The sequence below is a fragment of the Granulicella tundricola MP5ACTX9 genome, from assembly GCF_000178975.2.
Lineage (GTDB): Bacteria > Acidobacteriota > Terriglobia > Terriglobales > Acidobacteriaceae > Edaphobacter > Edaphobacter tundricola.
This window is the reverse complement of record NC_015058.1, coordinates 57519-114401: the sequence shown is the minus strand read 5'-3', so window position 1 is coordinate 114401 and position 56883 is coordinate 57519. Positions and strand designations below refer to the sequence as shown.

Annotated in this window: 54 protein-coding genes and 1 pseudogene (2 of these 55 running past the window's edge); 34 read left to right on the top strand and 21 right to left on the bottom strand. The window is 55.6% G+C overall.

The window, feature by feature from the left end; all coding sequences use genetic code 11:
* The 4 genes from ACIX9_RS21965 to glgX form a co-directional block, all read left to right on the top strand.
* Positions 1-928, top strand: the 3' portion of a protein-coding gene (locus tag ACIX9_RS21965; protein WP_013573086.1) for an oleate hydratase. 704 nt of this gene lie to the left of the window's left edge; 928 of the gene's 1632 nt are visible here — the last part of the coding sequence; its start codon lies beyond the left edge, outside the window; it ends in the stop codon at positions 926-928.
* Positions 929-1022: 94 nt separating this feature from the next.
* Positions 1023-1535, top strand: a complete 513-nt coding sequence (locus ACIX9_RS21960; RefSeq protein WP_232298962.1) for a universal stress protein — start codon at positions 1023-1025, stop codon at positions 1533-1535.
* Positions 1532-2182 (top strand): hypothetical protein, encoded by a 651-nt coding sequence (locus tag ACIX9_RS21955; RefSeq protein ID WP_232298960.1) that lies wholly within the window; start codon positions 1532-1534, stop codon positions 2180-2182. The genes ACIX9_RS21960 and ACIX9_RS21955 overlap by 4 nt, the downstream gene beginning before the upstream one ends.
* Positions 2183-4345, top strand: a complete 2163-nt coding sequence (gene glgX, locus ACIX9_RS21950; protein WP_013573083.1) for a glycogen debranching protein GlgX — start codon at positions 2183-2185, stop codon at positions 4343-4345. It abuts the gene before it with no gap.
* A 74-nt stretch (positions 4346-4419) separates the two neighbouring features.
* On the opposite strand, the gene ACIX9_RS21945 is transcribed toward glgX, so the two are convergent.
* Positions 4420-4947 (bottom strand): general stress protein, encoded by a 528-nt coding sequence (locus tag ACIX9_RS21945; RefSeq protein ID WP_041598172.1) that lies wholly within the window; start codon positions 4945-4947, stop codon positions 4420-4422.
* A gap of 330 nt (positions 4948-5277) precedes the next feature.
* On the opposite strand from ACIX9_RS21945, the gene ACIX9_RS21940 reads away from it, so the two are divergent.
* From ACIX9_RS21940 to ACIX9_RS21930, 3 genes are all read left to right on the top strand, one after another.
* Positions 5278-6441: a cupin domain-containing protein gene (locus tag ACIX9_RS21940; protein ID WP_013573081.1), complete on the top strand. Its 1164-nt coding sequence runs from the start codon at positions 5278-5280 to the stop codon at positions 6439-6441.
* Between the two features lie 91 nt (positions 6442-6532).
* The gene (locus tag ACIX9_RS21935) at positions 6533-7153 is read left to right on the top strand and encodes a nitroreductase family protein (protein WP_013573080.1); all 621 of its coding nucleotides are present in this window, start codon (positions 6533-6535) and stop codon (positions 7151-7153) included.
* Positions 7150-7887, top strand: a complete 738-nt coding sequence (locus ACIX9_RS21930; RefSeq protein WP_013573079.1) for a YoaK family protein — start codon at positions 7150-7152, stop codon at positions 7885-7887. The genes ACIX9_RS21935 and ACIX9_RS21930 overlap by 4 nt, the downstream gene beginning before the upstream one ends.
* A gap of 34 nt (positions 7888-7921) precedes the next feature.
* On the opposite strand, the gene ACIX9_RS21925 is transcribed toward ACIX9_RS21930, so the two are convergent.
* Positions 7922-8689, bottom strand: coding sequence for a Crp/Fnr family transcriptional regulator (locus tag ACIX9_RS21925; protein ID WP_013573078.1), 768 nt, complete (start codon positions 8687-8689; stop codon positions 7922-7924).
* Between the two features lie 512 nt (positions 8690-9201).
* Positions 9202-10761: a two-component system sensor histidine kinase NtrB gene (locus tag ACIX9_RS21920; protein ID WP_013573077.1), complete on the bottom strand. Its 1560-nt coding sequence runs from the start codon at positions 10759-10761 to the stop codon at positions 9202-9204.
* Between the two features lie 517 nt (positions 10762-11278).
* Here ACIX9_RS21920 and ACIX9_RS21915 point away from each other — a divergent pair.
* Genes ACIX9_RS21915 through ACIX9_RS21905 form a run of 3 tightly spaced genes read left to right on the top strand, consistent with a single transcriptional unit; the run spans position 11279 to position 13590 of the window.
* Positions 11279-11851, top strand: a complete 573-nt coding sequence (locus ACIX9_RS21915; RefSeq protein WP_157478319.1) for a hypothetical protein — start codon at positions 11279-11281, stop codon at positions 11849-11851.
* A 21-nt stretch (positions 11852-11872) separates the two neighbouring features.
* Complete coding sequence (locus ACIX9_RS21910) at positions 11873-12601, top strand: YoaK family protein (RefSeq protein WP_013573075.1); 729 nt, start codon at positions 11873-11875, stop codon at positions 12599-12601.
* Entirely contained in the window at positions 12598-13590 is a 993-nt protein-coding gene (locus tag ACIX9_RS21905; protein ID WP_013573074.1) for a L,D-transpeptidase, read from the top strand. The genes ACIX9_RS21910 and ACIX9_RS21905 overlap by 4 nt, the downstream gene beginning before the upstream one ends.
* Positions 13591-13603: 13 nt before the next feature.
* Here ACIX9_RS21905 and ACIX9_RS21900 read toward each other — a convergent pair whose 3' ends face one another.
* The 7 genes from ACIX9_RS21900 to ACIX9_RS21880 form a co-directional block, all read right to left on the bottom strand.
* Entirely contained in the window at positions 13604-14821 is a 1218-nt protein-coding gene (locus ACIX9_RS21900) for a VIT1/CCC1 transporter family protein (protein WP_232298956.1), read from the bottom strand.
* Positions 14818-16587 (bottom strand): copper-translocating P-type ATPase, encoded by a 1770-nt coding sequence (locus tag ACIX9_RS21895; RefSeq protein WP_049789487.1) that lies wholly within the window; start codon positions 16585-16587, stop codon positions 14818-14820. Before ACIX9_RS21895 ends, ACIX9_RS21900 begins: the two co-directional genes overlap by 4 nt.
* 2 nt (positions 16588-16589) lie before the next feature.
* Positions 16590-16802, bottom strand: a complete 213-nt coding sequence (locus tag ACIX9_RS27570; RefSeq protein WP_332308650.1) for a hypothetical protein — start codon at positions 16800-16802, stop codon at positions 16590-16592.
* Between the two features lie 508 nt (positions 16803-17310).
* Positions 17311-17517 carry a hypothetical protein gene (locus tag ACIX9_RS25165; RefSeq protein ID WP_013573072.1) on the bottom strand — a complete coding sequence of 69 codons (207 nt, stop codon included), beginning with the start codon at positions 17515-17517 and terminating at the stop codon, positions 17311-17313.
* A gap of 48 nt (positions 17518-17565) precedes the next feature.
* Positions 17566-17940 carry an ArsR/SmtB family transcription factor gene (locus ACIX9_RS21890; protein ID WP_013573071.1) on the bottom strand — a complete coding sequence of 125 codons (375 nt, stop codon included), beginning with the start codon at positions 17938-17940 and terminating at the stop codon, positions 17566-17568.
* Positions 17941-18255: 315 nt separating this feature from the next.
* Positions 18256-18990: an SOS response-associated peptidase gene (locus ACIX9_RS21885; protein ID WP_157478317.1), complete on the bottom strand. Its 735-nt coding sequence runs from the start codon at positions 18988-18990 to the stop codon at positions 18256-18258.
* The gene (locus tag ACIX9_RS21880; protein WP_041598170.1) at positions 18941-19195 is read right to left on the bottom strand and encodes a hypothetical protein; all 255 of its coding nucleotides are present in this window, start codon (positions 19193-19195) and stop codon (positions 18941-18943) included. Before ACIX9_RS21880 ends, ACIX9_RS21885 begins: the two co-directional genes overlap by 50 nt.
* 99 nt (positions 19196-19294) lie before the next feature.
* On the opposite strand from ACIX9_RS21880, the gene ACIX9_RS21875 reads away from it, so the two are divergent.
* Entirely contained in the window at positions 19295-19807 is a 513-nt protein-coding gene (locus ACIX9_RS21875) for a DUF1003 domain-containing protein (RefSeq protein WP_013573068.1), read from the top strand.
* Positions 19808-20324: 517 nt separating this feature from the next.
* Here the strand turns inward: ACIX9_RS21875 and ACIX9_RS21865 are convergent.
* Positions 20325-20774, bottom strand: coding sequence for a DUF1810 domain-containing protein (locus ACIX9_RS21865; RefSeq protein ID WP_013573066.1), 450 nt, complete (start codon positions 20772-20774; stop codon positions 20325-20327).
* Positions 20775-21003: 229 nt separating this feature from the next.
* On the opposite strand from ACIX9_RS21865, the gene ACIX9_RS21860 reads away from it, so the two are divergent.
* Genes ACIX9_RS21860 through ACIX9_RS21845 form a run of 4 tightly spaced genes read left to right on the top strand, consistent with a single transcriptional unit; the run spans position 21004 to position 27032 of the window.
* Positions 21004-22107, top strand: a complete 1104-nt coding sequence (locus tag ACIX9_RS21860) for a P-loop NTPase family protein (RefSeq protein WP_198152253.1) — start codon at positions 21004-21006, stop codon at positions 22105-22107.
* Between the two features lie 2 nt (positions 22108-22109).
* On the top strand, positions 22110-23618 hold the full coding sequence (locus ACIX9_RS21855) for a DNA polymerase Y family protein (protein ID WP_013573064.1): 1509 nt from the start codon (positions 22110-22112) through the stop codon (positions 23616-23618).
* The gene (locus ACIX9_RS21850) at positions 23611-26820 is read left to right on the top strand and encodes a DNA polymerase III subunit alpha (protein ID WP_013573063.1); all 3210 of its coding nucleotides are present in this window, start codon (positions 23611-23613) and stop codon (positions 26818-26820) included. Before ACIX9_RS21855 ends, ACIX9_RS21850 begins: the two co-directional genes overlap by 8 nt.
* Positions 26820-27032 carry a hypothetical protein gene (locus tag ACIX9_RS21845; RefSeq protein ID WP_013573062.1) on the top strand — a complete coding sequence of 71 codons (213 nt, stop codon included), beginning with the start codon at positions 26820-26822 and terminating at the stop codon, positions 27030-27032. The genes ACIX9_RS21850 and ACIX9_RS21845 overlap by 1 nt, the downstream gene beginning before the upstream one ends.
* Before the next feature lie 235 nt (positions 27033-27267).
* Here ACIX9_RS21845 and ACIX9_RS26115 read toward each other — a convergent pair whose 3' ends face one another.
* Positions 27268-27495: a hypothetical protein gene (locus ACIX9_RS26115; protein ID WP_198152252.1), complete on the bottom strand. Its 228-nt coding sequence runs from the start codon at positions 27493-27495 to the stop codon at positions 27268-27270.
* A gap of 185 nt (positions 27496-27680) precedes the next feature.
* Here ACIX9_RS26115 and ACIX9_RS21835 point away from each other — a divergent pair, with 185 nt between their 5' ends.
* The 9 genes and pseudogenes from ACIX9_RS21835 to ACIX9_RS25155 form a co-directional block, all read left to right on the top strand.
* Positions 27681-28274: a YciE/YciF ferroxidase family protein gene (locus ACIX9_RS21835; RefSeq protein ID WP_013573060.1), complete on the top strand. Its 594-nt coding sequence runs from the start codon at positions 27681-27683 to the stop codon at positions 28272-28274.
* A gap of 269 nt (positions 28275-28543) precedes the next feature.
* Positions 28544-29050, top strand: a complete 507-nt coding sequence (locus tag ACIX9_RS21830; RefSeq protein WP_013573059.1) for a nucleoside deaminase — start codon at positions 28544-28546, stop codon at positions 29048-29050.
* Positions 29051-29097: 47 nt separating this feature from the next.
* Positions 29098-30297 (top strand): DUF2252 family protein, encoded by a 1200-nt coding sequence (locus ACIX9_RS21825; protein WP_013573058.1) that lies wholly within the window; start codon positions 29098-29100, stop codon positions 30295-30297.
* 362 nt (positions 30298-30659) lie between these two features.
* On the top strand, positions 30660-31208 hold the full coding sequence (locus ACIX9_RS21820) for a DUF1731 domain-containing protein (RefSeq protein ID WP_041598168.1): 549 nt from the start codon (positions 30660-30662) through the stop codon (positions 31206-31208).
* A 95-nt stretch (positions 31209-31303) separates the two neighbouring features.
* Positions 31304-31822 (top strand): hypothetical protein, encoded by a 519-nt coding sequence (locus ACIX9_RS21815; protein WP_013573056.1) that lies wholly within the window; start codon positions 31304-31306, stop codon positions 31820-31822.
* A complete protein-coding gene (locus ACIX9_RS21810) occupies positions 31815-32501 on the top strand; it encodes a hypothetical protein (RefSeq protein ID WP_013573055.1) in 687 nt (228 codons plus the stop codon). Before ACIX9_RS21815 ends, ACIX9_RS21810 begins: the two co-directional genes overlap by 8 nt.
* Positions 32502-32640: 139 nt before the next feature.
* Entirely contained in the window at positions 32641-34035 is a 1395-nt protein-coding gene (locus ACIX9_RS21805) for a DUF2130 domain-containing protein (RefSeq protein ID WP_013573054.1), read from the top strand.
* A 118-nt stretch (positions 34036-34153) separates the two neighbouring features.
* Positions 34154-34282 (top strand): hypothetical protein, encoded by a 129-nt coding sequence (locus ACIX9_RS27520; RefSeq protein ID WP_269744714.1) that lies wholly within the window; start codon positions 34154-34156, stop codon positions 34280-34282.
* Positions 34248-34406: pseudogene (locus tag ACIX9_RS25155) on the top strand (Y-family DNA polymerase); the annotation flags it as partial. The gene ACIX9_RS27520 and the pseudogene ACIX9_RS25155, both read left to right, overlap by 35 nt.
* 295 nt (positions 34407-34701) lie before the next feature.
* Here ACIX9_RS25155 and ACIX9_RS21800 read toward each other — a convergent pair.
* Complete coding sequence (locus ACIX9_RS21800; protein WP_232298975.1) at positions 34702-35514, bottom strand: DUF5694 domain-containing protein; 813 nt, start codon at positions 35512-35514, stop codon at positions 34702-34704.
* Positions 35515-35899: 385 nt separating this feature from the next.
* Between ACIX9_RS21800 and ACIX9_RS21795 the strand changes: the two genes are divergently transcribed.
* Positions 35900-36595, top strand: coding sequence for a Y-family DNA polymerase (locus ACIX9_RS21795; protein ID WP_332308649.1), 696 nt, complete (start codon positions 35900-35902; stop codon positions 36593-36595).
* Between the two features lie 56 nt (positions 36596-36651).
* On the opposite strand, the gene ACIX9_RS24290 is transcribed toward ACIX9_RS21795, so the two are convergent.
* Complete coding sequence (locus ACIX9_RS24290; RefSeq protein ID WP_013573051.1) at positions 36652-38283, bottom strand: sensor domain-containing phosphodiesterase; 1632 nt, start codon at positions 38281-38283, stop codon at positions 36652-36654.
* Between ACIX9_RS24290 and ACIX9_RS21785 the strand changes: the two genes are divergently transcribed.
* Positions 38284-38493, top strand: coding sequence for a hypothetical protein (locus ACIX9_RS21785; RefSeq protein ID WP_041598166.1), 210 nt, complete (start codon positions 38284-38286; stop codon positions 38491-38493).
* A 20-nt stretch (positions 38494-38513) separates the two neighbouring features.
* On the opposite strand, the gene ACIX9_RS24285 is transcribed toward ACIX9_RS21785, so the two are convergent.
* Together ACIX9_RS24285 and ACIX9_RS21775 are read right to left on the bottom strand one after the other, a co-directional pair.
* Positions 38514-39830 carry an OmpA family protein gene (locus tag ACIX9_RS24285; protein ID WP_013573050.1) on the bottom strand — a complete coding sequence of 439 codons (1317 nt, stop codon included), beginning with the start codon at positions 39828-39830 and terminating at the stop codon, positions 38514-38516.
* Between the two features lie 51 nt (positions 39831-39881).
* Positions 39882-44579 carry a beta strand repeat-containing protein gene (locus tag ACIX9_RS21775; RefSeq protein ID WP_013573049.1) on the bottom strand — a complete coding sequence of 1566 codons (4698 nt, stop codon included), beginning with the start codon at positions 44577-44579 and terminating at the stop codon, positions 39882-39884.
* Between the two features lie 909 nt (positions 44580-45488).
* On the opposite strand from ACIX9_RS21775, the gene ACIX9_RS21770 reads away from it, so the two are divergent.
* The 3 genes from ACIX9_RS21770 to ACIX9_RS21760 all read left to right on the top strand — a co-directional run bounded on the left by ACIX9_RS21770 (position 45489) and on the right by ACIX9_RS21760 (position 49437).
* Complete coding sequence (locus ACIX9_RS21770; protein WP_013573048.1) at positions 45489-46709, top strand: PAS domain-containing protein; 1221 nt, start codon at positions 45489-45491, stop codon at positions 46707-46709.
* A gap of 1128 nt (positions 46710-47837) precedes the next feature.
* Entirely contained in the window at positions 47838-48197 is a 360-nt protein-coding gene (locus ACIX9_RS21765) for a hypothetical protein (protein ID WP_041598165.1), read from the top strand.
* Positions 48198-48477: 280 nt separating this feature from the next.
* A complete protein-coding gene (locus tag ACIX9_RS21760; protein WP_041598203.1) occupies positions 48478-49437 on the top strand; it encodes an IS5 family transposase in 960 nt (319 codons plus the stop codon).
* Between the two features lie 422 nt (positions 49438-49859).
* Here the strand turns inward: ACIX9_RS21760 and ACIX9_RS21755 are convergent, their stop codons facing one another.
* The gene (locus ACIX9_RS21755) at positions 49860-50678 is read right to left on the bottom strand and encodes an AAA family ATPase (protein WP_013573046.1); all 819 of its coding nucleotides are present in this window, start codon (positions 50676-50678) and stop codon (positions 49860-49862) included.
* Positions 50675-52087 (bottom strand): Mu transposase C-terminal domain-containing protein, encoded by a 1413-nt coding sequence (locus ACIX9_RS21750; protein WP_083808540.1) that lies wholly within the window; start codon positions 52085-52087, stop codon positions 50675-50677. The genes ACIX9_RS21755 and ACIX9_RS21750 overlap by 4 nt, the downstream gene beginning before the upstream one ends.
* Positions 52088-52309: 222 nt before the next feature.
* On the opposite strand from ACIX9_RS21750, the gene ACIX9_RS21745 reads away from it, so the two are divergent.
* The 3 genes from ACIX9_RS21745 (at position 52310) to ACIX9_RS21735 (ending at position 55159) form a co-directional block, all read left to right on the top strand.
* Entirely contained in the window at positions 52310-52888 is a 579-nt protein-coding gene (locus ACIX9_RS21745) for a recombinase family protein (RefSeq protein WP_013573044.1), read from the top strand.
* A 162-nt stretch (positions 52889-53050) separates the two neighbouring features.
* The gene (locus ACIX9_RS21740) at positions 53051-54205 is read left to right on the top strand and encodes an epoxide hydrolase family protein (protein ID WP_013573043.1); all 1155 of its coding nucleotides are present in this window, start codon (positions 53051-53053) and stop codon (positions 54203-54205) included.
* Positions 54206-54481: 276 nt separating this feature from the next.
* The gene (locus tag ACIX9_RS21735) at positions 54482-55159 is read left to right on the top strand and encodes a recombinase family protein (protein ID WP_013573042.1); all 678 of its coding nucleotides are present in this window, start codon (positions 54482-54484) and stop codon (positions 55157-55159) included.
* 86 nt (positions 55160-55245) lie between these two features.
* Here ACIX9_RS21735 and ACIX9_RS26110 read toward each other — a convergent pair whose 3' ends face one another.
* Positions 55246-55542, bottom strand: a complete 297-nt coding sequence (locus ACIX9_RS26110) for a hypothetical protein (protein WP_157478311.1) — start codon at positions 55540-55542, stop codon at positions 55246-55248.
* A 50-nt stretch (positions 55543-55592) separates the two neighbouring features.
* Here ACIX9_RS26110 and ACIX9_RS27825 point away from each other — a divergent pair, with 50 nt between their 5' ends.
* On the top strand, positions 55593-55916 hold the full coding sequence (locus tag ACIX9_RS27825) for a hypothetical protein (RefSeq protein ID WP_013573039.1): 324 nt from the start codon (positions 55593-55595) through the stop codon (positions 55914-55916).
* Positions 55917-56137: 221 nt separating this feature from the next.
* The gene (locus tag ACIX9_RS21720; protein ID WP_013573038.1) at positions 56138-56455 is read left to right on the top strand and encodes a hypothetical protein; all 318 of its coding nucleotides are present in this window, start codon (positions 56138-56140) and stop codon (positions 56453-56455) included.
* A gap of 10 nt (positions 56456-56465) precedes the next feature.
* On the opposite strand, the gene ACIX9_RS21715 is transcribed toward ACIX9_RS21720, so the two are convergent.
* On the bottom strand, positions 56466-56657 hold the full coding sequence (locus ACIX9_RS21715) for a hypothetical protein (RefSeq protein WP_013573037.1): 192 nt from the start codon (positions 56655-56657) through the stop codon (positions 56466-56468).
* A 134-nt stretch (positions 56658-56791) separates the two neighbouring features.
* Positions 56792-56883: the end of a response regulator gene (locus tag ACIX9_RS21710; protein WP_332308647.1), read on the bottom strand. The gene runs 307 nt beyond the window's last position; the window shows 92 of its 399 coding nt (coding positions 308-399); its start codon lies off the right edge, out of view; its stop codon occupies positions 56792-56794.

Here is a 56883-nt window from a genome sequence, read left to right as displayed (position 1 = left end):
GTTGGATCTCGTCACCGTAAACGACTCCCATGGCTTCGCTGTAGAGCAAATTGTTTGCGAGCGAGGGGGACATCCCGAACCAATCCATTTGTCGCCGTCCGATTTTGTGATCGCTACACTGGGCTCGATGACCGAGGGCTCAAGTTTTGGAGGAATGGACCAAGCTGCCACTCTGAATCCGCGCGCGGATGGCGGTGCCTGGTCTCTGTGGAAGAAGATCTCTGCGAGAGAGCCAGAGTGCGGGAAGCCCACAAATTTTAGCAATAACACGGAGAATTCGAAGTGGCTGTCTTTCACCACCACACTTCGTTCTCCAAACTTCTTCACTAGCATTCGCGACCTAACGGGTAATGCCCCAGGGGAAGGTGGTCTCATCACGTTCCCGGAATCGAACTGGCTAACGTCGATCGTTCTGCCCCATCAACCGCATTTCCTTGGTCAACCAGACGATGTCAATGTGTTTTGGGGATACGGACTATTTGTCGATCAACCTGGGAACTTCGTCAAAAAGCCAATGGCCGAGTGCACCGGGCGAGAGATCATGACAGAGATCATGGGACATCTTCACCTAGGCGAACAGGCCGCTGCGGTATTGAGTAAGAGCACGTGTATACCGTGCATGATGCCCTTCATTACGAGTCAGTTCTTGCCTCGCTCCGCCGGAGATCGTCCTGCAGTGCTCCCTGAGCGTTCAAAGAACCTTGCCTTCATCGGCCAATTCTGCGAACTAGAAGATGATGTGGTATTTACGGTGGAGTATTCGGTCCGCTCCGCGCAAACGGCAGTTTACGGGCTGCTTGGGATTGATCGAAAGCCGCATCCAGTCTACAAGGGGAATCACGACCCGCGTGTTCTTCTCAAAGCGTTCCTCACGCTGCATGGGAAACGCGATCGGGAAGCCCTCCTTGAGCCTCCAAAGTCAATTTAGTAGTCCACTTCGAGCAATACTGCTCAGTTCATGCTTCGAAGTTAGATGAGCATAAATCTGCCTGACACGAAGTTATGTGCCCCTTAGGAGAGCGATGATGTCGGAAGCAACTGTTTCAATGTTCCACCCGAAGAAGATTCTCGTCCCCATCGACTTCAGCCCTTCTTCGATTGCCGCATTGGCGACAGCAAGTCAGATGGCACAGCAATTTCATGCCAAACTTTGCTTGCTTCACGTCATTCCAATGTTGCCGATTGTCTCCGGCTTGGAGTTCCCAACTGCATTCTACCCGCGTCAAGAATTTCTAGCCGACGCCGAAGAGGATTCAGCAAAGAGGTTTGTTGATCTTGTGGATCACCTTGCCGGCCAAGGAGTTGAAGCGACCTTCAAGGTGGAGATTGGAAACGACGTTGTGGGAAATGTCTTGATGGTGCTCGAACGAGAGCATGCAGACTTACTTGTCATCTCGACGCAGGGCATGTCGGGTTGGCGTCCCGTCGTCTTCGGATCGATTGCAGAGAAAGTCGTAAAACTTGCCGAGTGTCCGGTGCTCCTCCTTCGGACGGCAAAGACAACCGTCGAGCTTAAACCCCGGGTAAAGCAGTGATCGCGTCGACCACGGCGGAGTCAGTAGAGATCCAAAGGTTCGAGAAGCCTATGAAAGAACTAGGCATGTTCTGGTGGGCTTTTGCGGTTCGCGGGGGAGGAGCAATTCTATTCGCTGGATTCCTTCTCTACTCAGGGAGCTTCTTTGGAACGATCTTCTTCGATCCGATCATGTTTGTGGTGCTGGCTCTGGTCCTGGGCTTCTACATTCTCAGCAACGGCATTCTCTTGGGAGTCGCTTCAGGTTATGCTGCGGAACATCAGGTTGATATTTGGCAGTTTCTCTTGGCCGAGTGTATCTTCGATACCGCACTAGGAACCTATGTCGGCCTGACTCTTCTACTATCGTCGGAATCCTTGGCGTGGTTGGCCGGACTCCACGCCCTTGGCACCGGGTGCTTTCTTGCCGCACTTGCATGGAAGCTTCGTGCGAACAAGGCATATTCAGGGCTCCTTGGCGTTGCCGGCTTTATAGCATTTTGTGCGGGATTGGCGTTCGTCCTTTATAGGCAAGCTGCAACGCGCACTGCAACACATTGGCTTGGTGGATTCGAGCTGTTCTATGGCGTCGTCGTCTTCGTATTTGCGGAGGGGCTACACCGGCATCACGTCCCGTTGCTTCGGGGAGAGAGCGCGGAGTTCCGCTAGATGGCGAACAACAAGATCATTCTTTCGTCTCATACCGCGGATTTTAACAGTAAATCTGTTTCGGCACTGGGGGGAACACCGTCTCAAGGAGAGGCCTCTTTGAGGGGTGTCCCGGTCCCTCTCGGCGTCAGCCTTTCACTCGATGGGGCAAACTTCAGCATCTTCTCGTCCAGCGCTACAGGCATGACCCTCTTACTGTTTGATCACGTCGACGATTCTGCAAGCCGGAGATCGATCCGATTGGACGCAACGATCAATCGAACGGGACACTATTGGCACATTTTCGTCCCATCGGTACACGCGGGGCAAGTGTATGGATTTCGAGCAGACGGTCCCAGCGACCCCCGGAATGGACAGCGATTCGATAGCTCGAAAGTCTTGATTGATCCCTACGGAAGGGCCCTTGCGGTTGGGAAGAACTACAGTCGTGCAGACGCCTGTCGCCCCGGAGACAACACTGCGACCTCGATGAAGAGCGTCGTCGCAGACATGGCCGCTTTTGATTGGGAGGGTGACATACCGCTCGGTCATTCTTTCCGCACGACCATCATTTACGAGATGCATATCGCCGGCTTCACTGGGCACCCCAATTCAGGTGTTTCCGAAACGAACCGCGGTACCTATGCAGGCGTGGTCGAGAAGATTCCCCACTTGCAAACCTTGGGTGTCACTGCGGTAGAGATCCTGCCCGTCTTTCAGTTCGACCCCCAATCGGCGCCCCCTGAGCTTACGGATTATTGGGGCTACAACCCGGTCTCGTTCTTCGCGCCCCACTTGGGCTACAGCTCTTCTGGTGACCCTCTAAGGTGCTTGGATGAGTTCCGCGATATGGTCAAGCAACTGCACCGTGCTGGCATAGAGGTCATTCTCGATGTGGTTTACAACCACACAGCGGAGGCTGGGGACGGTGGTCCGACGTTTTGCTTTCGCGGTCTTGGAAACAGCACCTATTACATCCTTAATCAAGAACAGACTGGCTACTTCAACGTGACGGGCTCAGGCAACACTTTGAAGACCAACCAGGCCGTTGTGAAGAGAATGATTCTGGATAGTTTAACGTTCTGGGTTTCCGAGATGCATGTAGACGGGTTTCGCTTTGACCTTGCGTCGGTGCTAACTCGGGACGAGTGGGGACAGCCAATGAGTGACCCTCCCATCCTTTGGGACATCGATTCCGAACCTGCCCTTGCAGGAACAAAGCTTATCGCTGAGGCTTGGGATGAGGGCGGCCTTTACCAAGTGGGGAGCTTCGGCCATGACAGATGGAACGAATGGAATGGTCAGTTCCGTGATGATATTCGCAGTTTTTTAAAAGGCGATCGTGATACAGCGTGGAAGCTGCGCGAAAGAATCAGTGGCAGCTACGATCTCTATCGCTCCGGAGACAGGCCTGCAGGACAAAGCATTAACTTCATTACCTGCCATGACGGATTCACTCTGAACGATCTCGTCTCATACGACTACAAGCACAATGAGGCAAACAAGGAACTCAATAAAGATGGAACAAACGGAAATCTCAGTTGGAACTGCGGCGTAGAGGGTGCGAGCAATAGTATCGAAGTCAACCGTCTAAGAAAGCAGCAGATTAGGAACGGGCTCGTTCTTACATTGCTTTCGGCCGGAACTCCGATGCTCTTGATGGGCGATGAGATTCAGCGTACGCAGGGCGGAAACAATAACGCTTATTGCCAAGACAACATCATCAGCTGGTTGGACTGGAATTGGGACCAGGAGCAATCTGAGTTGCTCCGTTTCACCCGCTTGCTCGTAAGGCTCCGTCTTGATTGTGACAACGGTACGCTGCACGACGGTGGAAAAGTTGGCGGTTTTGTCAATGCGCACAAGATGGAATGGCATGGCATTCGTCTGGACAAACCAGACTGGAGCGGGCAATCTCACAGCTTGGCTTTTGCTTGGCGCAATGCAGCTCTTGGCGAATTTCGTTATGTAGCGATCAACTCATTCTGGAACACGCTTGAGTTCGATCTGCCGCCAGTCGCGGCTGGAAAGAGCTCCGGTTGGCTGAGGGTGATGGACACGTCATTAGGATCGCCGTTCGATATCGCTGACCCGGGTCAATACGTGTCTGTCAGCGGATCGACTTACATCGTAAATCCACGTTCCGCAATTCTCTTGCGATCCGACTACACCGTTGGGGGCTGAGCCCATTTGGTAATGACTTGATGCGTGCGAACCGCTGGACAACGATATCCTTGCCATCCAGCGGATAGGTACGGCTAAGCGATTACGGTCTCACCGTGAACGGTATATGCCTTATGGCGAGAAGCTTCGATAACATCCTCAGCTTGCTTCACCTCATCGAACGAACCGTGAATGATAAGTACGAACTTGTCACTCTTGATCGCGGTCTCGTATTCGACAACACTGTCCTTTGGAATGCCAATGCTGACGAGGCCAGCACCAAGAGCACTCACACCACCCACAACCACAGCTCCTTCCAGTCCTGCAATGATCCAAGCGACTAGGGGACCGGCCACGAGAAGGGGTCCCAGGCCCGGGATGGCGAACATCGCAGAGCCGAATAGCAAGCCCCAGAATCCACCCCAATACGCCCCAATCTTCCCCCAATATTTCATGCGATCACCGGCGTTGTAATAACCAACAACATGCTCGTCGGTGTGCGTGTCCTTCGCTGCAATGGACAAGGTTTTCATGTCGACGCCGGCTTCTTGCAAGAGCTTGATGGCGTGTTCCGCTTGCTCGTGGGAATCATAGACTGCAACGACTGAATCAACGGCTTTGATAAGATCTCCTTTGCGCTGTCGCCTTCGCGATTCATCGCATTATGTGCCTGAGTGTTCCATTCGCGAGGGTGAAATTCTGAGCAATTTGATACGCATTTGGCGGCCGCTGGTGGCCTGTCATTTGGGGCAGAATCCTGAGCAAAGTTGACCAACTTTTCAATATGGCGAGTGGAATACTCCAGCCATGGCCATTCCAGCCAGCAGAGTTATCTAGGCTTTGCTCTTGCACAATCCATCGTTCTTGTGATTTCGACTAGGACGTCAGTCGTTCCCTCATCAATTCGAAAGAGAAGCAGATTTGTTGTACTGCAAGAACCGGAGATTTACATCATGGCTACACTTGTCGAAACAACACCCAATGGTTTCGCTCAGCCTATTCGGGGCACAGAAGGCGCACCGATAATCGGACCTTCGAATCATGAACGCGAGGCACAAAGTCCTGGCCGGCTGACTCCCCCGGTCACCGATCATGGCACGCTTCCTAATTTGAAGTGGACCTTTGCTGACAGCCACAACAAGCTGGAAGAAGGCGGCTGGGCACGGCAAACTACCGTCCGGGAAATGCCAGTCGCCGTGGAATTGGCCTGCGTGAATATGAGGCTAGAAGCCGGGGTGGTCCGTGAGATGCATTGGCATAAACCGGCGGAGTGGGGATTCATGATCAAAGGAAACGCACGCGTCACGTGCGTCGACGAGGAAGGCAAGACGTACCAGGCGGACTGTACAGAGGGAGATATTTGGAACTTTCCCTCAGGCATTCCCCATTCCATTCAGGGCCTCTCGGGGGAAGGTTGCGAATTCCTCCTTGTATTTGACGACGGTGCCTTTAACGAGGAAGAGACTTTCCTCGTGACAGATTTCCTTGCACACATTCCGAAGTCGGTGCTGGCGAAGAACTTCGGTGTTCAGGAAAGCGCATTTGCAAATATCCCCAAGTCAGAGAAGTACATCTTCCGCGCAGATATTCCGGGTCCACTCGCGCAAGATCGTGTCGTGGGCGCTGGCCCAACGCCGGTGATCTACACGCACCGAATGGGAGCGCAGGAGCCGATCAAATCAAACAACGGATCTGTGCGGGTTACTGATTCGACCAATTTCCCAGCCGCCTCGACTGTTGCAGCTGCACTGGTGGAAGTAGAGCCGGGCGGCATGCGTGAGTTGCACTGGCACAGAACTTCGGATGAATTGCAGTACTACCTCGAGGGGCAGGGACGTATGACTGTGTATACCTCAAACACCAATGCAGGTACATTCGACTATCAGGCTGGAGACGTGGGTTACGTCCCTTGCGTCACCCCGCATTATGTCGAGAACACGGGAACGACTACGCTCCGCTACCTCGAAGTGTGGAAGACCGAAAGGTTCTCCGACATGTCTCTCGCACAATGGTTAGCATTTACTCCGTATGAACTCGTCCGTGCGCATCTGCAGATTGAAAAGTCTGTACTGGATAGAGTTTCCACTACCAAGACGCCTATCGTTGGCCCACGCTAAGTGACCTCGGGCAGTCTGTCCGGTTCAACCGAATCGGACAGATTCTGGCCTTTGTCTATCTATCCATCAAAAACACTTAGAAAGGGCCACGATGCCTGGAACGATTATCCCCGACTACCCCATTCAACCCCTTATCTCAAGCCGCTGGAGTCCCTTCGCGTTCGACGACCGTAGTGTCTCTCCGGACGATCTGCTTGCCTTGCTTGAAGCGGCACGCTGGTCAGCGTCAGCTGCTAATGAGCAGCCCTGGACTTACTTCATCGCAACGCGAGACGAACCGGAAGAGTTTGCGCGATTGCTTTCGTGCGTTGAAGAAGTGAACATGCCGTGGGCAAAGTTTGCGGCAGTCCTTATGCTGGGCTGCGCCCGACTGACCCTGGAACGTAGTGGCCAGCCTTACCTGACGGCCGAGCACGATTTGGGGCTTGCCTCAGCGAATCTAGTGTTCGAAGCCACGGCGCGCGGACTGGGCGTCCACCAGATGATTCATATTCACCGGGAGCGCGCCCGTCAGCTTTTCCAGATTCCTGAAGGAGTCAAGCCAGTAGCGGGTTTGGCTATCGGCTATGCTGGCGCGGATGGACGGCTGACCGAGCCGTTCCAGAAAGAGGATGAGACAAGACGTCTCCGCAAGCCACTCAACAGCTTCGTTTTCACTGGAAGCTGGTCCGAGGTTGCGCCCTTGGTGAAGGTCTCAAAGAAATCGCTGTGATTGCTCAAGCAAGTGTCACTTCTCTCGCGGCGACTTGGCGCCAAGGCCGGCGAGCAGCTAGCCGTGGATTGATCTGCGGTTACGTGGATTCGTATACACTCCTGACCTTCGGCGTTTACACGTCATTCATGAGCGGGAATACGATCTCCACCGGAATGAATGGAGGACAGGCAAAGTACGTCCCGGCATCGCATGCCCTGTTGCCGATACCATTTTTCGTCCTCGGTGCATTCTGCGGCTTCCTCATTCAGAAGAACAAAAACACAAAGGAGAACTCGCGGGTGTCGATGTGTGTTGCTGCCCTGCTATTCTCTGGAGTTGCAGCCGCCTTAGGAGGTGCGTCGACCTCCGTTTGCGTAATGATTTTAAGTTGTGGAATGGGAATGATGAATACGACGCTGTCCCATATCGGCGGACAGCCTGTGAACCTGGGTTTCGTGACCGGGGATCTAAAGAGCATTGGGGAGCACATCGCCAACCTCGTAAACCGGTCTCCAGTGACGAAGCCGGAAGGCCGTTGGGACACGCACTGGCTTAGGTTGGCGACACTGGGAAGCGTTTGGACATCATTCTTGGTTGGTGCAGTCGGAGGTGCTGCGATGGCAACGCGGGTGCACGCTTGGACATTGCTGCTGCCAGCGCTCTTTCTTGTCTTTCTAGTGCTGACCGAGTTCCCTGACGAGGTATCCAAGGTTCAGCCAGGCGCTACTTTGGACAGTCCCATTGAGAATTGAGTGCAAGATGGCTCTGGCTGAAGAGCCATCATCGCTAGATGCCGCCCTCACTTCTTTTTGCCGAGGCTGATGCTCGCTCAGCCAGCTTTGTCTTATCGCGTTTTGTGTCAAGAAGAGCTGCACTGATGGAGTTGGCACCAGGTCGCTGATCGTGAAGAACAACGTTGAGGAGAGACTTGTGAACGTGGATGCGTCCGTTGTATTCAATAAAGCCCATCTTCCGAAATCGATTCATGAAGAAACTGACCCTTGATCGGGTAGTCCCGATCATATCGGCTAGCGTTTCCTGGGTGATCTTCGGGATCTTGGTTTCGGGCTCTCCAGGCTTTCCAAAGTCCGCCATGAGGAGGAGAATCCTTGCCAGCCGCCGTTCGCTCGAATTAAACAACTGGTCGACAAGATCCGCCTGCGTCCGCATCGATCGTTCCAGAAGGAAGGCGACAAAGAGGTCGGAAAAGGCATGTTCATCATGGATGACTCTCATCATCTCTTCACGTTCAATCTTCAAGACTGAGCAGGCGGTGATAGCTGTTGCTGTGGACATATGCAGGCCGGCGATGGCAGTAGCTGCCTCCTCGCCCACAAAGTCACCAGCGGCAATGAGGGTGATGGTCGCTTCCTTACCAGCCTTAGAGACAACTGTCAGCTTGGCCCGCCCCTTTTGGAGGTAGAACACGGAGTCGGCAAGTCCCCCTTGCGAAAACATGGTGCCTTTAGCCTTAATGTGGAGTATCCGGCGGCCCAGTCCTGAGGTAGCAAGGAAAGCTACAGGGTCGAATTCCTTCAGCTTCCGATGTGGCATTTGGGCCTCTCTCGTTCATAGGCCACAGAAATGTACCGATGCTAAAAATCTGAGTGATGTGCAACATCGTTCAATGTCGCGAACATGTGACACTTATTTGATGCGCTTAGTGAACACATTGCAAGCGGATGTCGAGAATGAGCAGTTTGCGACAAATATGAAAAGCTCATTCATCGAGGTTTTTGGGGCGTGCAGCGGTCGGAATGTGAGCATAAGTGCACAGTCGGGAAGGGCTCGCGGAGCGAGAATTAGTTCCAGTTAGAGTTGCGAAAGCGTAAAGGCACGAAACGGGACACAGGAGGAATTCAAATGAGGGCTTTACTCCGTGATTTGGAAAGGCGTAGTTCCTCTCAACGAGGGGAAGTACTCAGCTCTCTGCAGTGCGAAGCTTCCTTGCAAGCTGCGAAGGTGTTCATTTCGCGGTGGCAGACTTCTGCAAGTCTTCCTTTGGAACCCTCGCCCTTTGTTCTAAAGCGAGCCGAGCGCCTAAGAACCCAGAAAGTGCAACTTCTCTAAGAGAACTGGGATATGTCAACACCCTCCCTGTACGGCGCGATCCCATCGAAGGGCAAGAACACCTCAAACACCGTTCCTGAAGATCCTGGGCTCTGGGTACTCTTGACTCGGATGTTTCCGCGGTGTCTTGCAACGATCTCTGAGCTAATCCATAAGCCGAGGCCAGTGCCGCCGATACCTTTGGTGGTGTAGAAGGCTTTATAGATGGAGCTGAGGATTTCAGCACTCATTCCCGTGCCGCTATCCGCAACAGTGAAAAGCAGTCCGTCTCGCCCGCGACCGTGATTTCTCGTCTCACGGCTTCGAAGGGATAGCTGTCCGCCACGTTCCTGCATTGCGTGAATGGCGTTTCCCACTAAATTGCTCAGAACCTGGCGGATTTCGCTTTCCATACACACGATGGGTCGACTTGGACGTTCTCGGAGATTGATTGTCACGCGCGCGTTGGTGGCGTGGGATTGGTAGAGATCCAAGATTGGTTCGAGGAGTTCAGCAGCGGTGGTGGGTTGCGCTTTGGTCGACTGCCGGAAGAACCGGAGCGACTGTTCCGTGATGAGCTTGACCCGTCGCAATTCTCTATCGGCAGTGACGAGATAGTCTTTTGTTTCCTGCGAAGGGTCGGTTCCTTGTGCGAGATAGATCAGGTTCATGACCGAGGTGAGGGGGTTGTTAATCTCGTGTGCGATAGAAGAGGCTAACCGCCCCACTGCAGCGAGCTTCTCGCTTTCTCGCAGCGCCGATTCCAACTCAACACGCTGGGTGACGTCGGTCTGAATTCCGACATAGTGAGTCAGTTGACCCTCGTCGTCCATGATTGGCGATAACGAGAGCTCGTTCCAAAAGGGTGTACCGTCCTTCCGGAAGTTTTTCAGTACGGCCAGGCCCTTGCGGCGGTTCTTGAGCGCATCCCTCACGATGGCTAGTGCCGGCTGGCTTCTTTCATTACCTTCCAGAAAGCGACAGTTTCGGCCTTGAACTTCAGCCCGGCTGTAGCCCGTCATCTCCTCGAAGGCTGGGTTGACATAGACAATCGGAAGATCGGGGAGTGTAGCGCTCGCAACGGAGATGCCTGCAGTCACCGAGCGGAAAATTCTTCGATTCAGACGTAGCTCCCTCCATGCCGCGGAGTAGCGCTTTGCGAAGGCGCAGTGCGCATGCATGATGACCGAAAGGCGAGCTGAAATTTCCGTCCCGGTCATCGGAAACTTGAGAACTCCGTCAAAGTTGCAAACCTCTTGGGTGAGGATCGAGGGATCCTCAAGCTCATTAGATGTGACTGCGATAACGGCAGGGCTAATTCCGTCGGCGTCTGCTTCATGTTCTTCAAAAAACAAAACGAGCTCCTTTGCGATGAGATGATCCGCAACAATAAACTCAAAGTTTCTCAGGTGGTGAAACTCTCGATCTTGAGGACCTAAAATGGTTGTCGCTATCTTCAGGTCACCTAAAGCCATTAGAACGTCTTGCTGTTCAAGCGAATCGGCCAGAAATATAGCAGCGCCAGACTTCCGGATGATTGCCGCCGGCTCGGACTCATATTTGTCTGCAAATTTCATTAGGCAGGCAACCTTTCGGTAGTTGCGACTCTGCACCAGTCTTGCAGAAGTGCAATGTCCAATGTGAGCAAAATGGTACGTATCACTCTTTGTGGCCGGTTTGCTCCTTCGGTCCAGGCAGATGGCTCTCGTTTGGTCGACAGACGAAATGGCGCTTTCTGTTCCTGAAAGCCATACATGACCTTGATTTTCATGGAGAACGTCGAGTTCTTCCTCTACGCGGTTACGGCGGCTTGCATCTCAAAATCACTGGCGAGCTGTCTTCCGCTGCATTGGGTTCCTCCACGTCAAGAACCTTGATCTGCCCCTTTGCGTTGGTGCCTTCGATGTGATTCTCTCGTCGCGCCGGATATACCCGCACCCTTCGGTCAAAGTTCCACCTTGCGACGTTTCAAGATTGTGCAATCCGATACATAAAGCCTTATCCCGGAGGAGGAGAATGAGGCTGTTCCGTCAGCCCATCTTGGCGTGGGTCAAGGAGCGTTCAATTTATGAGACTCGTAGAGGAGGAGAACGGATGAAGCTCCAGAGAAGCATTTCAAAACTCTTTAAGCTTCTGCCATCGGGGATTTTGATTGTTGAGCCCAACCCCGGATTGCTAGCAGCTAGAGTTCTGCTATTATCTGCGGCCGACTCTTATGTCGCCGCCTCCAATGAGGTACCCCCCGCAACCGACTTGCAAAAGACAGATGTAAAAGTGGCAGTCCTCAGTCTGAGCCTCGGTAAACCGACCCTTAGCAAACTGGCACAAGAAGTACGACTCTACTATCCAGGGGCCAGAATTCTGATCTTCGGAAACTCTGAACTGGATTTGGACGATCAGCTTTATGACGAAACGATCGATCGCCACTGCCGCCCTGAGCAGTTGCTTGACGTGCTGTTTCGTCTCGCACGGGAGTCTTCACATCAGTCAATTGCTTACCGCTTGAGAATTGGAGCGGAAGCTCTCAGCCTTAAGGGGTTTGGTTGGGTTTCGTCGCACAGGCGTCCTCTCGAAAGCGACCCTTCAAAAGAAGCCGTGTCTGCATCAGCGGATTCCCCAACGGGTGTTGATTTTCCCGCGGACGAAACCTCGCCTCACCTTGTGTAATGGAGCGCGCCGGGGATTCGCATGCCATTTAGTTATTTGCGGGTGCTCACGGGGCACGAGCGCACTCAGAAGAGCAATCGACACCTGGCACGCTATCTCGCGTTCATTGCGGGGGCGGTCAACGCAGGCGGATTTTTGGCGGTCAGGCAGTATACGTCTCACATGTCTGGGATTGTCTCTGCGATGGCGGACAACTTGGCGTTAGGAAGTCTTTCGCTCTTGTTTGCCGGCTTCATAGCCGTGTTCTCTTTCCTAGCTGGAGCGACATGTACGTCGTTGATGGTTCGGTGGGCACGACAGCGATCACTCCATAGCGAGTATGCGTTGCCTCTGATCCTGGAGTCGCTCCTTCTGTTTGCGTTTGGTTTTACGGGCCACGTATTTGAAGACAAGGAAGTTCTCGGCACCGTTGCATTGTTGTGTTTCACGATGGGGTTGCAAAATGCGATTGTGTCGAAAATCTCGGGTGCGGTGATCCGCACGACACACCTGACGGGGATGGTCACCGATGTCGGAGTCAAGCTTGGAAGAATGCTTTATGGCCAACTGAGCGGCACTCCGCCCCTGGCGAATGTAGACGTCAGAAAACTCAGTTTGCTGGGATCACTGATCGGTCTGTTCTTCGTTGGGGGCGTCGTGGGTGCGCTGGGCTTTCATCATATTGGATTTAAGTTCACGATCCCTGTGGCGGTGACTCTACTTATCCTTGCAGCGTTACCTGCACTGGACGACCTTAGGAGGTTGATATGAATACTGAAAGATTGAGACGGAGATTCCTCCGGAACTTTGTCGGCGCTCTCATCTGCCTTGGGGCAGTTACCGGCCCATCATGGGCGCAAAGCTCAAATGCTTTGTCTTCAGATCTCGCGGGAGGCATAGAGGCGCTCAAGCCCGGCCAATACCTTTGGGCTCCTATGGTGGCGCCCTCGGGTCCGGTACTTGCCGTAATCAGTCTCAAATCGCAGCGGGTCTATGTTTATCGAAACGGAGTCCTGATTGGTGTAGCCACAGTATCGACTGGCAAGCCGGGGCATCAAACCCCTACCGGCGTGTTCACGGTGTTACAGAAAAAGGTCCATCACAAATCAAATCTGTACGATTCGGCCCCCATGCCGTACATGGAACGGTTGACTTGGTCAGGTGTCGCGATGCATGCCGGAAACCTCCCTGGATATCCCGCTTCACACGGGTGCATCCGGATGCCGATGGCGTTCGCGAAGCTCTTATACGGCACGACAGCACGAGGCATGACTGTCGTGATCACGGAATTAGATGAAGTGCCCCGATTCGCTCCCGTTCCCGATTTGCTGCAGAGCGAGGCATCCTCGAAGGCGGAGGATGCTGGCGGAGCGATCTGGGCGCCTCAGAAGTCATCTTCGGGCCCAGTGTCCCTCATCTTGAGCGCGGCGGACCATCGCTTGGTGGTGCTCAGGAACGGAGTGCTTATCGGATCGACTCCAGTTACCGTCACAGGCGCGGTCACCGAGACGACCGCCTACAGCCTTTCGAAGGTGGACACGCTGGGATACCACTGGGTACAGCTACCGCTTCCTGGCCAAAGCTGGGTGGGGACCCGGGAATTGCCGATATCTGAAAGATCACGGGTGACGATGCCCGATGCTTTCCGAAGCGCTCTGGACGCAGTGTTGTCTCCTGGTGTGACTCTCGTTGTGACCTCTGATTCTCTTCTGGCGAGCGGAACAGGAAAGAGTTTGACAGTCATCGAGTCTGAACCGTAGGAAACCGGCACAGCTAGGCCGTGCCGACCATTCTTCCCAAGGCTATCCCTATAGCAAACGTGGTGAGACCTTCGACTGCACCAAAGGCAGTCAATTCAAGGCCCGATCGCCACCACGGTCGCACGGTCATGAGAGACTTCGACGCGCCAACCGCGAAGTGAGCACAGAGGGAGACAACGGCAGCAGAAGCGATGGCAGGCATACCTGAAAGGAAGAAGAATGGAATGATGGGGACGAACGCACCGACCGCCGTAGCCACAACGCCGGTTAAGGCTGCGCGCCAGGGGTCACTGAGGTTTTCTTCAGACACATTCGCCCTGATGCGCGCGAGTGCTTTGACGAAACCTTCTTTGTTTTCCGCTAAAAGGTGCGAGAGTCGTTCGGCAACGTCTTCCGGAAGGCCACGAACCTGGAGGCTGAGCGCCAAAACTTCCCGTGACTCAGATTCGTCGTAGTCCACGGCTTGACGTTCGCGAACAATCTCAGCCTCATAGAGTTCTCTTTCACTTCTCGCCGTAAGATAAGCTCCTGTACCGGTAGATAGGGCGCTTCCGACCATTCCCGCCAAGCCTGCAATCATAACGTAGTGACTTTTCCCAAAGGTCGCCCCCGCGACCCCAGACACAATGCCAAAGATCGAGCCAAGCCCATCATGGGCCGCGTAGACGGCATCGTTGAGCCATCCAGCTGCCTCCAGATGGCGCTTCTTCCGAGCAGCCAATAACGTAGCAAGGGCTTTTCTGGCCTGAGATCCATCCATCATCGGGAGTGGTGGCCGGGCGCGGATCAAATTACTCAGAGCTTTGTAGTGCTCGTTCTCGTCAGCGATCACCTCCAGCAGGATCTTATGGCAAGCTTCATTCTTGAGAGTGTGCATTTGCTTGCTATAACGGTCAATCTCGCTTCTTTCGTGAATTTTTAGATGTTGTAGCTGGCTGTCAATGTTGGCGTTCTCTTTAGCGTTCACCGGGGCAAGGCCTTCAGGGGGGCCGGAGTAACCCAGCTTCCTTTCGTCGAGGGTGCCAATCTCATGAGCCCATAGGTGAGCATGATGTCGCTCTGCTGCAGCAAGTCCTCTCATGACATTGCGCCGGCGAGGGTCAGATTCACGCGCAGCGAAAGCTTTGTAGGTCGCGTGGTCCTCCATCTCGGACTGCCAGTTGGCTTCCAGTAATGCAAGTAAACCGGGTACCTCGTCCGATTGTGGGATAGGATCTACCGCTTCGCTCAAATTTTGACCATGCGCAGGCGCAAAGCATTAGCAATCACCGAAAGCGAACTAATACTCATTGCGACAGCGGCAATCATCGGGTTCAAGAGAATCCCAAACGCGGGGTAGAGAACACCTGCCGCCACAGGAACACCAAGGGCGTTGTAGAAGAAGGCAAAGAACAGATTTTCGCGAATGTTGTTCATGGTGAGATGACTTAAACGGCGAGCTTTCAAAATACCAACAAGATCACCGTTGACGAGGGTAACTCCGCCAGTCTTTATCGCTACGTCAGTACCATTCCCCATGGCGATCCCGACGTGTGCTTGTGCCAGCGCGGGAGCATCATTAACTCCATCCCCGGCCATCGCGACAGTAGCGCCAGCCTCCTGGAGCTTCTTGACAATCGCGGCCTTCTTGTCGGGCAGCACATCGGCTTCGAAGTCGATACCGAGCTTACGGGCGACCGCCTTTGCAGTGATGTGGTTATCGCCTGTGACCATGACCACCTTAATGCCCTCTTTTTTCAACTGCTTAATCGCCTCGCCCGCTGAGACTTTGATCGGGTCAGCCACCGCGATCAGTCCCGCAAATCTGCCTCCCAGCGCGATGTACATTACCGTCGCTCCTTCTTTTTGAAGTGCTTCGGCCTTCAGTCGCAGAGGTTCACGCGAGACACCGAGATCCGTCATGAATGCTAGATTGCCGGCGGCAATCTGTCTCCCGCCGATCGTCCCGCGGACGCCTTTGCCCGGCACCGATGCAAAGCCATCTACTTTGAGCAGAGTTAGCTTGTTGGTTTTGGCCGCTTTAAGAATGGCTTGTGCGAGCCGATGTTCGCTGGCATTCTCAAGACTAGCTGTAGATTGCAGCAACTCGCTGTCAGTGAATCCATCGACGCAGATAAGTCCAGTCAGGGTTGGCTTTCCTTCGGTGAGCGTACCGGTTTTATCGACAACAAGGGTATCCACCTTTTCCAGAATCTCCAGGGACTCAGCGTTGCTGATAAGCACACCTTCTTTCGCCCCTCTCCCAGTGCCGACCTTTATTGCCATCGGCGCGGCCAGACCAAGCGCACAGGGGCAGGCAATGATGAGTACAGCTACAGCATTGACTAAGGCGTGAGCGTAATGCGGCTGCGGACCATAAACGGACCACACCGCAAAGGTGATGAGTGCTGATAGCAGAACCGCTGGCACAAAGTAGGAAGCGACAACGTCTGCCAGGCGTTGAATCGGAGCGCGCGTACGCTCAGCTTCAGTGACCATCTTCACAATCTGGGCTAACAGAGTGTCCGCTCCCACACGTTCCGTCCTCATCACGAAGCTGCCCGTACCGTTGATCGTTCCACCAGTCACCTTGGCATCCGTCACTTTTTCAATGGGGATAGCCTCACCGCTCACCATCGATGTATCAACGGAACTCTCGCCTTGAATCAACACGCCATCTGTCGGAATCTTCTCACCGGGACGAACTCGGAGCCTGTCGCCCACCTGGATGTCCTTCAAGTCGACATCTTGATCTGTTTGGTCGGCGGAGATTCGGCGAGCGGTCTTCGGGGTGAGGCCCAGAAGTGCTCGAATCGCACCGCTGGCCTGACTTTGGGCCTTCAGTTCAAGAACCTGGCCGAGGAGAACAAGATCGGTGATGACTGCAGCTGCTTCAAAGTAGAGCCCGAGTTGGCCCGACATATTCCGAAACGATGTAGGGAACAGTTTGGGAAAAACGACCGCTGCGACGCTGTATAGGTACGCCGAGCCTGCGCCAATGGCGATGAGTGTAAACATATTCAGTTGGCGGCTGATGATCGAAGTCCATCCACGCTGGAAAAATGGCCACCCCCCCCCCAAAGAACGACAGGGGTTGCGAACACCAACTCAACCCATCCGAGGATTGGACCTGCGAGGAGATGCTGGATGAGGCGACCTGGGAACATGTCCAGGATCATGACGACGAACAGCGGCAGTGTGCAGCCGATACACATCCAGAGCCGTAGCGCCATCTTGACAGTTTCAGGATTTGTGTCCTCGCCGGTCACTGTCAGTGGCTCTAGTGTCATCCCGCAGATGGGGCATGATCCTGCCTTATCTTGCAAGATTTGTGGATGCATGGGACAGGTGTATTGAATGTGGATGCTTCGGAGATCGCCCTTCTGCGATGACGGAGTCGTTTCAGACCTCGGACAGGCACCGGGCCCGAGCTTTTTAGCATTCTGATCGATAGCACGCCTGAATATCGCCATCCGGAGAGTATGTTCCCATAGACCCCTAGCCTCTGTGTCGTTCTGCTCACTTTCGCAGTGTAAATTCCCAGATTACTCGGATGTTGCTGCTTGATTGGAGGGTAGGGTCTCAATGGCTTGCGGATTCACGCTGTCCACTTCCTGTTGCCAGAGCGGATATGGCACACCGGCGAGGCGATTGAGAATGACAAGCACACCCTCCTAATTTCGGCGCACCGTTCCTCGCACTCCTTGACATGCCGGCCAGCATCGAGCGGCGAGGAAGGATTCAATGAACTGCGGAAGGTATTAGCGCCCGCTCCGCTTTCAAATGTAACCGGATGTAATTTTCCGGCGGCGGTGTCAGCATAGAATCTTCTATTGCTTTTTTGTAACCGCCTAAATAGATGGCATACAGCACCACCAATGAGCAGCCAACTCCAAAGACGAATCCCAAGAACCAACCAATTCCGATACTGACGAAGCTATTCATCATAAACAATCTCCAAGATAGGCAGTTGGCAACCACATTTTTTGCGACCAGTTACAAGTTGGCCAACATGCCCTGAACACCGACCAGGTGTTTATTGAAGATTCTCTTAGCCACATCAAGCAGGCTAAAAATCTCGGGGTCGCGTATCGAGTAGAGAACACTAAGGCCATCTTTACGTGCGTTGACGATGTACCTCGCCCTGAGTACTGCGAGTTGTTGCGATAGCGAGCTTTGCTCAACCTCAAGCCTGGCGCAGAGATGAGTCACACCGACTTCTCCATTGCGGAGCTCATCAACAATCCGGATACGCAAAGGGTGAGCGAGCGCTTTGAAAAACTCTGCCTTGAAACGGCTCAACTCACCCGGATTTGCAGAATTTATTTGTGCTTGGCTATCGGCAGCTAAGGACGGGACCGCTTGTCTCATTCCCTCTCCTTGAGCGCCGCAGCACGGCGCCGGCTGGTCTCTTTGTCTCTCCACGACCCCGACTGAGGCTTGCGGTCAGCGGCGCTGGAAATGCCAAACGACTTCGCTACATTCGTGAGGAAGCGTATGAGTAAGTTCGGCGGTCCTGAAATTGAAGTTGCCATAACAACACTATATTCTTATATTACATTCTTTGCATGTAAAAGTGACCTGGGCCTCCAGAACCAGCCAAAGCTCTTTCATTGCTAGGCTTTGATCGAAGGAGGTCAGCAGAAAGAGACTTCTTCCGTCATCCGTATATTTCGTCATTCTTATTTAGAGGCTGTCGAAGAGAGTTGCTTCTCTTGCTGTCACGGCGGTCCCAGGGTCAACACATGTCGCGGTCATGGCTTCTGCATTGAAGGGCCTCAGTAGTTCAAGCGGAACTCGATCACCCGTCAGCCATCGTGTGTATTCACTGGGTTTGAGAATCACGGGCATTCGGTTGTGATACTTCTCCAGCAAGGAGTTTGGGTCGGTTGTGATGATGGTGAAGCTGTGCAGCTCGGTCTTGTCCACGGGATTCGTCCAGCCGCTCCAGAGACCGGCGAAGGCAAAGGGCACGCCTCCTCCGACGAGGAATTCGTACTTTGGATTGCCTTTTTTTGCGATGTGCTTCCACTCGAAGAAGCTGTCGGCAGGAATCAGGCATCGTTTCGCCTCAAGAGAATGCCGCCACATGGGAGCCTTCTCGATGCCTTCGGCCCGTGCGTTGAACGTGGTCGGCGGAAACTTCTCAGCTTTGTGAAAGAAAGGAACGAAGCCCCACCGGGCAAGCTCCATCATGGGAGAGCCGTCTTCATCTGCTCGGATGATCGGTTGAAAAGTCGTAGGCCGGATGTCGTCGTCCGGTGCGAGCATGAGCGAGTCGATGCCTGGGCCGCTTACATGGAACGCTTCGGCGATCTGCTGTTTATCTGACTTGCGGCGATAGCGACCACACATAGCGATTCTCCAATCCTTACAGTTCGTTGCAGTCATGGCACGAGAGACAGTGACGAGCGAACGCATCCCATTCCTCGATCCCGGCGAAGGCTTCGTTTTCATAATGCACGAAGTCTTCCGGACGGATGAACTCAAATGGTCCGGGATGGGCATCTGCGAAGGCCTTCAGCAGGATCATGCCTTGCGAGCAGGCTGGAAGGGGAAAGTGGTCCAGAGGAATGGGCCGCCACTGTGCCTCGAAGTCCTCCTGCGTTAGTTCAGCCCTCATCATCCCTCCCGGTCATTGACGGCGTGCCGTAGTCTTGCCCTATTTTACTTCGCCTTTCATTCGCCATCAACACTTGGCGCTCTGCTGAAGCATCTGATCTGCATGGCGCAATCCCATATCCAGGAACATATCGACCTCATCGCGCGTCATGAGCAGGAGTTTTTAGAGAAGAGGACTCGATCAGAGCGTCTGGGTGACCAGATTGCTGCATTTGCAGGCAGCTTTAGCTTTGTGAGCCTACACCTGCTTTTTTTCCTTGGCTGGATCGTAGCCAATACCTTGAACGTGCCGGGTATACCGCATTTCGATCCTTCACCCTATTCGTTGTTGGCAACGCTGGTCGCCGTAGAAGCGATTCTCCTGGCAAGCTTTATCCTGATGCGCCAGGCACGCATGGGCCGAAGAGCTGACGAGCGGGATCACCTCATGTTGCAGATCCTTCTCCTTACGGAGAAAGAGATTACGGCGGTGCTGAGCATGGATCGGCAGATCGCAAAGCAGATGGGTCTCGAGAAAGTCGCAAATACGACTGAGATCAGAGAACTCAGCCAACACACATCCATCGAGGATGTGGCCCAAACCATCCGCGACACAATCTCGGAAAATGAAGGCTGAAACTGCTAGGCAATGACTTTGAGAGGGAAACGATGCGCAAAATTCTACTTGGACCTGATTCTCGAAAGACCAACGAAGCAGCCACAGACTGGATTGACCTTTGTGAACAGACGACAGCTGAGATCTCATCCGAAGACCACCTTCATCCACTTGAAGACGCCTTGCGCTTGGGTACTGAAGGTGGGTGGCGAGCATCCACTCCGGGCCCACAGCAGATTAGATTGAAGTTTAATAGCCCTCAGCACATCCGGCGTATAAGGCTGGAATTCACAGAAACCCAGGTAAGCCGCTCCCAGGAGTTTGCCCTCTTTGTGACAACAGCTCGGGAGCCACGGCGTGAGATTCTGCGGCAGCAATGGAGCTTCAGTCCGAGCGGCTCTACGACTGAGTTGGAAGACTACAAGGTCGATCTACCTGGAGTGACTGTGATCGATTTGGAGCTAGATCCTGGGAGACACGATGCAGGAGTATTCGCCAGCTTGCAAGCGTTGCTGATTGGATAGTGCATGGAAGTCGCTCAGCGGGAATCGAGCTGCTTCATTGTGGCCGTGTCACGCTGGCCGGCGAAGTGTATGGCCAATGCTTCTCTGAAGACTGTCGCCTCAAACCCAAACTTGTCAGCCACCTCAGCGAACAGGGTCATCGAGGAGTGAAATTTCAGATTGTCTGGATATCCGAAGATATCGTCGACTGACTTTCCACGAACGCGATTGACAAGAGCCGTGCACACTTCTAGTCGACGTCCCAGCACCCGATGCTCCAGATAGGCTGCTCCCTCTTCAAGGCTGGAGATAGCAAATCGTTGAGCTGTAGGACTTGAACCCAGGCCCTTGATTTGAGGGAAGATGAACCACATCCAATGGGATCGCTTTTGTCCCGCTTCGAGTTCTGCGCGGGCCGCATCGAAGGTGGACTCCTGGGCATTGATGAAACGTTGCAGGTTGTAGGGATCCGACTGGGTTTCCAAAACTTTCGCCTCAGCTGCGTTTGATGTGCTTTACCTCTACACGGTAGCTGCTGAAGGAGAATCGGCCCGGGCGCGCTGTTCGGCTCATGGAATGAGCGACTTATTCCTGAAAAGGCTACGCACCAGAAACGGTGCACGTTGACTTTGCACAGGCCGAGAGAGCTATGCTTAGGCGAACACGGGCGAATAAAAGGCGAAATAACAGATGGGCTACTCCTCACAAAGCGCAATGCTGAAACGCGAGATCGAGGCGAAGCTTTCATCGCGCATTCCTGCTGCTTTGTCGCCCCAGGCGTTGCAGGCTCCGCGTCTGATGAGTTCCGGCGTTTTGGCGATCGACGGGTTGCTTGGCGGGGGATTGCCGATTGGAGGAGTGACGGAGTTCACCGGGCTGGCCAGCTCCGGTCGAACTTCGCTGGCATTCTCTCTGCTTCGAGGAGCAACGGCCGACTCTGCCTGCGCCTACATCGACGTGGATGACACGTTCGACCCGAAGTGCGCCGCTGCCTCTGGAGTCAACCATCAGAACCTCTTGTGGGTCCGGGTGGCTAGCCTGCGCCCCCGAGCGGAGGTAGAGCCCTCTTCCCCAGCTCCCACCTCCAGGATCGGCCAAGCCGAAGCAGGAAAGATGGTGGGGGGACACTGCGGGAGCAATCATCCACGAACGGAGACTAAGGGCCTCGATGCCGCGCTGGGCCAGATGCTCATGCAAAAGGCTGAGACAAGACTTCAGAAGATGGAAGGCACTCCTGGCTACCCTAACGGGAAGTTGAGCCTTGCCGCAGCTCCTGAGGAGCAGGTCGCTTACGAGCACTTCAATGCTCGTCACGCGGATGAGTCCGATCCCATCCGGCAAGCAGATCGTCGTGCTGCCACCGAGGCCCGTGATCGGGCTCAAGCCCCCGTCCTGGTCACTTCTGCCGGCAAGAAGATTGAGAAACCATGGAGCCGTTTGGATAAGGCGATTCGCGCCACCGATCAAATCCTTCAGTCAGGCGGTTTCCGCGTCGTCGTTCTCGATCTCGCTTCCGTACCGCCGGAGCAGGCACTTCGAATCCCTTCGGCAACCTGGTTCCGCTTTCGGCGGGCCGCCCAGGAAAGCGATGCAATCTTTCTCCTGCTCACCCAGGTGGCTTGCGCACGATCAAGCGCGCTGTGTGTGCTGGACTGCTCGGCAGGAGCCCCAATGCTTTCAGGAAATCTCTTGAACGGTCTCTCGCGGACGGCGGAGGTCGCTCGTCAACGACTGAGCAGCCCATTCGCGAAGAAGGCTCCCGGCCGAGCCGTGAGCTGGCAAGCGGCACCCGCCTGGATGCGGGCGGCGGGGCAATAGACATGGGATACGCAGCGATCTACATCCCGGAGTTTCCGACGCTGGCCTGGTTGCGATTGGAGAAGCGCGCAAGAGTCCAGGCTGTTGCGGTAGTCGAGGGCAAAGCTCCGCTCGAACGAGTGGTCTCGTTCAACCGATCTGCGAAAGACCTGGGCCTGACCCACGGCATGAGCAAGGTCCAGGCGGACACCTCCGGTCAGGTCCTCTTTCACGAACGTTCTATTGCGGAAGAGAAGGCTGCACTCGAGATCCTGTTTGAAGCGGTGGAGCGGTTCTCTCCACGGGTGCAGATCATAGCTTCACCAGTCAACGGTTACGCGAACGGGAAGCAATCGGCCGCAGTGCTGCTCGTCGACCAGTCGGGCACCGAGACGCTGTTCGGCGATGCACGAAGCTACGCAGAAGCGATACGGAGCGCACTTCAGCAGCTGGATTTTGCATCGAATGTCGCGGTGGCGCCCAATGCGGAAGCAAGTCTCTTGCTGGCTCGAAGCTATTCCGGTGTAACGCAAGTGGATGCGAAGGACGTGCGATCCAAGCTCGCGCCTCTGCCGTTGTCGATGTTGACCGTAGAGGCTGCTACTCTGGCGACCCTGGGACGCTGGGGTATTCGCAACCTGGGAGAACTGGCTGCTCTTCCAGAGGCAGCCCTGGTCAGCCGGATCGGTCAACAGGGCAAGCGTCTTCAGCGTTTGGCCGTGGGATGCGAAGACCATCTGCTCGTTCCTCAAGACCCTTCCTTCGTTCTTACGGAGCATGTAGAACTCGATGGTCCACTTGAGTCGCTCGAACCTCTGCTCTTCATCCTGTCCCCGATGATCGAAACCCTGCTGCGGCAGACGATCAATCATGCCTATGCCTTGCGGAGTGTGACGATCACGCTTGAGCTCGAAAAAGCATCTCCGCACCGGTTGGAGGTTCGGCCTGCCGTTCCGGTCCAGAGCAAAGATCTCCTGCTCAAGCTGCTGCACCTCAAGCTACAGGCCGATCCTCCGCAGGCTGGTATTCTCGGCCTGACCCTGGACGCGGAGCCGGCGATTCCGCAGGTTGCGCAGCGTGGATTGTTCCAGTCCCAATTCCCGGAGCCAGACAAGCTTGACTTGCTTGTTGCACGCCTCAAGGCGGTCGTCGGTGAAGAGAATGTCGGTTCACCGATGCTTTCGAATAGCTTCTGTGATGACGAGTTTGTGATGGCACCGTTCCAGCCGAGTGCGGGTGGAAGGCTACCAACTCAGCCGATTGTTCCTCGGGCGGCGCTTCGGCGTTTCCGGCCTGCACAACAGGCGAAGGTGGTTTATCGCGATTCCATTCCTTCGATCCTGTTCTGGCGGGGCGAACGGCTGGAGCTCGGGACTGTAAGCGGTCCCTGGCAGTCGAGCGGCTACTGGTGGGATGGACGGCGATGGGAGGCTGACGAATGGGATGCAGTCGTCTCACAGCCGTTGCAAGCACTTCGCCTTCGGCATGAACCTGAAGCGGGGACCTGGTACGTGGCAGGTCAGTATGACTGAGGGTTATGTAGAACTTCACGGCCGTTCAGCATTCTCCTTCCTTGAAGGAGCTTCCATGCCGGAGGCGATGGCGGAGCAGGCGGCAAGCCTGGGCATGCCTGCGCTTGGAATCCTGGATCGGGATGGACTCTACGGAGCGCCTCGCCTGTACATGACCGCAAAGAAGCTAGGCCTTCGGTCTCATATCGGAGCCGAAATCTCGACCGCGGAGTTTGGAAATCAGGTGCTACCTGAAGACTGGCAGCCTCACACGATCCCGGAACGGCCGGTGAGACTCTCGCTTCTCTGTGAGTCGCAGACAGGTTACAGGAATCTGTCGCAGCTGATCACCGGCTACAAGCTCCAGCAGAAGTCCAAAGGGGAAGGCATCGCTCCGTACCGCATGATCGAAGAGCGGGCAGAGGGTCTGGTCTGTCTCACCGGCGGAGACGAGGGGCCGCTTGCGGCTGCACTCGCACGCGGCGGTCTGGACGAAGGGCGCAAGGCACTCCAGTCTCTGGTCCGGACCTTCGGGCAGGAAAACGTCTATGTCGAGCTGCAGCGGCACCGCATCCGTGAGCAGGAGGCCCGCAATCAGGCAGCGATCACGCTCGCCCGCGAACTCCACCTTCCGCTGCTTGCGACGAACGGGCCGAACATGGCCACGGCATTCGAGCGTGAGGTCCTGGATCTCATGACCGCGATCCGACACGGTTGCACCCTGGACGAGGCTGGGCTGTTGCTTCAACGCAACACGAATCGCCAGATGATCGGAGCGACGGAGATGTTGACTCTGTTCCGCGATCTGCCATACGCAGTCGCTGAAACAGTAGAACTTTCGTCCCGTCTGCAATTCGTCATGAAGGACATGGGGTACCAGTTCCCGCTCTATCCCATCCCGGAGGACGAGACGATGGACACCTTCCTGCACAAGCGCACGATGGAAGGTGTTGCCAACCGTTACGGCTGCAAGACGAGTGTAAAGCTACGGAAGAAAGCAGAAAGGCAGGTTGAACGGGAACTCGCTCTCATTGCAAAGCTTGGCCTTGCCGGGTACTTCCTGATTGTCTGGGACATCGTCGAGTTTTGCCGAAAGAACGGGATGCTGGTGCAAGGGAGAGGCTCGGCGGCGAACTCGGCTGTCTGCTACTCGCTCGGAATCACCGCCGTCGATCCAGTGGGCATGGACCTCTTGTTCGAACGGTTCCTTTCAGAAGTCCGCGGCGAATGGCCGGACATTGACCTTGATCTGCCATCGGGGGACGACCGGGAGCGGGCAATCCAGTATGTCTATCAGCGCTATGGCCAGCTTGGCGCAGCCATGTGCGCGAACGTCATCACCTATCGGGGCAAGTCTGCCGCCGGCGAGACGGGCAAGGCGCTCGGCTTCGATGTCGAGACCACGAAACGGCTTACGCAGCTGGTCGGCTCCTGGGAGTGGAAGGGCCCGACCGACACGATGGAGGAGCAGTTCCAGAATGCCGGGTTCGACCTCCATCATCCCCGGATCGCGAAGTATCTTGAGCTCTCGATCCGGATGCTCGACCTGCCGCGCCACCTCGGTCAGCACTCAGGCGGCATGATCATCGCCCAGGGGCAACTCGCCTCCGTCGTACCGATTGAGCCCGCCAGCATGGTCGGGCGGAACGTCATCCAGTGGGACAAGGAAGATGTCAGTGACATGGGGCTGATCAAGGTCGATCTGCTTGGCCTCGGCATGATGGCGGTCCTCAAGGATTGTGTGGAGCTGATCCCCCGGTACTACGGTAAGAAAGTCGACATCGCGCAGATCCCGCATGACGATCCTAAGGTCTACGAGTCGCTCCGAAGAGCGGACACGGTCGGCCTCTTCCAGGTGGAGTCCAGGGCTCAGATGGCCTCCTTGCCGCGCAACAACCCTGACAAGTTCTATGATCTCGTCGTCCAGGTCGCCATCATCCGTCCCGGACCCATCGTCGGCAAAATGATGAATCCCTACATGGAGCGACGGCAGGGAAGGCAAGAGATTCGCTACCCACATCCACTGCTGGAGCCTGTCCTTCACAGGACCCTGGGAGTGCCCCTCTTCCAGGAACAGCTCCTCCGTATCGCCATGACCATCGCAAACTTCACGGGCGGAGAGGCGGAGGAGCTTCGCCGCGCGCTCGGAAGCCGTCGTTCTGCCGACAAGATGAAGGCCCTGGAATTGAAGCTAAGAGCTGGAATGGACGCCAACGGCGTTGGCCCTGCAGCCCAGGAGGAGATCGTTCAGTCGATTAGCTCCTTTGCCCTGTACGGCTTCCCGGAATCACATGCCGCCAGCTTTGCCCTGATCGCCTATGCCAGCGCCTGGCTCAAGTTTCACTACCTCGGTGCCTTCACCGCGGCCATCCTGAACAACCAGCCGATGGGCTTCTACTCGGCGGCGGTGCTGGTCAAGGATGCCCAGCGGCATGGGCTCCGGATCAAACCTGTCGATGTCCTCCGGTCCAGCTGGTCCTGCACGCTCGAGAAAGAAGACAACGGCAAGCTCTCGCTGCGGTTGGGCTTTCGGTACGTGCGCGGGATGCGAGAGGGAAGTGCGGTAGAACTTGAGGCTGCGCGAGAGATGCGGCCGTTCGCCTCGATTGAGGAGCTTGCCCGGCGTGTTCCCTCGCTAACCCGCACTGATCTGACGACCCTCGCTGAAGTGGGTGCCTTAAACTCGATCGGCGAGGGCCTTCACCGGAGAGAGGCGCTTTGGCAGGTGGAACGGGCCGGTCGTAAGGCTGGGCCGCTTCTCGAAGAATTGGACCGGGATGAGGATGCTGACTCGCCACTCCGGGCCATGGAGCCACACGAGAGGATGGTTGCGGACTACGCCTCGACAGGCGTCACGGTCGGACGGCACCCGATGGCCCACTGCCGGCCTCAGTTGCGGGCCATGGAGATCATTCCGGCCAGAGATCTCTCGCTGCTTCGGCATGGGGTCAAAGCCAGAATTGCAGGCTGTGTCATTGCCCGGCAGCGGCCAGGCACGGCTCATGGGTTCATCTTCCTTTCGATCGAAGACGAGACTGGGATCTCGAACGCAATCATTGATCCCGATCTCTACGAAAGGAACCGATCACTCGTCACCTACGCCAAGTTCCTGCTGATCGAAGGTGCTCTCCAGAATGTCGATAAGGTCATCCACATCAGGGCAAGACATATCGAGCAACTGGACGTGACGGCGGCTCCCATGCAGTCGCATGACTGGCATTGATGAGCGAGCATATGACATCGCCGCCTGAACGCGAGCCACCCAAGGATTGGTGGCTGGAGAATGCCTGCCGGATCGCTGCGCACCGGCTCCGCAACTCGCCTTACCTGAGTGCCAACACCATACCGATCCGGGAACAACTCAAGGATAGTGTCGAGTTTGTAAGGCTGGTCTGGGAAGCCATCGAGCAATCTCTACGGGAGGAAGATCCATGATGAAGTTGAGTCGTAAGAACCGCCTCAAAGCGAGTTGGACTTGCCCCCAATGTGGTGAGGAGATCCTGATCAACCAGTTCCGGCTGTCAGCCGACCATCCGGGGTGCATTGTGTGTCCGCGCGTAGATTGTGCGAATCCGTTCCCGTGGAAGCGTCAAAACCGTGGGCGACTCTGGCCGAAGCAATCGGCCTATAACGTGTTGCGGTGAGCTCGGGACACTGGCCACCCGTGGAACTATCTTGTGATGCCCCATGATCGGGCGGAGGCGTTCGATGACGACGACGCACGGTGGATGACCATGCTCGCCGACTTCGCCGCCAAGGCTACGAGCAGCAAAAGATGCAAGCCCGGCTCATCGCTCATGAACGCAACGTGGCGGCGGCCCAGATTGCCCACGAACTGGCGCATGAGATAAACAAACCGCTCCAAAGGACAACCAACTTGGCGTTCCTTGTCGCGCAAGGAACGCCAAGGGACGACTCAAAGACTTTTGGGCGTCAGCTAAGTTAGGGTATCGACCATCTCTTCGGAATCGTCAAAGAGATCCTCGCTATCCCGTTCGATAAAGACTGAAGCACGAAAGTAGACAGCATTTGAAATTCGGCATCTGATGAGATGGCTTCTTAATACCTCATGGAGACGACACAATGGCACTGAAGACAGTTCTAATAGACGAATTGCGCGACATGTACAGCGCTGAAAACCAATTGGTGAAGGCTCTCCCTAAGCTAGCGAAGGGTTCGAAGAATCCAAAACTGAAGTCCATCTTTACCGCACATCTTGCCGAAACAAAAGGTCAGGTCGAGCGTTTGAAAAAGGTGTTTGCCGAGCTTGGCGAGAAGCCGACCGGCCAGCACTGTAACGGAATGGAAGGAGTGATTGAAGAAGGCAAGGACGCTCTCGAGAAGGATGAAGAGGGCTCGTCGTTCGAAGCTGGTCTGATCGGGGCCGCGCTTCGCACCGAGCACTACGAGATTGCGGGCTATGAGACTTGCATCTCGATGGCGACAGCCCTTGGCTTGCCGAAGATCGTCAAGCTTTTGAACTCCAACCTGAAAGAAGAGCTCGCCGCAGCCAAGAAGATCACGGCCGCTGGCGCTCCGATTATGAAGCTTAGTGCAAAGGAACCAGAAAGCCCCAAGGAGCCGAAATCCGGCAAAGAGAAGTATTCCGCCAAGAAGAGCAAGGAAGATGAAGCGAAAGCGGCACCCGATCTCGCGGCCGAGTCTGCAATGGTATAAGCCCTCAGATCGTACAAAGGCCCCGCCTTGGCGGGCCTTTGACCTTTTGAACGGTTAGCCCACCAGCGGACTCAGTTGCTTCATCGCCCAAATGGGACCGCCCTTGTAGAGGGCTCCCTCTTGCCGGATAAACGCAGGCGGATGCCGTCCTGAAGCCAGATACGGAAGTCGGGTGACACATACAGAGTCACCAATCGGTCGCTACTTCTCTTCGTTCATAAGTCACAAAACGCTCAGATCGGGCGCTATTAGCCGGGCGGGAGAATACCTTGAAAGACGCGAAAGACCTAACATTCATGGCTGCGGCTTTAGAGCAGGCGAGGATAGGGCAGGAGACACCTGGAGGAGCACAGGTAGGTTGTGTCTTGGTCGAGAACGGAGCCATCGTCTGCTCTAGCTTCAACGAAGGCGATCTCCAGTTTGATCCGACTGCCCACGCTGAGATGGTGGGGATTAGGCGGCTTTGCAAGGAGCGGAGGTCCATCAGTCTCAAGGGGGTTACAGTCTATTGCACTCTGCAACCTTGTGGCATGTGCACGATGGCCTGCCTTTGGGCAGGAGTAAGCCGTATCGTCTATGGAGCCTCGCGAAACGACGTGAACTCTGTTTACTTTGAGTCTCGACACTTCGATACCGCTGACTTCATCGATCAAGCGTTCCGCGATGATCTGGAAGTGAAGGGTGGTGTCTTATCAGACGAATGCGCGACTTTCTATTTGAAACCGGAAGAGACTGCACCAATCGATCCCGCACATGATGTCACGTCTGTTCCTTAACCCGAGCACCCCAAGAGGCACGTCCACGAACAAGGAATGAGAGAAAAATGTTTTCTAACGTAAGGCCAGACAAACGCAAGCCGACCCTCGCACAGAGACAGCACCAAAAGATGGCTGAGTCTGCGCACGCTTACGTCCGGGGCAATACCGCCCGGTTCTACGACTGGTTGGCGAGCAAGTCCGTACAGGCAGCGCTCCCTCAGGGTCCGTCTGTGTGGATTTGCGGGGATTGTCACACGGGGAACCTCGGACCAGTCTCTGACCTTGAAGGAAATATCGACATTCAGATTCGTGACCTGGATCAAACCGTGATCGGGAATCCAGCCCACGATCTTCTGCGGCTTGGACTTTCTCTGGCAATGGCTGCGCGAAGTTCAGATTTACCTGGTGTGACGACCGCTCTTATGCTCGAAGAGATGATCGGAGGGTACCTCATCGGCTTGGCGGGACGAACCGAGCGCGTCGATCTGAAGGAGGTCCAACCCATCCGAAGTGTGTTGGTCGCAGCAAAGAATCGTCAATGGCGGCACTTGGCTCAAGAGCGGATCGAGGACGTTAAGCCGAACATCCCGCTGGGAAAGAAGTTCTGGACCGTGACTGAGGAGGAGCGCTCGGAACTGAATTCGCTTGTGGAGGGTGATGGCTTCAGGCAGCTTTTGCAGACAATTGGCGGCAAAGAACCTAAGCGTGTTGAACTCCTAGACGCTGCGTACTGGATGAAAGGTTGCAGTTCGTTGGGAAACCTCAGATTCGCGGTTCTCATGGGTGTCGGATCGAAGAAACATCCTGAATACCGCTTGCTCGATATCAAAGAAGCGACTTTGACAGCGGCTCCTTCTGCGAAGGGAGCCAAGATGCCCAAAGGCTACGCGGACCGTGTCGTGGCCGGAGCCTGTGCGTTGTCACCCTTCCTTGGAGAACGGATGCTGGCCGCAACCATCTGTCGCCGTCCCGTGGTCGTTAGGGAACTCCGTCCGCAAGACCTCAAATTTGAGCTGGTTGGCCTGGAGCAATCAGAAGCGATTGCAATTGCCCGCCTCATGGCCGGTGTTGTAGGTCGGGCGCACGGAAGACAGCTTAGTCGCGAGGAGAGGTATGCATGGAGCCACGAGCTGAAGTCGCGACACGGGAAAGGCTTGGAGGCTCCTAGATGGCTTTGGAGTGGGGTCCTAGATCTTGCCGCTCTTCACGAAGCAGCATATCTAGACCACTGCCGTCGATTCGCAATGCGACAGCGGAGAGCATGACACCAGGTTGAGGACATATCTCAATCACTGCGGAGCAAGATCCATTCTGAAGAGGCGTGACAACCGCCGTAAGCTAAGTTGAGTCTGCCCGTCTGTGCAGCAGATATTCGGGCAAATCATTCTGGCCGTTGGCTACTCCTCCAAGTTCGGAGATTTGCCCCACGGGGGGTGTTGCAGGCCATTCCCTTGGAAGGCGCAAAATTGAGGGAAGTTGTTGCCTGAGCAATCGGCGTACCAGGTACTACGGTGAAAAATGTCAAAGGCCGGCGTCCTGCCTTCAGAAGAATGCTCCAGGAAAGGGTGACTATGCGGGGGGGAGTAGAGCTGAAGCTGCCTGTTCTGTCATTTACCCTTAAGAGAGAGTGATCGATACGGACTCAAAGGCAAAGGGTAGTGCGGCGCGGCGCTGGCGCAAGATGTCGGCGACGGCGAAGCAGGAGCTTGAGTCACAGGGAACGTTCTTCAGTCCACCTCCGGCGAAGAGGGAGCCCAAAGTCGCCGCACCCACGGCAGAGGATGCAGCTTCACTTGCCGGGGTCATTGAGAGCTCGATAGACCCCGACCTCACAGCCGATCAGGCTGAGGCGCTGCGAAGGATAGAAGCCGCGTGCGAGCCCGGCGAGTCCTACCTGCTGACCGGCCATGCCGGCTCCGGCAATGTTGTTGCTCCCCAACAAGTGACGAGCAAGGCTTTCAACCGATTGATTGGAAAAGCCGTTGATTCCAAGGTGCGCATCCGCCTACCAGCGTGGCCCTTCCGGTTGCTGCTGGGACAACTGGCCGATGAGACGATCCTTGGAAGTGTGAGGGCGATGCCTGGCAGATTAATGAGGGATGGTCTCGTATTTCATTGCAACACGCTCGACGTGGCTCTCGCCAGAATGAACCTGCGACAGCCTCGCACACACTAGCTGCATTGATGTGAGCGAAGGCAGTGGATTGCCCGCTTTGACATCCTGCGTTCTCTGTTCTTGATTCAAGAATAGAGAACACGTAGGATGATTTCATGCTTCGCCCTTTCGACATTGCAGTGTTGCTGAAACTGACGCTCCCAGGAGCTGCAGAGTCGTCATTTCAGAAGCTTGCTTCCGACCTTCATGTTGCCAGTTCCGAGGTGCATGGGGCCGTAAAAAGAGCCCGACTGTCTGGGCTGCTGCAACACGACGATGGGCCAAAGAAGGTAAACCGCTCAGCACTCCTGGAGTTCTTGGGACATGGCGTAAGGTACGTGTATCCGGCGGTACGGGGGGAAATGACGAGGGGTGTGGCCACTTCGTTTGCAGCCGAGCCCTTGCGGAGCGTCATTCACGATGGCGGAACGGAAGTGCCTGTGTGGCCTTATGTTTTGGGGAAGGTGCGCGGCTATTCCTTTGAGCCTCTCTACAAACACGCTGCGGAGGCGGCCCTATCCGACCCCGCGTTTTACGAACTCCTTAGCCTTGTCGATGCGCTGCGTGATGGACGAATCCGCGAGCGAAAGATTGCCCTGGAGATGTTGAGCAAGAGGTTACTGGTAAATGGCTAGTAATCTGCCCCTGCTGGAGGAAGCGGCTGCGAAGTTGAAGCATCTGCTGCCTGAGGTCGTCTTCGTGGGAGGATCGACGCTCGATCTCATTGTGACCGATCAGGGCTCCGCTCCGATTCGATCTACGTACGATGTAGACGTGATCGTTGCGGCCGACTACGCCGGTTACTCAGCCTTCTGTGATCGAATGCGAGATATTGGCTTCGAGAACGACACACGTCCGGGAGCTCCGCTTTGTCGTTTTCTCCATGGCGACCTGATGCTCGATGTCATGTCGACCCAAAAAGGCGCACTCGGGTTTTCCAACCGTTGGTACGAAGGGGCGATCCAGACAGCGACGCCGGCGTCCTTGCTCAGCGGCAAGGTGATTCGGCTGATTACAGCCCCCTTCTTTCTAGGAACCAAAATGGAGGCTTTCTATGATCGTGGCGAGAACGATTACTACATGAGCCACGACCTGGAAGACTTCATTGCCGTCATCGAGGGAAGAGAACAGCTGCTCGACGAGCTTGCCGAAGCGCCAGCCGATCTCCGCAAATATTTGGCGGAAGCAACCGGTAAGCTCTTAGGAAACGAGCGGTTTATAGAGGCGCTGCCGGGATATGTTCCTGGCGATTCGATCAGCCAACGCCGAATCCCGATCATCCTTGAACGTCTAAGAAAAATGGGCGATTTTTAGCACTCCCAAGACCTGGACACAGGTTTGTAATAGAACCGAGCATCTTTCCGCATTCGGGCAGGTCCGGACAGCGATGCACCACGCGGCACCTGGGCTTCGTATTTTATTCGCCTATACTCAAAGTTGGAGAACAAGCCCCATGTCCATACTTAGCTCTGAGTCTGCGCTTCAGCCAACGGTCGCCTGTCCTAAGTGCGGTACGCCGGTTCCTCTTACAGAGGCTCTGGCCGCTCCGCTGATCGAGGCAACTCGTGCAGAGTATGAGGCAAAGCTCCGTTCACAGAATGATGCTGTCGCAAAGCAGCAGCAAGAGCTCGACCGCAAGCAACAAGCAACCCATGAAGTTGAGCAACAGCTCGCCAAACGAGAGGCGGACATCAAGCGCCGCTATGAGGAAGCCCGTGCAGAGATCACTACTCAACGGGAACAGTTGACAGCTGAAGTCGCCCGTCAGACCGAAGCGGCCGTCACAAAAGAGCTTGCGGAGAGATTGATTGTAGAAAGAAAGGCAATCGCCGAAGCAGAGGCGAGCCGGGCAGCCCAGAGATTTGCTGGCGAGCTTGCGGAGCGGGATCGGGACCGCAAGGAACAGGGTGAGTACATCGAACGACTTACGGCCAAGCTGATGACTGCACAAAATGCTGAAGTGGAACTGAGACGCCGGGAGCGGGAATTCCAGGACAAAGAACGGGAGCTGCCCTTGCGCATCGAACAGGAGGTTAGTGGCCGGCTCGACCAGGTGCGTGCAGCCGCAGCGAACGAAGCCAGTGAGCGGCTTACCCTCCAGCTCAGCGAAAAAGAAAGGCAGATCAAGGACCTGGCAACGAAGCTGGAAGAGGCGAGCAGAAAGGCGCAACAGGGCTCACAGCAGTCTCAGGGTGAGACGCTGGAGCTCCTGCTGGAAGATCAGCTTCGAAGGCAATTTCCGTTTGATGAATTGCAGCCAGTGCCAAAGGGTGAGTTCGGCGGAGACACCCTACATGTCGTCCGTGATAGCTCGGGCCGGGAGTGCGGGCGCATCCTGTGGGAGTTCAAACGCACGAAGATCTGGCAAGCGGCATGGCTTGCAAAACTCAAGGGCGACCAGCGTTCGGCCCGGGCTGACATCGCCGTGATCGTGTCGCAAGCGATGCCTCCGGATGTCACGCACTTCAACGAGGTCGATGGAGTGTGGGTGTCATCGCTGGGATGCACGCTCCCGGTTGCGACGGCGTTACGAGCATCGCTGCTGCAACTCGCGGGCCAAAAGCGCAGCGCCGAGGGACAGCAGACAAAGAGTGAACTGGTCTACGCCTACCTTACCGGCCCACAGTTCCGGGGGCGGATAGAGGCCATAGCGGAACGCTGGTCCGAGATGCAAAAGGATTTAGCGGACGAGAAGAAGGCCACGATGAAGCGGTGGTCCAAGCGAGAGGCACAGTTGCATACACTGCTCGACTCCACGGCGGGCATCTATGGCGACCTTCAAGGGATCGTTGGACGGGACTTGGCCGAGATCGAGGCCCTCGGCGAAACGTTGTTGCTGGAGAACTAACGTATCGAACCGCGCAATTAGGCCACCAAGGTGCTTCAAGGAAGTCAACCATGGCCTCTTTGCTATCCCAAATAATTGAGAGAACAAGCATTCAGCGTATACGGATATCCTGAAAGCCATGCCAACCCATCGAGTAGTCCTCTTGGTCGTCGCCGGCTTCTGTAGCATGTGGCTTTGCGTGCGGATCGGCAAGTTTCTCTGGCGCGAGCTGAATGAGTACATGCGAGATCAGCGATTTGGAGAATAATTACCGATCCAGGATCGATTGCAACAACTTCTACGTCTCGTGCGAGCGTGTGTTCCGGCCCGATCTCGAAGGCGTTCCGGTCATCGTGCTCTCCAACAACGATGGTTGCGGCGTGGCTCACTCATTGGATTATGTGAATATCCCGAATAGTCAATTTGGCTTGAGCTGGGGCCAAATACTGTTGCTGCTGTGAAGCGACTGAAAGCAGGGTGTCCGCGCCCCATTGCCACTTCAGTAAATTCTTATCCGACTCGTCCCCAGAAGGCCAAATTCTCAGAAGCGATTCGCCCTGCATTCTGAGCCTGGCGGGAAGCGGCCAATGCGCGTTTCGAAACCGACCACGCTAGATGAACGCATTGGCGATTCACCACTCGTCGAGAGTCAATGTTGCCGAGAGGAGCATTTGGCTGTATCTCCCACTAGGGAGCAAGATACCTCTCTGTATCGATAACGTTGAACTCCCCCGAGTCACTTGAGAATTGATTAAGTAAGAACGTGTGACCCGCACCGAAGATCACGAGTATGCGATCGTTTGGTTTTGAGAGCCTCCACACATTCTCCAAGATGATCAGATTACGGGCGTGCCATCCGCCAACCCAATTTGCTCCAGGATTGATCTTATTGTCGCCGAACCGCAGCATGTCAAAGTAAAACTTGTTGTTTAGCAGGCGATACTGGGGCGTATTCGCGTGACGAAACCATTCGAGCATTGTGTGGGTGTGCAGGTACGTAGTCTCATCGGCTGCATATTGCTTTCCGGCTGCAAGAAACCCGTCAAATTGCTTCTGCTGGCCATGAGCGGCAGCATAGGCGGAAAAATCATAGGCTTCGTCGGGCCCAGGAGGGCCTTCCTTGTAGTCCACCGCGTCTAGTCGTGGGAGTTGCAGCATCGCGGCAAGTCGCAGTCCTAGTTGGTCGCGTTCATTGGACGTTAAAGAATAACGACCAGCGCGGTAGTCGGCATAACGTTGGTCGAGTGCCGATTGTTCTGACGGCGGCAGTTCAATAGCGATTCGTGTTGGCTTGAATCGAGCAATTGCTCCGACTAGCAATCGAATCTGTTGCTGCCGCTCAGGGGTAAGAACGTCATCTATTACCATATTGCTAATGTCGTGGTTTGGGTTGTTGAAGTGCGTTGTCCCCAGAATCATGATCTGCGGCTTTTCTTGTCCGAAAGCCGGTATAGCAAGCAGCGTCATCCAAAAGATCGAGAAAAATCGACTCAAGCTCATATATTGCATTATGAAGTGTCTCGACTTCTGGATGGCGGCTTCCTTCTTAAACGACCTCACTTCCTGTAGCTATGATGGGGTACAGACAAGTCGGCTTGTATAGAATGACGGCCGATCCTAGAGAGGCTCAGTTTGCCAGAACAGGCTGAGTCACTCGTTGAGGGGAGCCGGGGCCAACGGTGCAAGCTTTTCTAATCCGATAATCACAGAAATCCCAAAACTGACCATGGAAATGACGGCGTATGGAAAGCTTGGAAAGCAAAAGCCGCTTTCCACCCTTCCCACACGCCTTGGAAATCCCTTCGGGATTCCACATTACCACGGTCCCGACGACGCTTTGACCTGACAGAAGCTAGGCAAAGATCTCCTCGCACTTCCATTCCACATAAACGGAAGCCTGTCCGGAAGAGTTACGGATACGCTACTCTCGATGGTTCCGAGTATCGAATCGTACTCGATTGATGAGAGCTTCTTGAACCTGGGCGAGTTCTACGAAAGGGAAGTGGAACCTCTTGCGCGAGAGCTGCGCGAGCGCGTTCGTCGCTGGGTAGGTATCCCAACGTGCGTAGGCATCGCCCCGACCAAGACGCTCGCCAAGGTCGCCAATTTCATTGCAAAGAAGCGTCCGCAGTATCGCGGCGTCTGCGATCTTCGTTCCAGCCAAATGCGGGCAGAGCTGCTTTCCACCGTGCCGGTCGATGAAGTCTGGGGGATCGGCGCGGCGTCGGCGGCGAAGCTCGCAAAGATTGGAGTCCAGACGGCCGCCGATCTTGCTGCACTCGATCCAGATAATACGCGGGCGCTGATGACTGTGACGGATGGTCGTACAGTCTACGAGCTGCGCGGGATCTCCTGCCTCCCGCTGGAGCTGATGGAACCGACGAGGAAGGGAATTGCCGTCACTCGCAGCTTCGGGGCTCCGGTCACAACATGGAGCGAGCTGCGCGAGGCCATCGCAAGCTACGCCAAACGAGCAGTAGAGAAGATGCGCCGATACAAGGTCGCCGCCGAAAACATCTTCGTCTTCATGCACACGAAGAACTTCAACAATGACCCGTTTTACTCGCTGCCGAAGAGGTAGACCCTACGCAGGCTAAACGCTTGCTTCTCCAGCGTAAACATCTGGAAGCCAGGCTTCTATTTGATATGAGGAGCCGTAACCGACTCCAAAATTGTTTCAGCGGCCTTGAGAGCAGCACCTAACAGTTTCAGATGATTTATGTTTTCAGTGGAACCGCAGTAGTGTATTAATTTGCCAGCCAGCGAAAAAACGGGTGTTGCTCTAGATCGCAACCAGAGGTGATAGCCGTTATGCCTTTGAGCTCTCCATTCAACATCCATAGCCGCACCACACGAAATGGTCTCTGCAATCACAAGTGACACTCTAGCCACATCATCCGGGTGGACGACTTCCAGAAAACCTCTTCCCATAATCTCTTCCCGCGAGAAGCCGGTGAGTTCTTCAAAGGCAACCCCAAAGTCAGTGATGCAGCCGTCGGGATCCATGATAAATGGGGCCTGAGGATTTAGGTCGACAATCATCCTGAAGCGCTCCTCACTCTCTTGTAGAGCAACCTGTGAGCGCTGCCTGTCAGTGATGTCCAGTGCGGCCATACAAATGCCAATAACTTCCCCGCCTTCATCCCTTGCCGGAGCGTATGAGATTTCAATATCCTGGGCGATCTCGTTCGTATTGCGCGCCGGCCGAGTGACTGTAATTTTACTCAAAACTTCACCTGCCAAAGCACGCTTTAGGTAAGGCTCATACAGCGGATACCATTCAGGGTATACCGAGGCTACGGTAAGTCCGATCAGCGCGCACGCAGTTGTACCGTTCATTACAGCAAACTGTCGATTAACGCTCACGTATCGAAGGTCCCGACTAAGAAAGCAGAGGCCGATGGGAGAGCCATCGTAAATGGCCTGGAGCTGGGCGACTCTCTGCATCGGAAGCATCTCCAGACTCCTAGGGTCCGCACTATCAGCCGCGAGTGCCCATGACGGCTTGGGAGGTGTTGGTTTTGACGCTACGACTTGTGGAATGGATATGGCTGGCGCAGGCTTCCCATAGAGCCAACCCTGTCCTACATCGCAACCAAGATAGAGGAGTAGACTCGCTTGTTCCTCACTCTCGATTCCTTCCGCAACGGTGGTCATGTTTAGGCTTTGACCGAGACCAATCATCGCGGCCACAATCTTGCGGCTCTCGCGCGATTCCAGTGCGTCTACGATGAAGCATCGATCAATCTTCAAACCATCGAAGCGCAGGGTATGAAGATGGCGCAAACTTGAGTAGCCAGTGCCGAAGTCATCAAGAACGAGTTGGCAACCCAGACCCTTCAATTCTTGCGTAATCGTCTTCGCAAGTCGTTGATTATCAATCAAGGCATCTTCGGTGATCTCGATTGTCAGCCTATCTAATGAAAACTCCGAGCGGCGTGCGATTTCGGCGATCTGATTGGCAAGCGTCACGTCGCGTAATTGCTGAGGTGAAACATTGATCGCAAGTGTAATTGAAGGTGAAAGGGTCTTTGTTGTGTCAAAGGCTTTGTGCAGAAGTTGCTTGGTGAGGCGCGTCAGAAGTCCTTCCCGTTCAGCGACTTCGATTAGGTTTGATGGAAGAATAAGGCCCCTTGTCGGATGCGCCCAGCGAGCTAGTACCTCGAAGCTGGTAAGCCGTCCTGTTCGAAGCTCTCGCAGTGGTTGGAAGCAGGGAACCAACTCGTCCTTATCCAAAATCTCTTCTACCGTTGAGGCGTCTATGACCAAGTGGCCTCCTTTACCTTCTTCGAGGAACTAGGTTCCAAAGCTAGTTCAACGATGAGGCTGAAAAATATCGTGAAGACGGTATACAAAGTGAAACAGCGGCAGGCCAATGACGCAGGTGATAAGCGTGACCTTTTAGGTCAACAAGAACCCAAAATTGAGCGTGAAGCGGTGGTTGGCCACCTGATGTCAAGGGCGACCACCACCGGTTGATTCTGTTATAAGTCAGGACATCAATGGTGCATGGAGAAGGCTGCGCGGCGGTTCTGCTGCCAGCACTGCTCTGTCTGCTGTACGCAGACCTGGGCTTCCTTGCCGTAGCTGATGATCTTCAGCCGCTCGGGTGGGATGCCTTGCTCCATGAGTGCGGTGCGTGCTGCGCTGGCCCGTTGTGCGCCGAGGCCGAGATTGTATTCCGCGGAGCCGCGATCGTCGGCGTACCCTTCAATGAGGACCTGAATGTCCGGGTGCTCTGTGAGGAATTTACCGGCATGCTCGATGGCGACCTTGGCGTCCGGCCTGATCTCCGCGCTGTCATAGTCGAACAGAGCGTCCTGCACGTTCTCATGGAAGATGACATCGCTCTTGGCGATCTCGGCCGGGGTTAAGGATGACCCGGCCCCATTCGCTACTGCCACGGGGCGAGCGCTCACATGAAAAGGCACCTCGCACTCGGCAAAGGTTGTTGGGCTAGAGAGGAGGGCGGCCTTTCCCTTCACGTGATAGTCGCCGGGTGCCATCCCCGCGGTCTTCACGGCGATCATGCGACCGGAGCCGATGATGACGCCGGAATCCGAGGTCCACGCATAGTCAAGCGCGAGTTGATCCGGGCTGGTGAAGGCATGGCCGCTAACCTCGATGATGTCGCCTTCCTTGACTGTGGGCGTGACGCTGCTGCAGGTGAAGGAGATCTCGCTGGGTCTTTTCTCTTCTCGTGCAACGGGCGCGGGCGACCAGTGCATATGGCCTCCGAACTTGACGACGAGACCTGCGCCGATCATGAGGTGGTTTTGAGTATTGCTGTTCCCGTTGGGAAAGGCTGTTCGCAGGTACTGGACGTCGAGAGCACGGATAGCATAGCGATGGTTGATGCTGTAGTCCAGCCCTCCGCCGGCGCTGAGGGCGAAGCTGCTTGCAGAAGTGGTGAAGCTGGTGCCGGTAGGGAAGTAAGAGTCGCTTCCGTGGGCGATACCGAAGAGGGCTTCACCGAAAGGGACGATGCGATGTCCGCTGAGCGTCACGCGCGGTCCGGCAGCGACGGTGATCAAATTGAGGTTCTGCCCGAGGAGGCTGATGTCATTGGCACGACCTCCTGTAGCTTCGCCTTCCACGCTGAGCCAGTCAACAATATGCACGCCTGCAGCAAGATAACCTCCGTTCAGGCTGAAGCAGGGGCAGCCGCCGGGGGGTGCGTTGGCTCGCATGAAGTTGTAACCGAGCGAGACGTCAAGTTTAGGGACAATGAGAGCGGGGTTGCCGGAGCTCTGCTGCGCGAGGGCGGCAGAGCATCCGAGGATGGCAAGGACAAGAGTCAGAGTAGTGGAACGCATCGTACTTTCTCCTTCCGGGCGTTGCCGCCCGGGGTTAGCAGAGCCAGGCGGCTAGTACAGCACCGTTACCGAAGGGGAGGTCGTCAACGGATTCTCATCCACCAGAACGTACCTGTTGTGGTTGATGGCGTAGACGACGGTCGTTCCATTGAGAGTGAAACGCCCTGTTGTGGAATCAGGTGCGGTGTACGTTGAAGGAGTGGTGACGCCTAGCTGCAGTACGTTGATGGTTCCGACTCCAATGTTGAGGTCGAGGGTTGAGGTTGCGGTACCGTCTCCGTTGGACTGAATGAAGCCAGCGCTATCGATGCTGGCGACTGTGCTCGCGGGAGCGGATCCGTAGACATAGGTGCCGGTGAAGGTATTGGCGAGGGTGAAGGGAGCGCCGGTCTGGGCTTCCAGGTTGCCGAGTCCTGCGTAGCCGGTCTCCAGGAAGTAACCCTGGTTGGGGCTGGCAAGATACGCAACGCGAGCAGGCGGAGGTACATCCGGCAGGCCGAGCAGGGCGAGAATGCCCGGCAGTAGACCGCTGGGTGCGGGGTAGTTGAGAACGACTCTGCCGTTGCCGGCGACGGTGCAGGCAGAGTTACCAGTGGATGCGTAGCTGCCGAGAAGGGCGTTCAGGATGGGAACGCCGCTACCTAGACCAGTGAGTCCGTTGGCAAGCTGAGTGAGGCCGCCGGTATCGACGCTCGTGGTGTTGCAGTTACCTGCACCGTCGCCGACGCCGCGGAAGATGGTTGCCGAGGAGAGGTTGAGGACGTTCTGCAACGTCACACCGATGAGTCCGGGGTTTGTGGGGGAATTTTCATAACCGATGTACGGCCCGGTCATGGAGAGGTTGGTGAAGCTCGTCTGGGTCTGCTTTTGTGCGGATCCGCCGAGCAGGACGTAGCTGGAGTGCTTGTCGTTAGAGAGGATGAAGGCGCGGTTGGCGCTGACGACGTAGACCGCGTAGTCGGATGGATAGACTCCGGCTGGAGCGCCTGCGGTCGGCATCGTAAGCTGAAGCCGTCCGTTGCCGTCTGCTGCGGTGTAGCTTCCGGTGAGGGCCTGGTTGGGGTACTTGGTGGAAGCGATGTTTTCGTCGCTTGTACCAGCGGTGAGATTGCCCGCTCCGTCTGTGCTGAAGACTCCTACGGACGCCACCGGCCCTGCACTGATGCCGATCGTGCAGGCTGGCAGACAAGGTGTCTCACCCGACAGGCCGAAGACATAGCTCCCTGTCAGACCGGCGGTGTAAGAGGTTGCATCCTGCGCGAGCAGGGTGCCTGAGCCCTTGGTGCCTTGCAACTGGTTGCTGTCAGACTCAATGAAATCAGCCTGCACCGATATGGTGGACGGAGCGACTGGCGCCTTGAGCGTGATGGCATAGGTTGCGGTTCCGGCGACGGTGCCATCTGCGTTGAGTGTGGTGATGGCGAGCGTGCCACGGTTGTCAGTACCGATGGTGTAGGTGCCGAGCAGCTCGTTGGTTGCGATGGTTGTGCCGGTGGGATTGGAACTCTGATGATTCGAGTCCAGCTCTCCGGAGGTGAGGACTCCAGTTCCGTCTGCGGTAAAGCTGCCGACGGTTGCGGTCTGATAGGAGAGAGCGCCGGCTACCTCATCGTCATAACCCTGAAAGAGGAAGGCGTAAGGTCCCTTCAACTCAGGATCATTGGGTGTGGTGGGGTATACGACCAGCAGGACAAGGGGAAGGCTGGCTGTTTGTGGCGTGCCCTCCGAGTCTGTGGCCGTGACGGTGAAGCTGCTGGCACCGACGACGGTTGGTGTTCCGCTGACGACCCCGGTGGAACTCATTGTGATGCCGGGGGGGAGTGTGCCCGCGGTTATCGTATAGGTGTAAGGCGCGATGCCGCCTGCTGCGGCGAGGGTCTGGGTATAAGGGACGTTAAGAGTCGCGTTGGGGAGCGAACCGGTGAAGGTGAGCGGAGGAACTGGGAGAACGTTGATGGTGATGGGGGCGGTGGTGGTCGCGATCGGGTTGCCTGAGTCAGTCGCGGTGATGGTGACGATTGTCTTGCCTGGGGTTGTCGGCGTGCCAGTGATGGTGCAGTTGTTGATGGTGAGGCCGGGAGGCAAGGTGCCGGAGACCAGGGTGCAGGTATAAGGTGCGGTTCCACCGGTTACGCCGATGGGGCCCGTGTATGGGGTGCCGACCGTCGCGTCCGGAGGGGACGTGATGGTGAGGGTGGGGGTGGCGGGGTTGACGACGATGGTGACGGGGCCGGTGGTGGTGATGGTGGGGCTGCTGGAGTCCGTCGCGGTGATGGTAACGGTAGTGGTTCCAGGAGTCGTGGGAGTTCCGCTAATGGTGCAGTTGCTGATGGTGAGGCCGGCGGGGAGTGTCCCGCCAGTCAGGACGCAGGTGTAGGGGCCGGTTCCGCCGGTGACGCTGATCGGGCCCGTGTAGGGGACGCCGACCGTTGCCGGTGGAGGTGAGGCTATGACGAGGACGAGTGGAGCCGGATTGATGGTGAGTCCGACTATGCCTGTCGTGGTGAGGGTCGGGTTGCTGGAGTCGGATGCCTTGACATTCAGGCTTACGGTTCCAGAGACCGTGGGGGTTCCGCTGACCGTGCAGCCTGTGATGGAGAGGCCTGCCTGTAGTGGCCCGGTGAGGGTGCAAGTGTAGGGTGCGGTTCCACCGGTGACTGCGATGGTGGCGTTGTAGGGAATGCCTACGGTGCCGTTCGGCAGAGTGCTGGTGGTGATGACGAGTGGAGCCGGATTGATGGTGAGTCCGACTATGCCTGTCGTGGTGAGGGTCGGGTTGCTGGAGTCGGATGCCTTGACATTCAGGCTTACGGTTCCAGAGACCGTGGGGGTTCCGCTGACCGTGCAGCCTGTGATGGAGAGGCCTGCCTGTAGTGGCCCGGTGAGGGTGCAAGTGTAGGGTGCGGTTCCACCGGTGACTGCGATGGTGGCGTTGTAGGGAATGCCTACGGTGCCGTTCGGCAGAGTGGTGGTGGTGATGACGAGTGGAGCCGGATTGATGGTAAGTCCGACTATGCCTGTCGTGGTGAGGGTTGGGTTGCTGGAGTCGGATGCCTTGACATTCAGGCTTACAGTTCCAGAGACCGTGGGGGTTCCACTGACCGTGCAGCCTGTGATGGAAAGGCCAGCCTGCAATGCCCCGGTGAGGGTGCAAAGATAAGGTGCGGTTCCACCGGTGACTGCGATGGTGGCGTTGTAGGGAATGCCTACGGTGCCGTTCGGCAGAGTGGTGGTGGTGATGACGAGTGGAGCCGGATTGATGGTGAGACCAACGGGACCATTAGTGGTAAGGATCGGGCTGCTGGAATCATAGGCTTTGACGTTGAGGCTGACAGTTCCGGCTGCGGTTGGAGTTCCGCTAACCGTGCAAGCGGTGATCGAGAGACCAGCCTGCAACGGTCCCGTAAGGGAGCAGGTGTAGGGTGCGGTTCCGCCAGATACTCCGATGGTGGCACTGTAGGGGATTCCCACGGTGCCGTTCGGCAGAGTGCTGGTGGTAATGACGAGTGGAGCCGGATTGATGGTGAGACCAACCGTTCCTGTGGTGATCAAAGTTGGATTGCTGGAGTCACTTGCCTTGACAACAAGGCTGACAGTTCCAGAGACGGTGGGCGTGCCGCTGACATTACAAGCATTGATTGAGAGACCTGCCTGGAGTGGGCCCGTTAGCGAGCAGCTGTAGGGCCCAGTTCCACCCGAGACCGCGACCGTGGCGTTGTACGGAACACCCACAGTGCCGGTCGGCAGCGTGCCGGTGGTGAGGCCGAGCGGCGCTGGGCTTATCGTGATGGTGAAAACTCCGGTCGCCCTGGTGCCGACCGCATCCTGAACCTGAGCGGTAAAGACAAAGGTTCCTGGTAATGTCGGAATTCCCGAGATGACGCCCGTTGATGCTGACAGTGTCAGACCAGGAGGCAGACTGCCCGAGGCAAGACTCCATGAGTATGGGAGGACCCCACCGCTCGCATGAATCGTCGTTCCATAAGCAAGCCCAACGGTTCCTAATGGAGGATTGCCCGCAAGGACCACCAGAGGTAATGGAGCCGCAGTGATCGTAATGGTTTCTACTGCTGTCACGCTGAACGGAATATCACTTGAATCGGTCAGTTGAACCGTAATGCTTGATGTGCCGGGTATTGTCGGCGTACCCGCGATCTTGCCGGATGTGGTATCAAACGTCAATCCGGGCGGTACCGAGCCGCTCACTATGCTCCATTTCATCGGAGCCGTCCCCGGGACTGCGATAAGTGTCGTGCTGTAGGTCAAACCGACGACTCCAGCCGGCGGAGTTCCAGAGATAATCGGATCCGGGTTAACCGTGATCGTATCGATCTGGTGGTTCGTTGTACCAGCGACTGAGCCAGTTAGCACGACTTTGAGCGGGGAAGTGAGGCTTGCAGGCGCAGTGTACGTCGTCGTCTTCCCGGTCACATTCGAGATGCTCCCACAGCCTGTATCGACACACACCGGCCCAGACAGGCTCCACGTAACACTTGAGCTTCCCGAGACGAGAGCGGTTACTGGAATGCTCTGGCCAGCATCGATCGTGGAGGTGGAAACTGAGAGACTTTCGATCCCTCCGCCAGGGTATCCTCCCGTGCCGCAGCCTGAAAGAACGAACATTCCTATGCTTATCAACGTGAAGGAAGCGAAAGCTTTGTCCGACCTAAAGATAGCAACAAGCCTTTTAAAAGAGCGGGTTGACCAAGACAGATCTAGGAGTGACTTTACGGCAGGGATATTCGACATGACTTACTCCTCGAAGATAACTTCAACACTGATTGCCAAATTGTCACGGTAACTTGAAACCTACAATGACGCATGTAATCTGTCGGGTGCCTGTCGCTTACAAAACTTCAGTACATCATCGTTACTTAGAGCCAATTACACATGGAGTTACAGTTTTCAGGGCGTTATGCAGCAAACCGATTATTTCTAGCGCTAAGTCCGTCTGGCTGTTCTTTTTGAAACAATGAACCTCCAAACATAAGAGAAATATTGGGGATATCTTGTAACTTTAGTTGTATTTACAAGAATTTAGGAGCAATACTCGCTAAGATGTTGTCACACGTACTTTATGAAAGTAGCCACTGCCTTGCCAAGATTTTTCTAGCGGGCCCAGAGGCTAATCATGACGGATCTAAAGTGGATGTGCCGCGAGAGCGAACCGAGCGATGCAGCGGCGATATTGGGGAAACTTAAGATCGAATAATAAAGCCACCGTAAATCGCGTCCGATACTATCTAACCGCTCGATCTCGATCGCTCGCCGGCATATTAAGGTGGGGCTGACCATTTCAAAAACTCATGAAGCTCGTCAGGGAAACTTGCTCCACGTAGCCGCCCGATCGGATAACTTGATAGCAAGGCCCGTCAAACCGTATCTCGGAGAAGAGGGAAGTGCTGAGCCCGTTGCGACGGGGGCGGGTGACGCAGGCTCCTACCATGGGGTTAGGGGCCAGCCTTCCTTGTCAAAGAAGCATCGGCAAGCTAGAGGTTGGTTTGAATCCACCGCTGAGAAGTGTTTGGCGGGTAGAAAGTGCGGCACTTTGTCCTGCCAGTTCTTACGACTAGGCCATTTGCAGTATCTGATATCTGATTTTCTCCGGGTGTGCTGTATGTTATTGCCAGCGGTCGAATGCCTGAGGGACCATATACCATGAAAAAATCAGAAAATGTTTCCGCTTCGGGGTTGAGCGCCTGTGCGCGTATCGTCGGAGCCAGCGAAATGGCCGGGCGCGTACGAAATTACATTTGGCGGGACACCCTGCTCGGCCCTATCGAAGGTTGGCCCCATGCCTTAGTTTCGTCCGTCAATCTTGCGCTCAACTCCTCGGTCGCCGCTGCTCTCTATTGGGGTCCCGAACTGATCTTCATCTGCAACGACGCTAGCGTCCGCATGATGGGTGATTACCTCAATGATTTCCTGGGTCTCTCGGCAGAAAAGCTTTGGATGGAGCATTGGCCCAATGTGGAGCAACAGTTCCGCGCTGTGCTTACCAACGGAGAGTCATTCACCGGGGAGGGTGTCCCTTTCACTTTCAAGAGGGCAAATCCCTCAGACGAAATTCATTTCACTTACAGCCTGAGTCCTATCTATGACGAGGGGTCTGTCGTCGGAATCTACCGGACCCTTGACGACATGACCGGGCAAGTTGTGGCGATGCGGAACCTCGCCGAAGCGAACGAGCGCCTCCGTATGGCCCTCACTGCGGGATGCCTGGGGGTGTGGGACTGGCACATCCATACCGGCATCGTTTACGCGGATGAAACCACCGCGAAACTCTATAGCATCGACCCTAACGAGGCAGGGACCGGAGTCTCAAATAAGCTCTTTGAGCGGATGTTGCACCTGGACGACATAGCGCCACTCTCGGACGCAATCATTGGCTGCATCACAACAGGCAAAGAGTACAGCGTGGACGTTCGTGTGAACCGTGGGGATGGAAGCTATCGGTGGGTGAGGTCGATGGGGCGTTGCGTCTACGATAAGAACGGCCACGCCTACCGCGTCACCGGCTTGAAATCTGACGTAACCGACCTGAGACGCTCCGAGAGCAAACCGCAAGCCGCGCAGGGCACATTGCTTCCTATTGAGGCATGGGAGAAACTCCCGCTACACATGCAGTCCCTTTTAAGGGGGACACTTCCCTTCTTGGTGGATAGCCCCGACCAAATTAGGTTGGTGGTGGTTCCTGATGTCAATGGCACTCAGATCAGCCTCCGCGTGGCGGCTACCGATCTTGGAAAAGCCATCGGCAAGCAAGGACGGACTATCCGGGCATTCCGCACAATTCTCCAAGCGGTGAACGGCATCGGGGAACATCGTTATTCCATTGATATCGAGTCACGTGCGGCCTCCGACTCAAACCAAGCGTAAACGCAAAGCCCCACCCCTTAGGTGTGGCCTATCGCCCGGTGAAACCAAGGACCATTGTGCTCAAGTGCATCACCAAATAAGCGCGGTCTAGGTGGAGTCGAGAGACCGACGTCGTAGCTCGCTCCGGGGGATGAGTTGTGCTCTTGTTTACACTGACAGAACTCGTCACGATAGATCCTCGCAGCCAATACGTGGGGACATTTTGTTCTCTAACTTAGTTCCCTTAAACAGAGGGCTGAAAGCGGGCATATGCTACTCCAGACGTCCTCATTGACGTCCTGCCCTTTCGCAGGGTCATCACTCGATTGTGAAACAGAAACGTCTTATTGGAGCTTTGGGCTGGAACGCTCCTGACTGTGGGCGGTACCCTACGCCCCGCCTATGGGACGACCTGCTCTGTTGTACCTGTGCGGTAGTATGCAAAAAGCTCAGCGAACGGCTGATCTATCAGTTGTTCAATAAAAGCCCCATAGTGGTTCCAATCTGCGTACTCGCTTCATCTAGGAACATACGCAGGGCTTTTGCAGTTCTACCTTCTCTCCCAATGACTTCCCCAGAACGGCCGCCGCCACACTGACCAAGAATGTGATACGAGGTGAAACGCGGTACACCAGCCACGATAGCTCACACGCGGAGATCGCCGAACGCCAAAGATCTATAAACAATTAGCTGTGATTTTATGCATTGAATCATCCTCCAGAAGAAGATGATCTAAATTACGCACAGCCCTCTTTGGAGGGCCTATTTTTTCGATCCGAACTAAGCCTCACCGGAAGGTCGGGCGACCGGCTAGCAACAATCTCACCAGCCAAACGTTCATTTGGAGGTGTGCTAAACCTTCGGGAACGCGATAAGAGTTCACTGACTAATTCGGTAGCCATCTTCCGGCCATGTTGCGCTATAGCAAAATCTTGTTCCAATTGCTTCACTACTTCGTCCACCTGCAACCGCCTAACCCCTAAAGACTCTGGATGGGGTACGTATAGGCTAATAAACTCGCGTAGGGAGGTCTGTAACCCAAAGGAGCTAGGTTCTGATCAAAATGGATCAAGGGCTCTTTGTCTTCCCAGATCTCTTGAATGTGCCAAAAAGGGCAGGCGCTCAACTTCCCTAATGTGAATATGGGTAATGGCAATGCGCACGAAGGAAACGTTAGCAAGGGGCACGAGTGAGGCGGCGGTCATTTCTGATCACAAGTGGGTCAACAGCGAACCGGCAGCTAAAGACAGAGCGAATCTGATCGATGTCGGACGCCAATCAGAATTGAGCCAGGAAGTACAGCGGTTGGAGGCTCAAGCTGTCGCCACTCGCGCAGTAATCGAGCAACTCTGGCAGGCACTCGCTGATCTCCGCGAATGGCACAAGGAGGAGTATCAATCCTGTAGGCGAATAGATGAACAAGCTGATGCGGCATTGGCTCTTCTTCCACCCGCGAACTCAGAGCAACGGCTGAATTACTTGCAGTTGAAGAGTGCTTGCAAAGCATAGCTACTTCAGCTCTTATGCTGATCCTTCGTCGGGTGCAGCTACAGTGAACCCCGACGCTGCCTCTGCCCGTACTACATCATCTGTTCCCCCTCGAAGCACGCCGGCGTTTCAAATGGATTTCTTCTGTGCCCAAACTACACGTTCAGGATCGAGCCGGATCGTCGTGCCAATCTTTATGTGAGGAATCTTTGCTGCCCTCATTAGGGCATATAGGGAAACTCTTCACAAGTTCTGCGTCCGCGGCCTGATGGATTAATCTGATGGTTAGGGGTGGATGGCGATGAAGCAGCAGACGTTTGCGTCCCAGTCGAGCTTTGAGAAGTATGGGCGGAAGTCTCGGCGGGAGCTGTTTTTGGATGAAATGGAAGTGGTTGTTCCGTGGCCCGAGTTACAGGCTCTGGTCGAACCGCACTACCCGAAGGCCGGCAACGGCCGTCGTCCTGTCGGGCTTGCGATCATGCTTCGGACGTACTTTATGCAACAGTGGTTCAACTTGTCCGACCCCGGCGTCGAAGAGGCGTTTTACGAGTCCTTCACGCTGCGGCGGTTCGCTGGTGTTGACCTGGGCGTGGCTCCGGCACCGGATGAAACGACAGTGCTGCGCTTCCGCCACCTGCTCGAAAAGCATGACCTTGGCGGTGCCATGCTCGACGCGGTGAACCTGCATCTGGCGGCCAGGGGCATCCGCATCGAGACCGGCACGATCGTGGATGCGACCATTATTCATGCGCCTTCTTCGACCAAGAACGAGAAGAAAGAGCGTGATCCGGCGATGCGTCAGACTCGTAAGGGCAAGCAGTGGTACTTCGGACTGAAGGCGCACATCGGCGTTGATGCAAAAGAAGGTCACGTGCATTCGGTGGCGACGTCTGCGGCCAACGTTTCAGACGTTCACATGCTGCCGGATTTGCTGCATGGCGACGAGCGAAAGGTGTGGGGCGACGGCGGCTATCAAGGCCAGACCAAGGCCATCCGGCAGGCCGCGCCCAAGGCCCAGGACATGACCTGCAAGCGAACCAGGTTCAAGAACTATGTCGATGAAGCGGCAAAGAAGAAGAATACGACGAAATCAAAAGTAAGAGCGAAAGTAGAACATGTCTTCCGTGTCCTGAAGCGCGTCTTCGGCTTCGACAAGGTACGCTACCGAGGCATCGCCAAGAACCATCACCGGCTATGCGCCAACTTCGCCCTCATCAACCTCTACCTCCACCGCAAGCACCTGGCGGGAACCGCCGCCTAGCGCCGGGAGACGGGCTATGAGTCTTCGACTCCGCACAAACCCCAGCCAGAACAAGCAAAGCACGGCCCCCCCCGCTGAAAAACTTGGCCGCCGACTCAAGTCACACACCGACATCGTCAAATCGGCCGCCTGCGCAGAGGCTCCAATAGCTTGTCTCGAACGTTGTATGACCCAAATACTTGTTGACATTGAGAGGTGAATTCATTCCTTTGGCGTAGGCTGAAGGAAAGTTGTGGGAAGCTTAATTCTAAGCACCCTTGGCAGACGATTGATCGAGATGTACTGCTGAGGTATACCTAAACGATACGTAACAGCGCCCTTCGAAATCCCGTATCGGAAAGGTTTAATTCTCCTTTATGATACGACTAATGGCGCGGGTTAAAGTGTGATCTTCAGGGCTACATGGCGGGCTTTCTTCAGGGCTAGCTGACGCCAATGACGAGTGTACTGCGGGCGGCGTTGACCACGTCGTCGGTGATTACGGTCAGGTCGTTGACCCGGAGAACCCGCTCGATCTGCAGGAATAGTCGGCGTAGAAGTCTGAAATTGCCTCCCGTAATCCTGGCGATACTCGCAATGGCCTGAGCGTCTGTGAAGTCCGCCCCGTCGAGCTGCAGGCCAAGCTTCTGCCAGTGCCGTGCGAGCACGAACGACAGTTCATCGCCAAGCAGCGGACGGTAGTGATGGGCGAAGCCGACTCGGCTGTAAAGCTGTGGGTAGCGGGACATGCGCTTCTCGATCCCCGGCATGCCGATCAGGATGAGGCCGATATCGTTGCGGTCGAAAAGGTCACGCAGATATTCCAGAGCGGCGGTATTGAGGCGCTCCGCCTCGTCGAGGACGACCAGCTCCACGTAGTCCCAAGGCAGAGTGCGAGCCGTTTTGCCCGTGTGCTGGTCGATGCAGACATTGATGCGGCCGAGCAGATCGTCTATCTGATGTCGAAGCGCGCCGAAGTTGGCTCGTACGTCCGGTGTGAAGAAGAGGACGCGTGACCGGGCGAGCGTCGCATAGATCTTCTTGTCTGCTTCGTCGCGAGGCCCCCAGCGAGTGAGAAGCGGCTCAACGCTTTGCCAGTGAGCGTACCGTCTAGCGGACTGCGTTTTGCCCACACCTGCCGCGCCGTAGCAGAGGCCGATATAGCGCTCCTTGCGAACGACGTTTGCGAATTCCATGAACCGGCGGTGTTCTTTGGTGACGATGAAAGCCTCTGCACGGCGGGGTGCCTTGGTTGTTCTCATTCAAGATCCTCCCGGTAGGTATGTAGTTTGGATTTCTTTGGCTGCGGGATTGAGGTCTTTGCGGCGGGCGGACCCGTCGTTTCAGTGTGAGGAGAAAGGAAATCTGCCACGGGAGTGACGCGTTCCCTGATCTGTCCACGAAGCGCGCGGCGGTGAGCCGAGCGCGCGGTCTGGATGTCCTTCAAGGTGATTGCCTGGCCGCTATGCTCGGGACTCACTGCACGGCAGAGGAAGCGATTCCGGTGAAAGACACGAATCTCAGCAACATCTCGTGGATCGTATCGAATGGTAACGGCCTCTTTCACGTACGCCGCGAGGGTTGGATCCATGTACCGAATTCCTTGGAAGTGAATGCCGTCGCGGTGAACAGTCCGGGCTTTAGCCACCGAGATCAGCAGCAGATCCAGATCCTCAAGACTGTCCGGCATACGCGGAAGCCAGCCGTTGCCCGACCAGGAGGTTTGCGGTGCAATGCCAATCTCGCGATGAACTCGGGCGTTATAGGTGCCGAGCATGAAGTTGCCGATAGCTCGGTCCAGTTCAGACAAAGATAGTTTTGGTTCTGTAGTCGGCTTGCCATGCTTCAGGTAGCCGGGCAGCTCAGGCAAGAGTTCTGTGTTGAGAGTTCCGAATAGACGCTCGATCTTGCCGCGCCCTTGAGGACGGGCAATGGTGGAATAGACGAGTTCGAAGTGCAGGTCGACGGCCACCTGCTCAAGATGTTTGCTCGTGAAGTCGCTCCCATGATCGACATAGAGAACGTCCGGAATACCGCATATAGCCCATGAAGGGTCTGCCTTACGCCAGATCGCCTGACGGAGAGCAAGCGAAGTCTGGAAAGCCGAAGGTGCTCCAGCGAAGACCAGGTAGCCGGCCAGAGCGCGAGAGTGATCGTCGATCACAGTGGTCAGCCAGGGTCTGACTGGCTCGCCGCTCGCGTCTCGAATGAGCACGTCGAGTTGGGTGTGATCGGCTTGCCAGATCGCGTTTGGGTGGCTTGCGCGGTGGCGGTACACCAGCTCGAACTGGTCGCGGAAACGAGCAGGGCCTTCATGAGCCAGCGTGGTCAGGGCTGGATCGAGCCGCGAGATGATTGCATATACGCTGCTGTACGAAGGCGAAGGCCACTCTCGCTCTTTACAGAGCGCGAGAACGCGGCGATGGACCGCAGCAGCGGAGGGCTGTGGCTTCTTCAGGAAGAGTCCTTCGATCAGTTCCACTGCTTCTGGCGGAATCTTTCGTCGCCCGCGATCTTCGCGGGTCTGTCTAACAAGTCCAGCCAGGCCATCTGCACGGTATTGAGCAAGCCATCGCTCAATAGTCCGTAAACCCACGCCTGCAGCCTGCGCCGCTCTTGGAAGCGGGACACCTCTCTCCGTGTGAGAACGAAGCACCCGAAAGCGAGACATCGCTTGCTCGCGCTGTGCCTCGGTGAGTTCTGCCAACGCCGGCGATTTGTCTCCTGAGTGCATGGCCAACACCCCTCGACTACGATCTAAGCCGTGTCCGTAAGACGATCCTTCAACGGACAGCTCTGGACTGACTACAAGAAGCCAGAAACCCGGCAATCCTTGTCTCACATACCTGGTACGGTGATATTCTCACACAAGGCCCGACAAACGTTACACATCATGCCAAAGACTCTCATCGGCTACGCACGATGCTCTACAGACAAGCAGGACCTCACCGCCCAGCGGGAAGCACTTGTTGATTTAGGCGTAGCTGCGGAACGAATTTACGTCGATCACGGTCTAACTGGAACGAACCGGGCGAGGCCAGGTCTCAATCAGGCGCTGGCCGCAGTTCGAAAGGGCGATACGCTGGTCGTGCCGAAGCTGGACCGGCTCGCCCGCTCGGTACCCGATGCGCGCTCTATCGCAGATGAGCTGGCAGCGCGTGGCGTGACGTTAGCGCTGGGCCAAAGCCGCTATGACCCAACCGATCCCATGGGCAAGATGTTCTTCAACATCTTGGCCACCTTCGCGGAGTTTGAGTCCGACCTGATTCGGCTGCGCACCCGGGAAGGTATGAAGATCGCTCGCGCAAAAGGCAAACTCCGGGGCAAACAGCCCAAGCTGTCAGACAAACAGCAGAAGGAGCTGGGGCGCATGCATGGAACTGGCCAGTACACGATCAGCGACCTGGCGGAGCTGTTTTCTATCTCTAGACCGACGGTCTACCGGACGCTTCTACGTTCTGCTCAAGCTTAATTTCGCTCTCGATATTGATAGAAGCAGCCATTTCAGCCTTATGGTCGCTGAGCGACTCGGCGATTTGCGCCGATCCAGAGTCTCTCGCGTGATGGTGATTGCCGAGCCTTCCTCTAATCTTAGAGGTGGATGTAGAGTATTTGGCGAGTTTAGAAGGAGAGCATGACTCCGATTGAACCATTTTCCCCCACGTTTTCTTCCGATCACTGGGAAGACTTGCGTTCCCGCATCAAACAAACGCGCTGGCCCGACGAGATTCCGGGGTCCGATTGGGGCAGTGGGTTCGAGCTTCAATCTCTCAAAGATCTCTGCCGGTATTGGAGCGAAGACTTTGATTGGCAAAAGCAGATTGATCGGCTTTCCCAATTTCCCCATTTTCGCTTCAAATCAGATCAAGGAAAGATCCATTTCCTGCACGTCAAAGGGAGAGGACCTGCTGCGATTCCCTTGATTTTGACCCACGGCTGGCCAGGGTCGTTTCTCGAAATGCTGGAGATAGTTCCTCTCCTCACGAATCCGGTGGCACATGGCTTAGCCGCCGACATCTCGTTCGATGTAGTCATCCCCTCGTTGCCTGGCTTCGGCTTCTCCGATCGGCCTCAGAGCGAAGGTGTGAACTCATTCCGCGTCGCCGAGATTTGGGTTGAGCTGATGCGGGCGCTCGGCTATGACCGCTTCGCCGCGCAGGGCGGGGACATCGGTGCTGGCGTCAGTACCGCTTTGGGCTTGCGCCACAGTGAGCATCTGATCGGAGTCCACCTTAACTACATTCCGGGCTCCTACAAACCTTATCTGGCCCCTGGAACCGAGATCACCCCCGCAGAACGACAGTTCCAGGCCGAGGCCGCCCAATGGTATGACGAGAACGGTGCGTACGCACACATGCAGGGTACAAGGCCGCAGACTCCTGCCTATGCATTGAATGATTCTCCCGCGGGTCTGGCGGCCTGGATGCTTGAGAAATTTCGGGAGTGGTCCGATTGCGGAGGCGATCTTTACAGCAGCTTTTCGAGGGATGCTCTTCTGGCCAATGTCACACTGTACTGGATGACGCAGACGATATCTTCCTCGTTCCATATGTATCGCGAGGGACGCCGAAGTCCTCTTCATTTTTCATCGACCGACTATGTTCCGACGCCGTGTGCAATCGCATGTTTTCCGAAGGAAATCATGATGCCTCCTCGGAGTTGGGTAGAACGTGGTTATAACGTCACTCGATGGACACCCATGCCAAAGGGCGGCCACTTCGCGGCAGCTGAGGAACCGGAGCTACTTGCCTCTGACCTTCAGGCATTCTTCGGTACTGTGCGCACCTGAGAACCCAAGTGAATCTGAGAGGGTGAATTCTTGCCCTAACTACAGCATGCCTTCAATGAGGAGAAACTCGTCGTGTATCTAATCTTAGCCAATGTCCCAATTTTGGTTGGCGAGTACAGGCCGAGTCACTCGTTGAGGCGAGCTTCGAAAACTTCGACTCCAAACCCGTGTACACATCGTCGATTCCCAAGACATCGGTTGGGCGGCAAATAGCGCTGAAGAAAACCCGCCACATATCGCTGAAGGTCACACGTATTCTGCTTTAAGATACAGCCAATGCCTAAAGTAATAAAGTCTAAAGCGACACCTAAAACCTCTCGGCACCCGAAGGGGCAAAGGGTCGGATATGTTCGCGTGAGCACGCTCGATCAGAACGAGCATCGGCAGCTGGAAGGCATCGAGCTGGACAAGACGTTCCTGGACAAAGCCTCTGGTAAGGATGTGAAACGTCCACAGCTCACCGCTATGCTGGACTTCGTGAGGGAAGGGGACTCAGTGTTCTGTCATTCCATGGATCGCCTCGGCCGCAACCTGGGAGACTTGCGAAAGTTGGTCGATCTGATGACAGAGCGCGGAATTTCGGTTCACTTCCTGAAGGAAGGTCTGACGTTTACTGGCGAGGATGCACCAATGGCAAACCTGATGCTTAGTGTCATGGGCGCAGTGGCTCAGTTCGAACGCGACTTGATTCGCGAGCGGCAGAGAGAGGGAATTGACCTCGCAAAGCGGGCCGGGGCGTACAAGGGTCGCAAACGAAAGTTCTCCCCCGAGCGAGCGGCAGAGCTGAGCCGCCGTCTGGCCGAAGGGGAAGAAAAGGCTAGTCTCGCGCGTGAGTTCGGCGTCAATCGCGCAACGATCTATCGATATGTTGGCTGGGCCGCGATGGAAGTCGCAGCCCTTGCCAAGAAGCCAGGAACGGCAAAAAGGGTCCGGACTTCGTCGGGTGCGCGGTAATGAAGAGTCCAGCACAACGCTTGATGCATTGCCGGTGCGGGAATCGGAAGATCCTCGCCATGGGGCTTTGCTCAACCTGCTACACGCTAAAGCGGCACGATGATGAACACTTCGGCGGTCTGCGTGAGGCTGTTCTGGAGCGCGATGGAAAGCGTTGCCGAGTGTGTGACGCTTCGGGCCGGGACAAACGCTCCATCATCGTCCACCATCGGGTTCCCGGGAGATCTGTTCTCAACCTGATGATTTCGCTTTGCCCAGGCTGTCATGCGAAAGTCCATCGCACGAGGGCTGTCATGTCGGCCATGCCCCCACTCCTGTTGAAGCTGTGGCGAGAACAGCACCCGAAAGGACATGAGCAGACAAACCTTAATTTCAAGGTTCAAGGTCCACCTGCCGCGCTCGTCCCCCTGTTCAAATCCGAGATCTCAGAGGAGTGAAAGCAGCCTACCCTACCACTCCAGACGGTCGGTATTTTGTCGTCAAGGGGCGTCTTTGGCGCTGTACGAACCCGTCGTTGCCTGCCGCAACGAAAGCGGTCCTGGTCAAAGAGCTGATGCAGGCGAGGAGATTCAAGGGAGAAGCGATGCGCAAAGGTGACACGGCCGGTCGGCAACAAGCGCGTCAGAGAGTCGATCTAGTCAAGCATCAGTTGGGTGAGCGGGGGCCCGTCTGGTGGAATGATGGCGCCCCAGATTTGAATCGACACATTGTGATCAATACGCCCTACGCTGACTGGTTTATCGGCTTATCCGCTTAGCAGCATAAGCCCGTCGAGTCAGCGGTATCTGGTTTGCTCAATTGCAAGAGCGTAGTTGCTGGCAACCTTTCGATTTGTCTATATCGTCTATCAAAAGCAGGTCAGACTAAGACGCCCGACCTGGGGGCAGTCCAGTCTTCCTAGCAGTCCAGGCAGCGCACAGCCCGACCCGCTCTGCATACTCGAAACGGACGAAAAGACATCAACGGCATGGAGGGCAGATGCCGATCATTGGACCAACAACCGATCACTCTGAAATCCGCCGCTGGGCTGAGACCCACAATGCCATTCCAACAGAGGTCTTACCCCATGATGTCGATTCAGAACCTGCGCTGATTAGGTTTATGCTCGCGGAGCAGGCTAAAGATCATAGCGATATGCGGCTAATCCCCTGGGAGGAGTTCTTCTTAAAGTTCGATTCCCTTGGTCTGTCGTTTGTCTACGATGACGGGTCCACAGGCTATAACGAGATTCTCCAGATTGAAGAGCTGTCCCCTTATAGCAAGGCAGAACGCAACGCTGCCAGCTTCTACAATTAGGGGTTATTCCTTAGCCGTCAAAACCCTTCATGAGGTCATCTTCACTCATGTCTGCAAGGGCGATGTTGCCGTCATCTCCACGGACCTCGTAGAGAAAATGCGTTTGGAACAGTGTGATCGTTCCATCCGAGAAATGGATGATGATGCCCTTACCCGCCGGTTCGGCGGAAAGAATTTCTATGTCCTTATGGTCAACAGCCATTCCTGTTCCTTGATTGGTGAATCTGCGTGCCTGAGCTGACTAGATTAGCGATTTGCTTCCTAATTGTCTGTCCGCAGCGCGGCAGAGCCGATCTTAGCAAGAGAGGATTAGATCAGCATCGCGACCAACGTCTGCTAGGTCTGGACGGCCAGGTTCTTTGGCGAGAGCGCTTCCTGAGATCTGATCTGTTTCAAAAGATCACTTGGATGGATTGGCTTCGAGAGCA

What these genes read in the sequence shown, in the direction of transcription:
- ACIX9_RS21960 (WP_232298962.1), top strand. Translation starts at nt 1,023, where the DNA reads ATGATGTCGGAAGCAACTGTTTCAATGTTCCACCCGAAGAAGATTCTC.
- glgX (WP_013573083.1), top strand. Translation starts at nt 2,183, where the DNA reads ATGGCGAACAACAAGATCATTCTTTCGTCTCATACCGCGGATTTTAAC.
- ACIX9_RS21940 (WP_013573081.1), top strand. Translation starts at nt 5,278, where the DNA reads ATGGCTACACTTGTCGAAACAACACCCAATGGTTTCGCTCAGCCTATT.
- ACIX9_RS21935 (WP_013573080.1), top strand. Translation starts at nt 6,533, where the DNA reads ATGCCTGGAACGATTATCCCCGACTACCCCATTCAACCCCTTATCTCA.
- ACIX9_RS21925 (WP_013573078.1), bottom strand. Translation starts at nt 8,689, where the DNA reads ATGCCACATCGGAAGCTGAAGGAATTCGACCCTGTAGCTTTCCTTGCT.
- ACIX9_RS21920 (WP_013573077.1), bottom strand. Translation starts at nt 10,761, where the DNA reads ATGAAATTTGCAGACAAATATGAGTCCGAGCCGGCGGCAATCATCCGG.
- ACIX9_RS21915 (WP_157478319.1), top strand. Translation starts at nt 11,279, where the DNA reads ATGAAGCTCCAGAGAAGCATTTCAAAACTCTTTAAGCTTCTGCCATCG.
- ACIX9_RS21910 (WP_013573075.1), top strand. Translation starts at nt 11,873, where the DNA reads ATGCCATTTAGTTATTTGCGGGTGCTCACGGGGCACGAGCGCACTCAG.
- ACIX9_RS21905 (WP_013573074.1), top strand. Translation starts at nt 12,598, where the DNA reads ATGAATACTGAAAGATTGAGACGGAGATTCCTCCGGAACTTTGTCGGC.
- ACIX9_RS21895 (WP_049789487.1), bottom strand. Translation starts at nt 16,587, where the DNA reads ATGTTTACACTCATCGCCATTGGCGCAGGCTCGGCGTACCTATACAGC.
- ACIX9_RS27570 (WP_332308650.1), bottom strand. Translation starts at nt 16,802, where the DNA reads ATGGCGCTACGGCTCTGGATGTGTATCGGCTGCACACTGCCGCTGTTC.
- ACIX9_RS25165 (WP_013573072.1), bottom strand. Translation starts at nt 17,517, where the DNA reads ATGATGAATAGCTTCGTCAGTATCGGAATTGGTTGGTTCTTGGGATTC.
- ACIX9_RS21890 (WP_013573071.1), bottom strand. Translation starts at nt 17,940, where the DNA reads ATGAGACAAGCGGTCCCGTCCTTAGCTGCCGATAGCCAAGCACAAATA.
- ACIX9_RS21885 (WP_157478317.1), bottom strand. Translation starts at nt 18,990, where the DNA reads ATGCGTTCGCTCGTCACTGTCTCTCGTGCCATGACTGCAACGAACTGT.
- ACIX9_RS21880 (WP_041598170.1), bottom strand. Translation starts at nt 19,195, where the DNA reads ATGATGAGGGCTGAACTAACGCAGGAGGACTTCGAGGCACAGTGGCGG.
- ACIX9_RS21875 (WP_013573068.1), top strand. Translation starts at nt 19,295, where the DNA reads ATGGCGCAATCCCATATCCAGGAACATATCGACCTCATCGCGCGTCAT.
- ACIX9_RS21860 (WP_198152253.1), top strand. Translation starts at nt 21,004, where the DNA reads ATGCTGAAACGCGAGATCGAGGCGAAGCTTTCATCGCGCATTCCTGCT.
- ACIX9_RS21855 (WP_013573064.1), top strand. Translation starts at nt 22,110, where the DNA reads ATGGGATACGCAGCGATCTACATCCCGGAGTTTCCGACGCTGGCCTGG.
- ACIX9_RS21850 (WP_013573063.1), top strand. Translation starts at nt 23,611, where the DNA reads ATGACTGAGGGTTATGTAGAACTTCACGGCCGTTCAGCATTCTCCTTC.
- ACIX9_RS21845 (WP_013573062.1), top strand. Translation starts at nt 26,820, where the DNA reads ATGAGCGAGCATATGACATCGCCGCCTGAACGCGAGCCACCCAAGGAT.
- ACIX9_RS21835 (WP_013573060.1), top strand. Translation starts at nt 27,681, where the DNA reads ATGGCACTGAAGACAGTTCTAATAGACGAATTGCGCGACATGTACAGC.
- ACIX9_RS21825 (WP_013573058.1), top strand. Translation starts at nt 29,098, where the DNA reads ATGTTTTCTAACGTAAGGCCAGACAAACGCAAGCCGACCCTCGCACAG.
- ACIX9_RS21815 (WP_013573056.1), top strand. Translation starts at nt 31,304, where the DNA reads ATGCTTCGCCCTTTCGACATTGCAGTGTTGCTGAAACTGACGCTCCCA.
- ACIX9_RS21810 (WP_013573055.1), top strand. Translation starts at nt 31,815, where the DNA reads ATGGCTAGTAATCTGCCCCTGCTGGAGGAAGCGGCTGCGAAGTTGAAG.
- ACIX9_RS21805 (WP_013573054.1), top strand. Translation starts at nt 32,641, where the DNA reads ATGTCCATACTTAGCTCTGAGTCTGCGCTTCAGCCAACGGTCGCCTGT.
- ACIX9_RS27520 (WP_269744714.1), top strand. Translation starts at nt 34,154, where the DNA reads ATGCCAACCCATCGAGTAGTCCTCTTGGTCGTCGCCGGCTTCTGTAGC.
- ACIX9_RS21800 (WP_232298975.1), bottom strand. Translation starts at nt 35,514, where the DNA reads ATGAGCTTGAGTCGATTTTTCTCGATCTTTTGGATGACGCTGCTTGCT.
- ACIX9_RS24285 (WP_013573050.1), bottom strand. Translation starts at nt 39,830, where the DNA reads ATGCGTTCCACTACTCTGACTCTTGTCCTTGCCATCCTCGGATGCTCT.
- ACIX9_RS21775 (WP_013573049.1), bottom strand. Translation starts at nt 44,579, where the DNA reads ATGTCGAATATCCCTGCCGTAAAGTCACTCCTAGATCTGTCTTGGTCA.
- ACIX9_RS21770 (WP_013573048.1), top strand. Translation starts at nt 45,489, where the DNA reads ATGAAAAAATCAGAAAATGTTTCCGCTTCGGGGTTGAGCGCCTGTGCG.
- ACIX9_RS21765 (WP_041598165.1), top strand. Translation starts at nt 47,838, where the DNA reads ATGGCAATGCGCACGAAGGAAACGTTAGCAAGGGGCACGAGTGAGGCG.
- ACIX9_RS21760 (WP_041598203.1), top strand. Translation starts at nt 48,478, where the DNA reads ATGAAGCAGCAGACGTTTGCGTCCCAGTCGAGCTTTGAGAAGTATGGG.
- ACIX9_RS21755 (WP_013573046.1), bottom strand. Translation starts at nt 50,678, where the DNA reads ATGAGAACAACCAAGGCACCCCGCCGTGCAGAGGCTTTCATCGTCACC.
- ACIX9_RS21750 (WP_083808540.1), bottom strand. Translation starts at nt 52,087, where the DNA reads ATGTCTCGCTTTCGGGTGCTTCGTTCTCACACGGAGAGAGGTGTCCCG.
- ACIX9_RS21745 (WP_013573044.1), top strand. Translation starts at nt 52,310, where the DNA reads ATGCCAAAGACTCTCATCGGCTACGCACGATGCTCTACAGACAAGCAG.
- ACIX9_RS21740 (WP_013573043.1), top strand. Translation starts at nt 53,051, where the DNA reads ATGACTCCGATTGAACCATTTTCCCCCACGTTTTCTTCCGATCACTGG.
- ACIX9_RS21735 (WP_013573042.1), top strand. Translation starts at nt 54,482, where the DNA reads ATGCCTAAAGTAATAAAGTCTAAAGCGACACCTAAAACCTCTCGGCAC.
- ACIX9_RS21720 (WP_013573038.1), top strand. Translation starts at nt 56,138, where the DNA reads ATGCCGATCATTGGACCAACAACCGATCACTCTGAAATCCGCCGCTGG.
- ACIX9_RS21715 (WP_013573037.1), bottom strand. Translation starts at nt 56,657, where the DNA reads ATGGCTGTTGACCATAAGGACATAGAAATTCTTTCCGCCGAACCGGCG.